Here is a 56864-nt window from a genome sequence, read left to right on the forward strand (position 1 = left end):
GGCGGAGTAAATACTAGCACGCGCGGTCAGCGTCCCCGGGTGATCCTGCGGAGCTTCTCGAGCCGCGCCGACACGTCCCGCTCGTTGCCGTGGTCGGTCGGCGAGTAGTACTCGGTTCCGACGAGAGGATCGGGCAGATACTGTTGCTCCACGACCCCGACATCGGAGTCGTGGGCGTAGCGATAACCCTTGCCGTGTCCGAGTCGCTTGGCGCCGGGATAGTGCGCGTCGCGGAGGTGCTTGGGCACTCGCCCGAAGTCTCCGGCGCGCACATCCGCGATGGCCCTGTCGATGGCGAGGTAGGAGCGGTTCGACTTCGGAGCCGTCGCGAGGTAGGTCACGGCCTCGGCGAGCGGGATGCGCCCCTCGGGCATGCCGATGAGCTGCACGGCGTCGGCCGCCGCGACGGCGATGACGAGCGCGTTGGGGTCGGCCATGCCGATGTCTTCGGCGGCGCTCACGATGATGCGCCGCGCAATGAAGCGCGGGTCCTCCCCCGCCTCGATCATGCGCGCGAGGTAGTGGATGGCCGCGTCGACGTCCGACCCCCGCACCGACTTGATGAAGGCGCTGATGACGTCGTAGTGCTCGTCTCCGTTGCGGTCGTAGCGCAAGAGGGCACGGTCGACGGCGGTCGCGACGATCTCGGCGGTGATCACGGGAGCACTCTCGCCGTCTCCCGTCGACGACGCCGATTGCGCTGCGGCCTCGAGGGCGGTGAGGGCGCGTCGCGCATCACCCGAGGCGAGACGGATGATGGTCGCCCGCGCCTCGTCGTCGAGCGCGACCTTGCCCGCGAGCCCGCGGTCGTCGCTCACAGCGCGGTCGACGAGAGTACCGAGGTCGTCGTCGGAGAGCGGCTCGAGGGTGAGGAGCAGCGAGCGGGAGAGCAGAGGGGAGATGACCGAGAACGAGGGGTTCTCCGTCGTCGCGGCCACGAGGATGACCCAGCCGTTCTCGACCCCGGGTAAGAGCGCGTCTTGCTGCGCTTTCGTGAACCGGTGGATCTCGTCGAGGAAGAGCACGGTCGAGACGCCGAAGAGATCGCGCGACGACATCGCCTCGTCCATCACCTGACGCACGTCGCGCACGCCGGCGTTGACCGCAGACAGTTCGACGAACTTGCGGCCCGAACTGTGGGCGATGGCCCCCGCGAGAGTCGTCTTGCCCGTGCCGGGAGGACCCCAGAGGATGACCGACACCGAACCGCGCTCCCCCGTCGTGTCGCTCGCGAGGCTCACGAGCGGCGATCCGGGCGTCAGGAGGTGCCGCTGACCGGCGACCTCGTCGAGGCTGCGCGGCCGCATGCGCACGGCGAGCGGTGTCGCACCGCCACGCAATCCGAGCTGGGCGTCGACCATGGGGCCATGGTAGTTCGATGCACCGACGTCGTCGTGCGGGCGCCTCGTTCCGAGAGCACCGCGCATCGCGGGCGCTACTGTTCTGAGGGCGACATCGGCCAGGCGACGGAGGTAGACAGTGGCACAGGGCAAGAGCACCGACCGAGCGGCGCGAGAGCGGCTGAGGCTCTACCGGGCGCGGCAGACGGTGCACGTGCACCAGGTCGAGCGGCGCAGACGCGACAACCTCCTCGCCATCGCCGCGGTCGTCGTGGTCGTGACCCTCGCCACGATCGGTCAGGTCACCTACTTCACGTCCGGACCGGGGGCGCCGGATGCGGAGGCGAGCGAGAGTGCGTCGGAGGATGCCGCGCCCGACGCGAGCGGGATCGAGACGACGGGCGACGTGCCCTCGATCGAGATCGCCGAGGGTCGCGAGTGGACGGGAACTCTCGAGATCAACGACGTCGACCTCGGCATCCGTCTCGACGGCGAACTCGCCCCGCAAGCGACCTCGGTCTTCATCTCCCTCGCTCGGGAGGGCTACTACGACGGCAACGAGTGCCACAGACTCACGTCGAGCGAGTCGCTCAAGGTCCTGCAGTGCGGGCAACCGTCGCTCGACGGTCCCGCGGCTCCCGACTTCTCCTACGGCCCGCCCGAGAATGCACCGGATGACGGGGTCTATCCCGCGGGAACCCTCGCGATGGCTCGAGCCGAATCGCTCACGAGCCAGACGACCCAGTTCTTCGTGACCTACGAGGATTCGGTCATCGACCCGAGCGCCGGGGGATACACGGTCTTCGGTCAGGTCACGAGCGGACTCGACGAGTTCGTCGCGGCTGTCGCGAGCGCGGGCGTCGAGCCCGCCGACGACGGATCGGCCCGATCCGACGGACCACCCGTCGTGCCCGCGACGATCGGCTCGATAACTGTCGAGTGACGACGCCGAGGTCGAGCGCGCCATGCCATTAGTCTTGGAGTCGGCCGCTGACCCCGGACGGCCCGAGCAGCAAGGTGAGTCTTTTGGCGAGTAACGATCAGGCACCATGGGGCCGCGTCGACGAGACGGGCACCGTCTACGTCCGCGAGGCCGAGGGCGAGCGAGCTGTCGGGCAGTACCCCGACGGCACCCCGGAAGAGGCGCTCGCCTACTTCGAGCGCAAATTCTCTGAGCTCGCCGGTCAGGTGACCCTGCTCGAGCAGCGACTCAAGCGAGGCACGGCCGTCGCGGATGTCGCGAAGACGATCTCGGCGCTCAGCGCGTCGATCGCCTCGGCGAACGCCGTCGGTGACCTCGCGTCGCTCCAGCGCCGCATCGACGCTCTCGGCGGAGCCGTCGGCGAGATGGTGGAGAAGCAGTCGGCCGAACAGAAGGCCGCGGTCGACGCCGCAATCGTCGAGCGTGCCGCACTCGTGGCCGAGGCGGAGGCCCTCGCGGCGCAAGACCCCGCGAAAGTGCAGTGGAAGCAGACCGGCGCGGCTCTCGACGACGTCTTCGCGCGCTGGCAGAAGCACCAGCAAGAGGGTCCCCGACTTCCGAAGAACGAGTCGAACGAGCTGTGGAAGCGATTCCGCGCGGCCCGCACGACGATCGAGACCAACCGCAAGGCGTTCTTCTCCGAGCTCGACTCGGTGCACAAGGATGCGCGCGGCAAGAAGCAGGCTCTCGTCGAGCGCGCCGAGGCGCTTGTCTCGAGCGGAACGAGCGGCATCCCGACCTACCGCCAGCTGCTCGACGAGTGGAAACTCGCCGGTCGCGCGGGCAAGAAGTTCGACGACGCACTGTGGGCCAAGTTCAAGGCTGCGGGAGACGTGCTCTACGCAGCCAAGGCCGAGGTCGACGCGAAAGACGACGAAGAGTTCGCCGGCAACTACGAGCAGAAGCTCGCGTTGCTGACCGAGGCGGAGCCTCTCCTCGCCGAGAAGGACCGCACGAAGGCGAAAGAGGCCCTGCTCTCGATCCAGCGCCGCTGGGACACGATCGGCAAGGTGCCTCGCGACAAGGTCAAGACGGTCGAAGAGCGCTTGCGCAAGGTCGAGGCTGCGGTGCGCAAACTCGACGAGGAGCACTGGGAGCGCAACAACCCCGAGCGCAAAGCGCGCTCGGAGGGGCTCGCGAGCCAGCTCCACGACGCCATCGCAAAACTCGAGCGTGAGCTCGACGAGGCGAAGTCGACGGGTGATAAGGCGGCGATCGCCCGTGCTCAAGAGGCTCTCGACGCTCGCAAGGTGTGGCTCGACGCGATCGGCTGACCCCGGCCGGGCCGTTCTCCACAGCCATCGGGCGCGTCCACAGTTGCGCGACGGTGTCGTTCGGGCGGCTGACGAGCGCTCATGCTCGACCGCATGGCCCGAATCATCCCCTCCGTCTTCGACACGTCCGACTTCTCGCACGCCGAGCTGAGCGCCGCGAGGCTCGACGGCGAGATCGTCGCTGTCGACGAGTGCTGGCAGGTCATCGACGAGCACGGTGACCCGCTTGCCCGTGCCCGCTCTCTCGCCCGCGTGCTTCCGCCGCGTGTCATCGTCGAGCGCCTCTCCGCAGCGTGGGTGCTCGGCGCGATCGACGACCCGCCCGCGGTCCACGAGGTGTGCGTCGACAGTGCCGCGCGCTACAGCAGACTCGGCTTGCCGCGGCTGCGCATCCGCGAGGTCGTCATCACGTCGACCGAGATGAGCTCTGTCGGGCCCGTGCGTGTCACGAGTCCGCTGCGCACCGCGGTCGACCTCGTGCGATTCTCCCCGAGATTCGGCGAGACCGAGCGGTCGATCGTCGCACGACTCGTGGAGATCGGGGGCTTCAGCCTGGGTGACGTCGAGGCGAACCTCGATGCGCGCCGCAACCTCCCGGGCAAACTCCTCGCTCGCGAGCGGATGCGATCGGTATTCGATGAGAGCCTCACGCCGCCGCTCGCATCGGCGCGGCGCGAGGTCTAGCCCGCCGACACCCGATAGACGTCGTAGACGGCGTCGATGCGTCGCACGGCGTTGAGCACCCGATCGAGGTGGGTCGTGTCACCCATCTCGAAGACGAAGCGACTGATGGCGAGGCGGTCGCTCGAGGTCGACACGGTCGCCGACAGGATGTTGACGTGGTACTCGGAGAGCACCCGGGTGACGTCGGAGAGCAGTCCCGAGCGATCGAGTGCTTCGACCTGGATCTGCACGAGGAAGATGCTCTTCGACGAGGGCGCCCACTCGACGTCGATCATGCGCTCCGGTTCGTGCTCGAGCGACGCGACGTTGTGGCAGTCCGCCTGGTGAACCGAGACACCGGCACCGCGCGTCACGAATCCGACGATCGGGTCACCCGGCACGGGGGTGCAGCACTTCGCGAGTTTCACGAGGATGTCGGGGGCACCGCGCACGAGCACGCCGGAATCGCTGTTGCGGAGCTGCTTCGATTTTCCGCTCGTCGGAATCGTGAGCTCGGCGTCTTCGGTCTCCGCCTCGGTGTTGATCGACGCGAGCAGTTTCTCGAGCACCGACTGGGTCGACACGTGACCTTCGCCGACGGCGGCGTAGAGCGACGAGACGTCGTCGTAGCGCAGGTGCGAGGCGACCTCGCTGAGTGAACTCTGGCTCATGAGCTTCTGCAGGGGCAGGTTCTGCTTGCGCATGGCGCGGGCGATGGCATCCCGGCCCTGCTCGATGGCCTCGTCGCGACGCTCCTTCGTGAACCACTGCTTGATCTTGTTGCGCGCCCGAGGGCTGCGCACGAAATTGAGCCAGTCCTGGCTCGGGCCCGAGTCGGGGTTCTTCGAGGTGAACACCTCGACGACGTCGCCACTGTTGAGCGAGGTCTCGAGGGGGACGAGGCGCCCGTTGACCTTCGAGCCCATCGTGCGGTGCCCCACCTCGGTGTGGACGGCGTAGGCGAAGTCGACCGGCGTCGCTCCCGCGGGCAACCCGATGACCTTCCCCTGCGGGGTGAAGACGTAGACCTCTTTCGCACCGATCTCGAAGCGCAGCGAGTCGAGGAACTCGCTCGGGTCGACCGTCTCCGCTTGCCAGTCGCTGATGTGGGCGAGCCACGCCATGTCGCCATCGGCGGAGCCCTCGGCGGCGACGACTTTGCCTCCGTTGACCCGCTCCTTGTACTTCCAGTGCGCCGCGACACCGTATTCGGCGCGGCGGTGCATCTCCTCCGTGCGGATCTGGATCTCGACGGCACGACCGTTCGGACCGATGACCGTCGTGTGGAGCGACTGATAGAGGTTGAACTTGGGCGTCGCGATGTAGTCCTTGAACCGACCGGGGATCGGTGTCCAGCGGGCGTGGATCGCGCCGAGCACCGCGTAGCAGTCTCGCAACGAGGAGACGAGAACGCGGATGCCGACGAGGTCGTAGATCTCGTCGAACTCGCGGCCGCGCACGACCATCTTCTGGTAGATCGAGTAGTACTGCTTGGGGCGACCCGCGACCTTGCCCTTGATCCTGTTGACCTTGAGGTCGTCGGTGACGGAGTCGATCACGTTCTGCACGAACTCTTCGCGCTGCGGCGTGCGCTGTTTCACGAGACTCTCGATCTCGACGTAGAGCTTCGGATAGAGCACCGCGAACGAGAGATCTTCGAGCTCCCACTTGATGGCCTGGATACCGAGCCTGTGGGCGAGAGGCGCGTAGATCTCGAGGGTCTCCTGTGCCTTGCGCTTGGCCGAGGCGGATTCGACGAACCCCCACGTGCGCGCGTTGTGCAAGCGGTCGGCGAGCTTGATGACGAGCACGCGGATGTCTTTCGACATCGCGACGACCATCTTGCGCACCGTCTCGGCCTGCGCGCTGTCGCCGTACTTGAGCTTGTCGAGCTTCGTCACACCGTCGACGAGCATCGCGACCTCGTCACCGAAGTCGGCGCGCAGCACGTCGAGGCTGTACGCGGTGTCTTCGACGGTGTCGTGGAGGAGTGCTGCGGCGAGGGTCTTGGGGCCGATGCCGAGGTCGGCGAGAATCTGCGCGACCGCGACGGGGTGGGTGATGTAGGGCTCACCGCTCTTGCGCTTCTGGCCCTTGTGGGCTTTCTCGGCGGTCGTGTACGCCCGCTCGATGATCGCGATGTCGGCCTTGGGGTGATGCACGCGCACGGTGCGGATGAGCTGGTCGACGGCCCCCGCGGGTTGCGCCCGGGAGAAGAGCCTCGGCAGGAGGGTGCGCAGTGGCGCGCTTTGCGGTGCCGTGGTCTCTGTCATGCGAAACGCTCCTCCCGAGCCAAAGTTAGCACCGCTCCGAGGCCGTCGATCGCGGGTTCGCTGTGGGCGGCACGCGACGCAACCGACCTCGGGTCACCCTCAGTCGACGGTCGGTGTCTCGCCGTTCTCCGAGACGATCTCGCCGCCGTCGGCGTGCCACGCGATCATCCCTCCCGCCACGGAGACGGCGTCGTAGCCGGCCCCGACGAGAGCACTCGTCACTCGGGCTGAGCGCTGCCCCGAGTGGCACACGACGAGGAGTCGCGTGTCGGCCGAGAGCTCGGTGACACGCTCGCTCAACTGCGACATCGGCAGCAGGCTCGCCTCGGGAGCGTGCCCCTTGTCCCACTCGTTCTGTTCGCGCACGTCGACGAGAACGCCGTCACCCGCCACGATCGCGGAGCGGGCCTCGGCGGCCGTGACGGTGGGGATCGCCCCCGGTGCGTCGCTCATTCGGCTGCGACCTCTCGCGCCGCGAGTGCTCGTTCGTCTCGCGTCTTGATGCCGAGCTCGTTGCGCCGCATGTCGGAGTAAAGGGGAGCGGCGACGAAGATCGTCGAGTAGGTTCCCGCGATGATGCCGACGAGCAGTGCGAGCGAGATGTCGCGGAGGGTGTCGGCGCCGAGAACGAACGATCCGATGAAGAGGATGGCTGCGACAGGCAGCGCCGCGACGACACCCGTGTTGATCGATCGGACGAGCGTCTGGTTGACCGCGAGGTTCACGGTGTCGGAGAACGTCGCGCGCGAGTCCGCGGCGAGCTCCGCCGTGTTCTCTCGGATCTTGTCGAAGACCACGACCGTGTCGTAGAGCGAGAAGCCCAGGATGGTGAGGAAGCCGATGACCGCGGCCGGGGTGACCTCGAAGCCCGCGAGGGCGTAGACGCCCGCGGTGAACACGAGGTCGTGGAGGAGCGCGACCATCGCCGCGACCGACATCTTCCAGGTGCGGAAGTAGAGCGCCATGGCTACGGCGGCGAGCCCGAGGAACACGAGGAGACCCCGGATGGCCTGGCCCGTGATGTCGGCACCCCAACTGGGGCCGACGAACGACGACGCGACGTCGTCGGCTGTCAGCCCGTAGGACTCGGCGAGAGCGGCGGCGACCTCGCGAGTCTCGTCGTCGCTCAATTGCTCGGTCTGCACGCGGATGCCCGTGTCGCCCACCGTCGTCACGCGCGGCACCTGCTCGGGCACGACCTCGGCGACCGCTTCGGTCGCGGGAGCCGTGTCGGGGTCGCTCACGTTCGTCACCTGGAATTGCGACCCGCCGCGGAACTCGATGCCGAGGTTGAAGCCTCCACCGATGAGGGGGATCGCGATCGAGATGGCCATGACGGCAATGGCGATCGTGTACCAGAGCTTGCGTTTCGCGATGAACGGGATCGATCGCTTGCCGGTGTAGAGATCGTTTCCGAACTCGGTCAGGTTCGCCATCAGGACTTCTCCCCCGTCGTCGGGCGTGCCGGTTTGTTGGAGGCGCTCGCCTCGGCGGCTTCCGCCGCTTTGCGTTCGGCGATCGACTGGCGACGTGCCGCCTCGCGCGTGCTCCCCGTGGGCTTCTTGGTGGTCGCGGCCACCGGGGTGCGGAACTGCGCCCGCCCCCGGTAGATCGCTCCGAGAGCGTGCGGGTCGAGACCGCTCCAGCGATGGCCACTCGAGAAGAACCTCGTGCGAGCGAGGAGTTGCATGAGGGGATGCGTGAAGAGGATGACGATGATGAGGTCGATGATGACGGTGATGCCGAGGGTGAAGGCGAAGCCGCGCACGTTGCCGATCGCGAGCACATAGAGAACGATCGCCGACAGGAGGGTCACGCCTTTGGCCGCGAGGATCGTGCGCAACGCGCGCTTCCACCCCGCCTCGACCGCGGACTCGAGGCCGCGCCCGTCGCGGAGCTCGTCTCGGATCCTCTCGAAGTAGACGATGAAGGAGTCGGCGGTGAACCCGATCGCGACGATGAGCCCGGCGACACCCGCGAGGGACAGTCGGAATCCCTGCCTCCACGAGAGCACCGCGATCACGAGGTAGGTGAGAACACCCGCGACGATGAGCGAGGCGATCGTGACCGTGCCGAGGAGGCGGTACTGGAAGAGCGAGTACGCCGCCACGAGGATGAGCCCGATGATGCCCGCGATGATCCCGCTGCGGAGCTGGTCCGTTCCGAGCGTCGCCGAGATCGTGTCGCGACTCTGCACCTCGAAGCCGATCGGAAGCGCTCCGAACTTGAGCTGGTCGGCGAGGGCCGCCGACGTGTCCTGCGTGAACGAACCGCTGATGACCGCGCGCCCGTCGGTGATGACGTTGTTGGTCGACGGCGCCGTGATGACGCGACCGTCGAGCACGATGGCGAACTGGTTCTGAGCACCCGTGAGAGCGTTGAGTCGTGTCGTGACGGCGGCGAACTGGTCGGCACCCTCGGAGTCGAACTCGATGTTCACGCCCCACACGTTGGTTGCGATCCCCTGGCTGTTCGGTACGAGGCTGCTGCTCGCATCGGCGATGCTCTCGCCCGAGATTTCGGCGGGGCCGAGGATGTACTTGAACGACGCGGTGTCGTCGCACGTCACGAGGGGTTCGTCGACGGGAGCGACGTTGAGCGCGAGCTGATCGACGGCGGCGCAATCGAAGTTCGTGAACTCGTCGATCAGGGCGGGTGTGACGTAGTTGAGGTCGCTCGCATCCGTCGGGCTCACGCTCGGCGTCGCCTCGAGGTCGGTCGGTGCCGACTCGCTCGGTGACGGCGACGCCTCGGGGTCGTCGCCCTCTCCGACCGAACTCGTGGGAGCCACGTCGGTGACGAGAACGGGGCGGAACTCGAGTTTGGCCGACGACTCGATGCGGTCGAGGGTCTGCTGGTCCGGCACTCCGGGGATAGCGACGACGACGTTCTGTGCGCCCTGCGTGCTCACTTCGGCTTCGGACACCCCGCTCGCGTCGATGCGCTGGCGGATGATGCCGACCGCCTGCTGCAGTTGCTCGGAGGAGACCTCCTGGCCTTCGCCGAGCTGCGGCTCGAGGATGATCTGCGTTCCGCCCTGGAGGTCGAGAGCGAGTCTCGGAGACCAGCTGCCGTTGGAGAACAGAGCTCCCCCGGCGTTGGCGACGGTCAGAAGCGCGGTGATGACGAGTAACCACGTCAGAGAACGCCACGCCTTTCGGGCCGTTGTCGATCTTGCCACTGTTACTCAGCTTTCTCTCTGCACGGTGCGCACCGCGCACGGAACACGTGCAGTCCGCCCTCGATCAGACGAGGGCCTCCATCAGGGTAGTGCTACTCGTCGACGCGCTTGGTCCGCGGGCCGTCGGTCGTGCTGTCGGGGTCGACGCGCTCACCGAAGTCCGGCTCGATCGCTCGCGACGAGCGAGTGTCGTCGACGACGATCTCACCCTTCTCGTCGAGCACGACGTCGTCGGAGACATCTTCCGACTCGTCGATCTCGGGAACGGTGTCGTAGTCCGCGATCTTGAGGATGGTCTGGCGGTGGATCTTGACGGTGCTTCCCGGCGAAGTCTCGAGCGTCACGAGGTTGCGCTCCTCATCCATCTCCACGATCGTGCCGTAGAGACCGAAGTTGGTCATGACCTCGACCCCGGGAACGAACTGGGTCTGGCGCTCTTCGGTGTCGCGGCGGCGCTTACGCCCCTGGAAGACCTGGAACACGATGAATGCTCCGAACAGGATGGCGATGAAGATGAGTTCCATGAAGAGAACGACCCTTTCCGGGGTTGCGATGGGGACGGCGACCGCGTCGGCGTGATCTGTGCGGTCGGTCAGGTTGAATTATAGATCAGCGCTCCCGCGCGTCCGTCTCCGGCCGTTCAGTCCGACGCGGGGACGTCGGCCGTCGGCGTGAGCCCGAAGTGGCGCCACGCGAGCCTCGTTGCGACGCGACCGCGCGGGGTGCGCGTGAGCAGCCCGATGCGCACGAGGAACGGTTCGACGACCGACTCGATCGTCTCCGACTCTTCGCCGACCGAGACGGCGAGGGTGTTGAGGCCGACGGGGCCCCCGTCGAATCTCTCGAGGATGATGCGCATGACGGCACGGTCGAGCCGGTCGAGACCCAGTTCGTCGACGTCGTAGAGCGAGAGGGCGCCGTGGACGGCGTCGAGCCCCGCCCCCGTGTCGTGCACGAGGGCGTAGTCGCGCACGCGGCGGAGCAAGCGGTTGGCGATCCTCGGGGTGCCTCGGCACCGACCCGCGATCTCGGCGAGAGCGGCTCGATCGACGGGCAGGTCGAGAAGGGCTGCGGCACGTTCGAGCACTCTCTCGAGCTCGGAGTCGGAGTAGAACTCCAGGTGGGCGGTGAACCCGAACCGGTCTCGCAGCGGGTTCGGGAGCAACCCTGAGCGGGTCGTCGCCCCCACGAGCGTGAACGGCGCGAGATCGAGCGGAATGGATGTCGCGCCCGCCCCCTTACCGACCATGATGTCGATGCGGAAGTCCTCCATCGCGAGGTAGAGCATCTCTTCGGCAGCGCGCGCCATGCGATGGATCTCGTCGATGAAGAGGATCTCGCCGGGCACGAGCGACGAGAGCACCGCGGCGAGATCCCCCGCGTGCTGGATGGCGGGTCCGCTCGACATGCGCAGCGGCCGACCGCTCTCTTCCGCGACGATCATCGCGAGGGTCGTCTTGCCGAGACCGGGAGGGCCGGCGAGGAGGATGTGGTCGGGGGTGCGGTTCTGCAGCGTCGCCGCCTGCAGCAGCAACTGCAGCTGGGCGCGCACCTTCGTCTGCCCGACGAACTCGGAGAGTGTCTTCGGCCGCAACGCGCCCTCGAAGGCGAGTTCGGCTTCGGACTCCGGCGTCGGACGCACGATCGCGTCGGGGCCCTCGAACCCCGCGGCGTCGCTCGAGGTCTCGCGCGTCACGAGCGGGCTCCCTGCGGGCCGAGTCGCGCGAGCGACGCACGGAGGAGCACGGGAACCGTGGCGGCCGCGAGGTCGGGATCGTCTCCGAGGGCGTCGGCGACAGCGATCCCGGCGACTCTCTCCTGCCACCCCAACCCGACGAGCGCGACGACGACATCGTCTGCTGCCGTCGCCGGGGCGGCGACCGCCGTTCTCGCGGGGCTCGGCGCAGTGATCGCGATCTTGCCCGTGAGTGACAAGACGATGAGTTTGGCGGTCTTGGGCCCGATGCCCGAGACCTTGCGGAACGCGGAATCGTTCTCGGTCGCGACGGCGGTCGCGACATCCGACGCCGTCATCGCCGCGAGCACGGCCATGGCCGACTTGGGCCCGACCCCCGTGACGCCGCGCAGGAGGTCGAACACCGCGAGTTCGTCGGTGTCGGCGAACCCGTAGAGCGAGAGGTCGTCTTCGCGCACGATGAGAGCGGTGCGCACCGTCGCCGTCGCCCCCGCGTGGAGTGACGCGGCGTGTGCGGGAGTCACGGTGACGGCGAGACCGATGCCCCCGACCTCGATGACGACGGATGCGCCGCTCGAGGTGAGAACGGTGCCGCGGACTGACGAGATCATCGTGCCAGCCTAGAGTCGCGCGGAGGGGACGCCGCGCCTCTCTCGGCGGCGCGCCACGCCGCTTGAGCCGGCGTGAGGGCGGCGCTCCCGGCAGGGTTCGCCGGGAGCGCTGCTCCGCTCCAGGCGTGGCAGATCGCGATCGCGAGGGCGTCGGCGGCGTCGGCGGGTTTCGGCGGTTCGGTGAGACCGAGGATGCGCGCGACCATCGCCCCGACCTGCTTCTTGTCGGCCGACCCGTAGCCCGTGACCGCCGCCTTGACCTCCGACGGAGTGTGCAGTCCGACCTCGAGGCCGCGCTTCGCGGCCGCGTGCAGAGCGACACCGCTCGCTTGGGCCGTGCCCATGACCGTGCGCACGTTGTGTTGCGCGAAGACACGCTCGAGCGACACTGAGTCGGGCGACCACGTGTCGAGCATGTCGTCGATGCCCGAACCGATGAGCAGCAGACGCTGCGCGAGCGCGAGCCCCGGGTCGGAGCGGATGACACCCACGGCGACGAGAGTCGCCCGCCGGTTCGGGTGAACGTCGACGACGCCGACACCGCATCGCGTGAGCCCCGGGTCGATTCCGAGCACGCGCACGGTCATCGGTTCGGCTACTCCTCGTCGAGCTGCGCGAGCACCTCGGCGGGCACGTCGTAGTTGCCGTAGACGTTCTGCACGTCGTCGTTGTCTTCGAGGGCGTCGACGAGGCGGTAGACCTTGCGCGCCGTGTCGGCGTCGACCTCGACGAGGAGCCCGGGCACGAACTCGATGTCCGCCGACTCGTAGTCGATGCCGGCCTCCTGCAGCGCCGTGCGGGTCGCGACGAGTGAACCCGGATCGGTCACGACGTCGAAGCCTTCACCGCGATCGGTGACCTCTTCGGCGCCGGCGTCGAGCACGGCGGTGAGCACGTCGTCTTCGGTGAGGCCCTCCGTCTTGCGCACCGCGATGACACCCTTGCGGCTGAAGTTGTAGGCGACGCTTCCCGGGTCGGCGAGAGTGCCGCCGTTGCGCGTCATGATGGCGCGCACATCCGCCGCGGCACGATTGCGGTTGTCGGTGAGGCACTCGACCATGAGTGCCACGCCGTTGGGGCCGTAGGCCTCGTAGATGATGGTCTGGTAGTCGACCGCTTCACCGAGCTGACCGGAGCCGCGCTTGACGGCGGAGTCGATGTTCGAGTTCGGTACCGACGTCTTCTTCGCCTTCTGGATGGCGTCGACGAGGGTCGGATTGCCCGCGAGGTCAGCGCCGCCGATCTTCGCGGCGACCTCGATGTTCTTGATGAGTTTGGCGAACGACTTGGCACGGCGCGAGTCGATGATCGCCTTCTTGTGCTTCGTGGTCGCCCACTTGGAGTGGCCTGACATGTGTCTCCTCTGCAGCCTGCTTTGTGCGTGTCCAGTGTACCGAGGCTCGCAGACTCGGCCCGCGGCATCGCCGGTTCGGCGGCGCGCGCTCGCGGAGCTCGTCAGGGGATCTTGACGCCCGCGTGCTGCAGGGTGATCGCCGCGAGGGCACGGATGGTCTCCGGATCCCGGTCGCGCCACCCCTCGATCGCCGGCCGGTCGAGAGAGAGGATCTGCGCGGTGTCCGCGTTCGCGAGCGCACGGAACGCGAGCAACTCCATCCCGCCCGCGAGCCGCGTCGTCTTCGCCGCGGCGGTGGCGCGGCGGGCGAACGCGAACCTCGTGACCCACCAGAGTCTGGCGATGACGAGAATGGGCACGACGGCGATGAGCACCCCGAGGGCGACCGCGAGATTGTCGATGAAGATCTGCTGGTCTCGGCCCGCCGATTCGAGCGCTCCCCCGGCGCCGCTCGCCCCGTCGAACGGATCGCGCACGCCGCCGCCGACGAGCGGGATCGAGCCGACGGCGTCGGCGGCATCCGCCATCGTCTGTCGCAAGCCCGCGCCGGCTTCCTCGACCGTGACACCGAACTGCGCGAAGGCGCGGATGATTCCCGCGACGGTGACGCCGCTGACGATCGCGATGACCGCGAGACCGAGGCACACGACGTCGGCCGTGATCTGACGGGAACGAGCGAGGGCGAAATCGGAGTAGAACTTCATGGCCCCACTATGACCGACCGCTCGAGAACCCGCAGATCGTGCGTCAGCCGCCTCGTGTCACGACCGTCAGCGCTCGGCGATCATCCTCAGAAACAGTTCGTGGAATCGGGTCTCCCCCGACATCTCCGGGTGGAACGACGTGCCGAGGAGGTTGCCCTGCCGTGCGGCGACGATGCGTCCGTCGGCGAGGGTCGCGAGCCGGTCGACCGACTCGCCGGCCGTCTCGATCACGGGGGCACGGATGAAGACCGCGTGCACCGGTGCCTCCCCGACTTCCGGGATGTCGAGGTCGGCCTCGAAGGACTCGGTCTGCTCACCGAACGCGTTGCGCCTCACGGCGACGTCGAGTCCCCCGAAACTCTGCTGGCCCGAGATCGGGTTGACGATCGTGTCGGCGAGCATGATGAGCCCAGCGCAGGTGCCGTAGACGGGCAGCCCGTCGCGGATGGACTCGCGGATGGGCTCGGCGAGACCGAAATTGCGCGAGAGCTTGTCGATGACCGTCGACTCGCCACCGGGGATCACGAGACCGTCGATCTCGTCGAGCTCGCTCGCCCGCCGCACGGTGCGCGACGTGACGCCGAGCCCGGTGAGAACGGCGAGGTGTTCCCGGAAGTCGCCCTGAAGGGCGAGCACGCCGACGGTCGGGGTGTTACCAGCCACGCTCGGCGAGACGGTGCGGTGCGGGGAGGTCGGAGACGTTGATCCCGACGATCGCCTCCCCGAGCCCGCGCGACGCGTCCGCGATCACGGCGGGGTCGTCGAAGAACGTCGTCGCCTTCACGATCGCCGCGGCGCGCGCCACGGGGTTGCCCGACTTGAAGATGCCCGAGCCGACGAAGACGCCGTCGGCTCCGAGCTGCATCATCATCGCGGCATCCGCGGGGGTGGCCACTCCCCCGGCGGTGAAGAGCACGACGGGGAGTTTGCCCGTGCGCGCGACCTCTTTGACGAGGTCGAACGGCGCCTGCAGCTCCTTGGCCGCGACATAGAGCTCGTCGTCGCTCGTGGCCGTGAGGGCCGCGATCTCGCGCTTGATCGTGCGGATGTGCTTCGTGGCCTCGGAGACGTCGCCCGTGCCGGCCTCGCCCTTCGAGCGGATCATGGCGGCACCCTCGGTGATGCGTCGGAGCGCCTCGCCGAGGTTCGTCGCGCCACACACGAAGGGAACGGTGAAGTTCCACTTGTCGATGTGGTTGACGTAGTCGGCGGGGCTCAGCACCTCGGATTCGTCGATGTAGTCGACCTTGAGGGCCTCGAGGATCTGAGCTTCGACGAAGTGGCCGATGCGTGCCTTCGCCATCACGGGGATGGACACGACGTCGCGGATGCCCTCGATGAGGTCGGGGTCGCTCATGCGCGAGACTCCGCCCTCGGCACGGATGTCTGCGGGGATGCGCTCGAGCGCCATGACGGCGACGGCCCCCGCGTCTTCGGCAATGCGCGCCTGCTCGGCGTTGACGACGTCCATGATGACACCGCCCTTGAGCATCTCGGCGAGGCCTCGTTTGACCCGGCTCGTGCCGACGGTTTCGGTGTTCGTGTTGTCGCTCATGGTGGGCTCATTCTAGCTCTCGGGTGCTGGGCGTCTGCCGCCGAACCCCCGTGTGTGACGTCCGGAGTAGACGGCCGGCCGGGAGTCGGCCGGACGGGGTCAGGAGGCGGGCCAGGCCTCGGCGATGCTGCGGCGTACGTCCCCCAGAAGTTGAGGGAGCGCCTTCGTCTTCGCGATGATCGGGAAGAAGTTGGAGTCGTGGGCCCAGCGCGGCACGATGTGCTGGTGAAGATGGTCGGCGATGCCGGCTCCCGCGAGCTTGCCCTGGTTCATCCCGATGTTGTAGCCGTCGTTGCGCGAGACCGTCTTGATGACGCGCATCGCCGTCTGCGTGAGGCTCCCGATCTCCGCGACCTCCTCGGGGGTCGCCTCGTCGTAGGTGGCGACGTGACGGTAGGGACACACGAGTAGGTGCCCGCTGTTGTAGGGGAACAGGTTGAGCAGCACGAAGGCGTGCTTCCCCCGCGCCACTATGAGGGCATCCTCGTCGGACATCGTGGGGGCGACGCAGAACGGGCACGCGTCGGGAGCGGGCTGTTGCCCCGTCTCGATGTAGACCATGCGGTGCGGCGTCCACAGGCGCTGGAACTCGTCGGGCACTCCCGCGAGCTCGGACGACCCGTCGACGCGCACGTCGTCGTCGAGGGGTGGCACGGTCACACCTGCACCTTGTCGGCGATCGCGGCGGTGATGCGCGCGATCGCGTCGTCGACCGGCACGCCGTTCTCCTGGGTGCCGTCGCGGAATCGGAAGCTCACGGCACCGGCCGCGCGATCCTCTTCGCCCACGATGAGCTGGAACGGCACTTTCGCTTTCGTGTGGGTGCGGATCTTCTTCGGCATGCGGTCGCTCGAGTGGTCGACCTCGGCGCGCACGCCTTTCGCGCGCAGCTGAGCGATGACCTCGTCGAGGTAGGGGCCGTAGTCCTCGGCGACCGGGATGCCCACGACCTGCACGGGGGCGAGCCACACCGGGAACGCGCCCGCGTAGTGCTCGAGCAGGATCGCGAAGAATCGCTCGATCGAGCCGAGAAGCGCGCGGTGGATCATGATCGGCTGCTGGCGGGTGCCGTCGGCGGCGGTGTACTCGAGGTCGAACCTCTCGGGCTGGTTGAAGTCGAGCTGCACCGTCGAGAGCTGCCACGTGCGCCCGATGGCGTCCCGCGCCTGCACCGAGATCTTGGGTCCGTAGAACGCGGCACCCCCGGGGTCGGCCACGAGCTCGAGGCCCGACTCGGTCGCGACCTCGCGCAGGGTCTCGGTCGCGTCATCCCACAGTTCGAGCGACCCGACCGACTTCTCGGGGTTGCGGGTCGAGAGCTCGAGGTAGAAGTCGTTGAGGCCGTAGCCGCGCAGGGTCTCGAGAACGAACTCGAGCTGGCTCGCGATCTCGGTCTTCACCTGATCGGGCGTCACGTAGATGTGAGCGTCGTCCTGGGTGAGTCCGCGCACGCGGGTGAGGCCCGAGAGGGTTCCGCTCTTCTCGTAGCGGTACACCGTGCCGAATTCCGCGAGACGCAGGGGCAACTCGCGGTAGCTGCGCCCGCGAGCACGGTAGATGAGGTTGTGGAAGGGGCAGTTCATCGGCTTGAGGTAGTAGTCCTGGCCCTGCCGAGTGATATGGCCGTCGGCATCCGTCTCTTCGTCGAGGTGCATCGCCGGGAACATGCCGTCCTTGTACCACTGCAGGTGACCGCTCGTCTCGAAGAGCGACCCCTTGGTGATGTGGGGCGAGTAGACCTGCTCATAGCCGTTGGCGATGAGCCTCTCGCGCATGTAGTCCTCGATCTCGGCGCGGATGATGCCGCCCTTGGGGTGGAAGACCGCGAGACCCGAACCGATCTCGTCGGGGAACGAGAACAGGTCGAGTTCGCTGCCGAGCTTGCGGTGATCGCGCTTCGCGGCCTCCTCGAGACGGGTCTGGTAGGCGCGAAGCTCGTCTTTGGTCGGCCACGCCGTGCCGTAGATGCGCTGCAGCTGCGGGTTCTTCTCCGACCCGCGCCAGTATGCGGCGGCCGTGCGCATGAGGGCCGCACCGTTGCCGATCATGCGCGTGTTCGGCAGGTGGGGTCCGCGGCACAGGTCTTTCCAGACCGTCTCGCCCGTCTTCGGGTCGACGTTGTCGTAGATCGTGAGCTCTCCCGCGCCGACCTCGACCGACTCGTTGTCTCCGCCCTCGGCCGCCGCACCCTTGAGGCCGATGAGCTCGAGCTTGTACGGCTCGTCGGCGAGCTCGGCGCGCGCCTCGTCTTCGGTGACGACGCGACGCACGAAACGCTGGCCGGCACGGATGATGCGGTCCATCGCTTTGTCGATCGCTTTGACGTCGTCGGGGGTGAACGGCACGGCGACGTCGAAGTCGTAGTAGAAACCGTCGGTGATGGGCGGCCCGATGCCGAGCTTCGCCTCGGGGTTGATGGTCTGCACGGCTTGCGCGGTCACGTGGGCGGCGGAGTGCCGGAGGATACTGAGCCCGTCGGGCGAGTCGATGGCGACGGGTTCGACCGTGTCATCCGGCCCCACCGTCGTTGCGAGGTCGACGAGCTCTCCGTTGACGCGCATGGCGACGATCGATCGGTCGGTGAAAAGCTCGAAGCCGGTGTTCGCGGAGGTCATTCCCCCAACTTTAGTGCGGGGGCGGGGGTGCGCCGCGCGGGGTGTCGATGAACGACGAAGGCCCCGGAACTCGCGTTCCGGGGCCCTCGTGGTGTGTGAGCGATACGGGGATCGAACCAGGACGGTCGTCTCGGGGAGATCGCGAAGCGATCGACGACGACCGTCGGTCGCCGGCTCGATCCACCAATGACGAAGGCCCCGGAACTCGCGTTCCGGGGCCTTCGTGTGTGTGAGCGATACTGGGATCGAACCAGCGACCTCTTCCGTGTCAGGGAAGCGCGCTACCGCTGCGCCAATCGCTCAAACTCGTGTTCTGTTGTGTGCTGCTGTGTCGAGGCATTTCTGGAGGTGGCGACGGGATTTGAACCCGTGTGGACGGCTTTGCAGGCCGCTGCCTCGCCTCTCGGCCACGCCACCATGAGTGATTTCTCACTCCACGCGAACCTGCCACGTGAGACTTGACTCGAGCGGATGACGAGATTCGAACTCGCGACCCTCACCTTGGCAAGGTGATGCGCTACCACTGCGCCACATCCGCTTGCTCGCATTTCTGCGTGCGTTGAAGACTCTAGCCCACGTCGAGAGCGAGAGCCAATTCGTGACGGCCGTGTCGCGAGAGTGTGGCTGACGACCCCGCGAGTTGTGGCAGGATTGGAGCTGTCAGGGCGATTGGCGCAGTTGGTAGCGCGCTTCCTTCACACGGAAGAGGTCATCGGTTCGAGTCCGGTATCGCCCACACTCCTTTCATCTCCTTCTGCCGGAGCCGTTCCGTTCGGCGTTCCCCATCGTCACGCGGGTGTTACACCCGTGAAACCCGTCGACGTCGGCCGAGGGCTAGCGTGGCGCGCAACGCCGATGACGTCGTCGACCTGCACCATCCAGTCCCCCTCACGCTGGAGGCTTCCATGACCGCGACCGCCCCCGTCGACGACTTCGACACGCACGCCGGATCGGACCCGCACCCGGGTCTGTACAACGACGACCTCGCCCCGCTCCCCCGCGAGAAACGTCGATGGGGAGCGTTCGAGTTCTTCAACGTGTGGACCAACGACGTGCAGAGCCTCGCGGGCTACACCCTCGCGGCGAGCCTCTTCATCACGGCGGGCATCAGCGGGTGGTGGGTGTTCGCCGCGATCATCCTCGCCGGAGTGTTCGTGAACTTCCTCGTGAACCTGACGGGCAAGCCGAGCGTCAAGTACGGCATTCCCTACGCGGTCATGGCTCGCTCGAGCATGGGGGTGCGCGGAGCGCAGTTCCCCGCCCTCATCCGCGGCATCGTCGCGATCTTCTGGTACGGCGCGCAGACCTATTTCGCCTCGACCGCCGTCGCACTCGCCATCAACGCCGTCATCGTCACGCCACCCGAGGCGACGTTCATGGGGATGACGTGGGTCGATTGGGTGTCCTACGTCTTCGTCGCGGGTCTGCAGGTGGTGCTGTTCCTCAAGGGCATCGCCTGGATCGAGAAGTTCTTGAACTTCGCCGGCCCCGCCGTCTACATCGTGATGATCGCCCTGCTCATCGCCATCTGGGTGCAGGCGGGCGACCGGTTGATCCCCGCCGTCGGGTCGATCTTCACGAGCGCGTCCGTCGAGGGTTGGGCGGCCGTCGGGGCGTTCTTCGGGGTCATCGGCACGATGATCGCCTATTTCTCGGCGGTCATCATCAACTTCGGTGATTTCGCCAGGTTCTCCCGCACGGAGAAGTCGATGAGGCGCGGCAACTTCTACGGGCTCCCCGTGAGCCTCACGTTCTTCACCTTCCTGAGCCTGTTCACGACGGCGGGCGCGTACATCGTGCTGCAGGGCGGCGAGGGCGAACCGCTCACCAACCCGGCGGAGATCGTCGGGCTCGTCGGCAACGTCGCCCTCACGATCGTCGCCGCCGTGACCTTCGTGATCGCGACCATCGGCATCAACCTCGTCGCCAACTTCATCCCGCCCGCCTACGACCTCTCGAACCTCGCGCCGCAGCGCATCAGCTTCCAGACGGGCGGATACCTCACCGCCGCCCTCGGGTTCGTCGTCGGGGCGCTCTGGGTCGCGACGATCAGTCAGATCGGTCTGCCGGCGTTCGTCGACACCCTCGGGGCGATCCTCGCCCCGCTCTACGGGGTGCTCGTCGCGGATTACTACGTCGTGCGCCGACGCTCGGTGAAAGTCGACGATCTGTTCACGATGCGCGCCGACGGACGGTACTTCTACCAGAGGGGGTGGAACATCCGTGCTCTCGTCGCGGTCGGGGTCGCGGCGATCTTCTCCATCGCGGCGGTGTGGGTTCCCGTGCTCGTGGGGCTCCGCGGGTTCGCCTGGGTCATCGGAGCCCTGCTCGGAGCGATTCTCTACACACTCGTGATGTGGTCGTACCGGCCCCGGGCCGACGTCGCAACCGGTGGGCTGCCTCCGTCTGAATCCACTCCGGCAGACGCGCTACCCGAGAAAGCGTCCGTCTGAACGACGAAGCGGATGCTGCGCCCCGAGGTCCGGGACGCAGCATCCGCTGTGGGTTGTCGCGCGCTACTTCTTGGGGTACTGCGTGAAATCGGCGGTGTCGGGATCGGCTCCGATGCGTCCGCCGGACTCGAGCGCGTCGATCTGGGCGAGCTCGTCGAGGGTCAGCGAGACGTCCGCTGCCGCGAGGTTCGACTCGATGCGCTCGGGTGTCACCGACTTGGGGATCACGATGCGCCCCTGCGCGAGGTGCCACGCGAGAACGATCTGCGCCGGCGTGGCATCGTGCGCCGTCGCGAGCGATGTGACGATGTCGCTCTCGAGGTCGGCCCCCTGCCCGAGCGGGCTGTATGCCTCGATCTCGATGTCCCGTTCGATGGAGAAGGTCGACAGGTCGGCCTGCTGAAAGGTCGGGTGCACCTCGATCTGATTGACCGCGGGAACCGTGTCGGTCGCGCCGAGGAGCTCCTCGAGGTGGTGCGGCAGGAAGTTCGACACACCGATGGCGCGAATGAGCCCTTCGGCGTAGAGCTTTTCGAAGGCACGCCACGTCTCGACGAAGAGCCCGTGCTTCGGGTAGGGCCAGTGGATGAGGTACAGGTCGACGAAGTCGGTGCCGAGCTTCGCGCGGCTGTCTTCGAACGCCGCGAGGGTGCTGTCGTAGCCCTGGTCGCCGTTGCGGAGTTTCGTGGTCACGAAGATGTCTTCGCGCGGCAGTCCCGATGCGGCGATCGCGGCGCCGACACCCTCCTCGTTGTAGTAGCCCGCCGCGGTGTCGACGTGGCGGTAGCCCTTCTCGAAGGCGAGTTCGACGACTTTCTGCGTCTCGTCCGGCGGGGTCTGGAAGACACCGAGACCCAGCTGAGGGATGGTGACGCCGTTGTTGAGGGTGATGAGAGGTACCGTCATTGAGCTTGCTCCAATTCGTTGCGTACCTCCATTCGATCTGCGACACGGAGCCTCGTCAAGGCGGTCGCCGCGGGCGCTCCCGACCACTACGCTGAGCGCATGGATCGTCCGGTCGAGGCCCGCCCGGGCGTGGCTCAGGAGTTCTTCGCCGGGGTGCGGATGCTCGGTCGGGGCCTCGCGATGTGGTCCACGGCCCCTCGCCTGATGATCATGGGCGCTCTCCCCGCCCTCGTCGTCGCCGTGGTCTTCGTCGTCCTCTTCGTCGTGCTCGCGGTCAACGTGACGGCGATCGCCGAGTGGCTCACGCCGTTCGCGCGCGGGTGGGGTGAGGCCCTCGAGTTCGCCGCCGTGACCCTTGTGTCGGTCGGCATCGTCGTCATCGCGGGCCTCGCGCTCGTCTACACGTTCACGGCCCTCACCCTCCTCGTGGGTGACGTCTTCTACGAGAAGATCTGGGCGTCGGTCGAGACGCGTCTGGGTGGCGGCCCTGCGGCGGAGACGCCCGGATTCTGGCGGTCACTGTGGCGGTCGACATCCGATTCTCTCCGCATTCTGCTCGTGACCGTCGGTGCGAGCCTCGCCGTCGTGCTCACGGGGCTCGTGCCCGTCGTCGGCGGCGTTCTCGTTCCCGTGCTCTCGGCGATCGTCGGCGGCTGGTTCCTCGCCGTCGAACTGACGGCGCGCGCCTTCGACTCGCGCGGGTTCACGCTCACGGAGCGACGCCGGCTGTTGCGCTCCCGCCGGGCTTTCGCGCTGGGATTCGGCGTGGCGACCTACCTGATGTTCCTCATCCCCCTCGGCGCGGTCGCGGCGATGCCCGCTGCGGTCGTGGGCGGAACCCTCGTGGCGCGCGACACCCTCGACCGGTCGGGTGCGTCACCTCGTCGGCAGCTCGCCTCCGGTCACACCGCCGCGGGCGCACCGAAGAGCGTGCGCACCCCGGGCGAATAGAGCACCGAGTCCGGCTCGCGGCGTCCGACCGAGCGGATGCCGGCCGCGGCGAGGAGCGACTCGTCGAGGTCGACCAGGTCGGCGTCGAAGAGCGCCCACGTGTCGTGCTCGTTGGGCATGATGAGCGTGCGCCCGCGCCTCTCGACGAAGAGAGTCCATCGAGCGGTGAGGAACTCCGCGAGCTCGCCCACCGCGGGTGTCGTCGACGTCGCCGCCCGCACACGGGACATCGCGCCCGACCCGTCGAGTCGGTGGGAGCGATAGGCGACGTCGCTCCCCCGGCGCACCGAGGCGGCTCGCGCCCACTGATATGGCAGCGAGAACGCGGCTCGAGCCGTGAGCACGGCCGCGAGTCGCGAGGCTTCGAGCGACGAGAAGACGACACCGCGGCGACCGTGCCGGTCGACCCCGTAGAGGCGCACGTTCACCTCGGTGAAGGTGCCGAAGTATCCGACGGGCACGCGCCCGAGAACGCGCGTCTGTTCCATTTCGAACGGGATCAGACCGACCCACGACGACCCGTCGAACTCGTCCGGCACGATTCCGGGCGGAAGGAGTGGCGCGACCTCCGAGGCATCCACTCGCCAGTGCACGAACACGAGATCGCGCCAGAACTGCGAGAGCACGACCGCTCCGGTGAGGCCGGGAGCGCGGGGAGTGATGGGGTCCACGTCGTCACTGTACGACGCCGTCACTGAGTGTCGACGCGCGCGCGCCGACCTCCGCGAGTCGCGATCGACCACAGCACGAGGGAGACGACGAACGAGAGCCCGATCGCCGAGCCCGCACTCGCGAGCTGGCTCAGGATCGTCTCGGGCTGCCCCATCACGACGAGTCCCGACCTGATGGCGAAGACGCCGACGAGCACGGCGCCGATGGTGCCGCCGACGAGCAGCTGGATCGTGGGCAACCACGAGGCTTGACCGTTCGTCCTCGCGAGGTGGTATCCGAGGAGCGAACACACCGCGCCCGCCGTCGCGCCCGTGACGATCGCGCCCGTGGAGTCGATGTAGCCGCCCGCGGGGGCGATGGCGACGAGGCCGCAGTAGAGCCCACCGAGCGCGGCGGTGAGGGTCGTCTCGGCTCGACGGATCCGCTGCACGACGAGCCAGGCGACCGCGGCGGCGACGGGAGCGAGAAGGCCGTTCAGGAGGATGCGGGGCGACGCCGTCGTGATCGCGAGTTCGAGCCCGAGCATCCACACGAGCCACAGCGCCCACAGGACGGCGAAGAGGAGAACGATCCGCACGCGCGACCGCCGGTCGACCCCGGGCGGGAAGGCCCGGTCGGTGTCTCGCGTGACGAGGAGGAATGCCGCCCCGCTCGCCCCCGCAGCCACGAGCCCGGGGAGCGCTCCCGCGAGATCGAGAGGCACGTATCCCGTCGCGAAAAACCCTGACACGGTCGTGAACGCGACGAGGGTGATGGGCGAGTAGACGAGCAGCGACCACGCCGCGACGACGCCGTACGTGCGGTGTGGCGAGAGGCCGACGATGTGCGCGGGCGTCGACACGAGCACGGCGGCGAGCCCGCTCACCGCCGCGAGTGGAAGCACCAGGGCGCCGTCGAGCGCCCTGCCGGCACCAGCCCACGCGAGCAGGAACGCCGTCCAGCCGATGGCCGTCGCGATCGCGGCTCTCCCGATCGACGCCGCGGAGGCACGACCCCACCAGAAGTCGACGAGCAGAGCGACGACGACACCGAGGAGGGTCGTCGCCGCGGTCGACGCGGTGGTGAGAGCTGTCAGGTCGATCGGAGGGCCTTTCCGCAGCACATCGTAGTGAGGAGACGAGAACGGGGGTGCCGTCGTGATGACGGCACCCCCGGGGTGCTACCGGGCCTCACCTCACGGTGACGGGCTCAGTGGCTCATCGCTGAGGAGTCAGCACGTAGCCTTCCTCGCCGTGGACGACCGTGTCGATTCCGGCGATCTCGTCTTCGTCGGTGACCCGGAATCCCATCGTCTTCTGGATGATCCATCCGATCGCGTACGACAGGATGAACGAGTAGGCCATGACCGCGAACGCCGCGAGAGCCTGACGTCCGAGCTGCGACGCGTCGCCACCCGTGAAGAGTCCGACGTCGGTAGCGAAGAACCCGATGTAGAGGGTTCCGATGAGGCCACCCACGAGGTGGATGCCGACGACGTCGAGCGAGTCGTCGAAGCCGAGCTTGAACTTCAGGTCGATCGCGAGGGCGCACACGACACCGGCGATGACGCCGAGGAGGATCGACCATCCCGGGGTGAGCGATGCACACGCGGGAGTGATCGCGACGAGACCCGCGACGGCTCCGGATGCGGCTCCGACCGAGGTGGGCTTGCCGTCCTTGATCTTCTCGACGACGAGCCATCCGAGGATGGCGGCGGCGGGAGCGGCGATCGTGTTGAGGAAGGCGATGGCGGCGATGCCGTCGGCGGCGAGCTCCGAGCCGGCGTTGAACCCGAACCAGCCGAACCAGAGAAGACCGGCTCCGAGCAGAACGAACGGCGGGTTGTGGGGCACGTGCGCGCCCTTCGCGAAGCCGACGCGCTTGCCGAGAACGAGGGCCAGGGCGAGAGCCGCGGCACCCGCGTTGATGTGCACCGCTGTTCCACCCGCGAAGTCGATGGCACCGACCGTGTAGGCGATCCATCCGCCGTCGACGACCGATCCGTCGTCGCCGAGCGTGAAGTTGAAGACCCAGCTCGCAACGGGGAAGTAGACGACCGTCGCCCAGACACCGGCGAAGACCATCCACGCTCCGAACTTGGCGCGGTCGGCGATGGCTCCCGAGATGAGGGCGACCGTGAGGATCGCGAAGGTCGCCTGGAAGGCGGCGAACGCGATGAGCGGGAACCCGCCCTGCGGGTCGGCGGCCTCGGCGTAGACACCGGCGAGACCGATTTCCGCTGTGTCGATGCCGATGATCCCGTCGATTCCGACGAAGTTGCCCACGCCGTCGTTCGAGAACGCGATCGCGTAGCCGTAGAGAACCCAGAGGACACCGATGAGGCCGAGGGCCCCGAAGCTCATCATCATCATGCTGATGACACTCTTCGCTTTGACGAGTCCGCCGTAGAAGAAGGCGAGACCCGGGGTCATCAGTAGAACGAGTGCTGCGGCGATCAATAGGAAGGCGGTATTGCCTTGATCCATCGTGAACCTCTCTCAGTGTGCGGGAACCGTTCCGCGACACGAGTGCTGGGTCGCGACGAACGGGGCGGGTACGACGCCAGTTTCGCGGCGGGAGGTTTCGCCCGGGGCGTCGGAGTGTTTCGGGCGCGTTACGCGCCCTCGGTGCGCGTTAACATCGTGTTTCGCGCCCCCACGAGTCGACTACGAATCGCGCTCTCTCGAGGTGAGCGAGATGAGCCGCGACATCGCGCGCAAGTACTTCTTGCGGTAGCCCCCCGCGAGCATGTCGTCGGCGAAGACGGCGTCGAGCGGGAGCCCGGTCTGCACGACGCGGACGCCCGCGTCGTAGAGACGGTCGACGAACGCGACGAGCCGGAGGGCGTCGGTCTGGCTCGAGAGCACGCGCACGTCGCGCAGGCCGACGCACTGCACGCCGTCGACGAGAGTGACGTAGCGCGAGGGATGCACGCTCGAGAGGTGCTCGACGACGTCGCCGAAGTCGTCGACCGTCTTCTCCCCCGGCTCGGCGGCCATGATCGCGTCGAACCCGCTGTCGTCGACGACGGTCGCGTGACCCTCGACGGTGCGCCGGCGGTAGTCGAGCCCGTCGATGCGGATGGTCGTGAATCGCGCGGCGAGCGCGTCGATCTCGCGCAGGAAGTCCGCCGCGGCGAACCGTCCCTCGCCGAGAGCGTTGGGTGGGGTGTTGGATGTCGCGGCGATGCGCGTGCCCGAGGCCACGAGTTCCGAGAGCAGTCGTGACATGAGGCGCGTGTCACCCGGGTCGTCGAGCTCGAACTCGTCGATGCACAGGAGGGTGGCGCCTTTGAGGAGCTCGATGGTCGCGGCGTATCCGAGCGCTCCGACGAGAGCCGTGTATTCGATGAACGTGCCGAAGTACTTGCGGCCCGCGGCCGCGTGCCACAGGGCGGCGAGGAGATGGGTCTTGCCGACACCGAACCCGCCGTCGAGGTAGATGCCCGGGAGCGCGACATCCGTCTTCTTGCGAGAGAAGAGGCGCGTGACCGCGGGCCGCGTCGCTCGAGCGCTGAACTCGCCGACGGCGTCGACGGCCTCCTGTTGGGAGGGGTAGTCGGGGTCGGGGCGATACGACTGCACCGATGCTGTCGCGAACTGGCGCGGCGGCACGAGGTGAGCGACGATCTGCTCGCCGCTCAGAGTGGGCGCCCGATCGACGAGTCTCGACGCGGCACGCACGGGGTCAGCGGACAATTGGAGGCCTTACTGTGTGTCGGCGTTTTACGCGTGTCACGTGTCGCCCATGTCGAGTCGGTAGATTCGTATGCGAACCACAAGCCAGCTTATCTGCGGCGTTCGTCACGAACGGGCGCCGGAATGAGCCTTTCAGGAGGTATCCATGGCCGTCGAGGTCGACCCATCCACCGAATTCGCCGCATACGCCCACCCCGAACGGCTCGTGTCCACCGAGTGGCTCGCCGCGAACCTCGGGACCGAGGGCCTCGTCGTCGTCGAGTCCGACGAAGACGTCTTGCTCTACGAGACGGGACACATCCCGGGCGCCGTGAAGATCGACTGGCACACCGACCTCAACGACCCCGTCCAGCGCGACTACATCGACGGACCCGCGTTCGCGGCCCTCCTCGGCTCGCGCGGCATCTCCCGCGACACCACGATCGTCGTCTACGGAGACAAGAACAACTGGTGGGCGGCCTACGCGCTGTGGGTCTTCACCCTCTTCGGCCACGAGGATGTGCGCTTGCTCGACGGCGGCCGTGCGAAGTGGGAGGCGGAAGGCCGTGAATACACGACCGAGCGTTCCGAGGTCACGCCGGTCGAGTACCCCGTCGTGACCCGCGACGATTCCGCGGTGCGCGCCTTTAAAGAAGACGTGCTCGAGCACTTCGGCCAGCCCCTCATCGACGTGCGCTCCCCCGAGGAGTTCAGCGGCGAGCGCACGACCGCACCGGCCTACCCCGACGAGGGAGCCCTCCGCGCCGGCCACATCCCGACCGCCAAGAACGTGCCGTGGGGCAAAGCAGCGGCCGAAGACGGCACCTTCAAGCGCGTTCCCGAACTCGACGCGCTCTACCGCGAGGGCGCGGGACTCTCGGCGGGAGACGACGTCATCGCCTACTGCCGCATCGGAGAGCGTTCGGCACACACGTGGTTCGTGCTCACCCACCTGCTCGGCTTCGAGAACGTGAAGAACTATGACGGCTCGTGGACCGAGTGGGGCAGCGCCGTGCGCGTTCCGATCGTGCAGGGTTCCGAGCCCGGAGTCGTTCCCGTTCGGTGACCGATCGCGTGAGCGGGGGATAATCGGTCGGTGACCGATCTCCTCTCTGCCGATTCCCGCGCCGACCTCCCCCGGGCTCTCGCCGACATCCGCGACGACTTCCTGGCGCTCGAGAAGCAGGACCGCCTGGTTCTGCTTCTCGAGTTCGCCAACGAGTTGCCCGAGCTCCCCGCGCAGTTCGTCGACCACCCCGATCTCCTCGAGCGCGTCGAGGAGTGTCAAGCGCCGGTGTTCATCTTCGTCGAGGTCGCCGACGACGGCATCGTGCATCTCCACGCGACGGCCCCGAAAGAGGCGCCGACCACCCGCGGCTTCGCGTCGATCCTCGTGCAAGGGCTCGCGGGGCTCACGGCCGCCGAAGTGGTCGCGGTCGACGACGATTTTCCGCAGACCATCGGATTGACCGAAGCGGTGAGCCCCCTGCGTCTGCGAGGGATGTCGGCCCTCCTCGCGCGAGCGAAGCGTCAGATCCGCGCCAAGACCGCCGCGTCGTGAAGCTCACGCGCGTCGTTCCCGAGCCGTCGTCGTCGAGCGACGTCGGCACGCCGGAGGCGCGCGAATCACTCGCCGAGTGGTACCCGAGGCTGAGCGGGTCGGCGGGGTCCACCGCGCGCGCCCTCGTGAGGGTCAATCTCGTCGCGAGTATCGACGGCGACGCCTCGGCGGGTGGTGCGACCTCCGACTCGCTCAGCAGCAGAGTGGATCGCGCGATCGTCGGTGCCATCCGGCGCGCGGCCGACGTCGTCGTGACCGGGGCGGCGACGGTGAGGGCCGAGGGGCTCATCCTCCCTCGGAGCGGGCATCTCGCAGTCGTGACGAGGGGAACGGATGTCGCCTCGCTCCCCCGCCCCGAGAGCCCCGCCGACGGCGCGAGACTCCTCGTTCTGTGCGCAGCCGACACCGCCGCGCGGGTCGAGGCCCACTACTCCGCGTCGGGCGTGACGGTCGAGGCGCTCTCGTCGTCGAGCGCGGACTCCCCCGACGTCGACGACATCGTGCGCATCCTCGCGGAGCGCGGAGCACGCGACATCGTGTGCGAGGGCGGGCCGTCTCTCGCCGGAGCGTTCGTCGAGGCGTCACACGTCGACGAACTCTGCCTCACGACGAGCCCCGTGCTCGCGGCACGCGCGCATCCGCTCTTCGGGAGGGCTCTCGAGGGTCGCGGGCCCGGCGACCGATCACATGACGACGAGCGCCTCGACCTCCGGCAGATGCTCGTCGACGAGGCCGGGTTCGTCTACGCGCGATGGGGGTTCCGCGACCGCTAGGCCGGCAGGATCCGGTCGACCCACTCGCCGATCTCCCGGTCGAATCGCTCGGGATCGAAATTCCAGAGCTTGGCGTGCCGGGCATCCGTCCACCGGTGGAAGTCCACGATGTCGGGTCGAGCCCGAGCGAGGGCCTCGGACGCCTCGATCGGCACGAACCCGTCGTCGTCGCTGTGCATGAGCAGAATCGGAACGGTGATCTCACTCGCCCGCTCGACGAAATCGAGTGACGCGAAGTCGACGGCCGTGCTCTGGCCCGCGATCGCCGCGAGCGACGGTGTCGACAGGAGCGCGACGCTCGCTCGACGGATCGCGGGAGGGATGCGCATGCCCTGCGCCTGGAAGTCGAGGGTCGGTGCCCACGCGACGACGGGCGACTCGAGCACGATGCCGCGGATGAGCGGGGCGTGCGGAGAATTGCGCGCCGCCTGGAGCGAGATCGCACCGCCCATCGACCACCCGACGAGCACCACGTCGCGCGCGCCGTGGTCGCGAGCGAACCCCAGGGCGGCGTCGACGTCGTTCCACTCCGTCGCGCCGAGACCGTAGCGGCCGTCGGGACTCGGCGGAGCGTCGCCGTCGTTGCGCCACGACACGACGAGGCACGTGAAGCCGCGACCGTGCAGCACGGGCACAGCGCGGAGGGCTTCGGCCCGTGAGACTCCTCGACCGTGCACGAGGATCGCCCAGCGGCCGCGGCCGATGGCGGCAGTGTCGCCGACGGGGTCGACCGCGGCGGTGTCGACCGCAGGGTCGGACGCGGCCGGGATGAGCCACGCGGGCGCCGCGCCGAGCTCCGTCTCGACCTCGACGGATCGCCAGGGCAGATCGATGTCGTCGGGGGTCACGTGATACCAGCCGCTGAAACGCCCTCCGGCCGCGCGCTCGGGCTGCCCGAGGTCGATGCCGTCGAGGTGGCGAGTCACGGTGGTAGGGGTCGAGGAGACGATCTCCCCGAGCTTGAGGTGGCCCGTGTCGCGGTCGGTCCACAGCCCGTAGCGTCCGGGCAGGGAGGTGTCGGCCGTTCGGCTCAGGGTGATCGTGGCGCCGTCGAGGTCGACGGCGAGAATGCGCGTGTCGTCGGACCGCTTGCGGGGAGGGGTCACGACCACGCGTGCCACGAGAGTCGTCATGGTCGCGGCGGCGATCGCGGCGCCTCCGGCCACGGCGACGAGCGCGGGCAACGCGCGGTACAGCAGCCATGCCCGCCCGACGGCGTGCCTCCCTGATTCACTCACGCGTGAACTTTAGTCTTCTCGTGTGTCAGAGCCCACCGCAGGATCATCCAGTCCGTTGGCCTTCGATGCCGCTCTCGAGAGCATTCGCGCGGCCCGGTTGCGTCCGGAACTCGCGGTCAACGACATCCCCTCGCCCTCCGGTCTCGCTCCCTACTCGATCGCTCTCGCCGCGGATGTCACGCCCGCGCGCCACGACGCCGACTCCGACGAGGGCACCGGGCGGTTCATCCTGCTCTTCGATCCGAGCGCACCGGATGCGTGGGGCGGGGAGTTCAGGGTCGTGTGTTTCGCCCAGGCTCCGCTCGAGACCGACATCGGCGTCGACCCGTTCATCGCCGACGTCGCGTGGTCCTGGCTGTCCGACGCCCTCGATGCCGGAGGTGCCCGACACCACTCGCTCTCGGGCACGGCGACCAAGATCCTCTCGACGGGATACGGCGAGCTCGCGAGCCAGGGCGACGGCGCGCAACTCGAACTCCGCGCCTCGTGGACCCCGTCGACCGCGGACATCGGCGCTCATGTGGAAGGCTGGGGTGAACTGCTGTGCATGCTGGCGGGGCTTCCGCCGATGATCGAAGGAGTCACCGTGCTGTCTGCCCGCCGAGCATCTCGTGGGTGAACGGGCTATGAGCGACTCCTCGACCGGCAGCAAACCGACCATCGACCCGGCGTCTCTCGACCCGCAGACGATCGACGCTCTCTCGGAGGTCGCGCCCGTCACGGCCGCCGTCGTCGCCGAGAGAGCGCCGCTCACGGTCATCTCCTCTCGCACCGACTACCTCGAGGCCGTCGAGTCGCTCGCCCGAGGCCACGGTCCCCTCGCCGTCGATGCGGAGCGTGCGTCGGGCTTCCGGTACTCGCAGCGCGCTTATCTCATCCAGGTGTTCCGTCGCGGTGCCGGGATCTTCCTGTTCGATCCACCGGCCATCGGCCGCTTCGACGAACTCAACGAGGCCATCAGGCACGAGGAGTGGGTTCTGCACGCCGCGAGCCAAGACCTCGCGTGCCTCCGTGAGGTCGGCCTCGATCCGACGAAGATCTTCGACACCGAGCTCGGAGCCCGGCTCGCATCGCTTCCGCGAGTCGGTCTCGGAACGGTCGTCGAAGAACTCCTCGGTGTCCACCTCGCCAAGGAGCACTCGGCCGCCGACTGGTCGACCCGCCCGCTGCCGCAATCGTGGCTCGTCTACGCCGCCCTCGACGTCGAACTGCTCGTCGATCTGCGAGACGCGATGGCCGCCCTGCTCGCATCGCAACGCAAGTCGGGCATCGCCGAGCAGGAGTTCCAGGCCGTGCTCGATCGCGAGGCGAAGCCGGCGAAGACGGATGCCTGGCGCCGCATGTCGGGGCTCAGCGTCATCCGTTCGCCTCGCAACCTCGCTGTCGCGCGAGAGCTGTGGACGGCGAGGGACGAGTACGCCCGCGAGATCGACAGCGCGCCGGGACGACTCATCCCCGATTCGTCGCTCGTCGCCGCCGCGCGCATCCTGCCCTCGTCGAAGCGCGAGCTCGCGTCCATCCGCGAGTTCAGCGGCCGTGCGAGCCGCAGTGAGATCCAGCGCTGGTGGGACGCCATCGAGCGCGGCACCCAGACGGATGACCTGCCCGCCCAGCGCGGACCGGTCGAGTCGGTGCCGCCCGCGCGCGTGTGGGCCGACCGCAATCCTCCCGCCGACCGGAGGCTCAAGCTCGCGAAGGCCGCGATCGCGGCGGTGTCGGAACTCCTGTCGATCCCCCTCGAGAACCTGCTCATGCCCGAGACGCTGCGCCGACTCGCGTGGTCACCGCCGGAATCACTCACCCTCGACGCCATCCGCTCGGCTCTCGAGGATCTCGACGCCCGGCCGTGGCAGATTGACGCTACCGCACAGGTAATCCTCGATGCCTTTGTCGACCTCGACCAAACACCCGTCGAGGCCGACGGCGGAGCTTCGTAGGAACAGTCAAAGGATTGAGGGGCCCCGTGGTGCCTCTCTAGGCTCGCAGCATCCGACCCAAACTTGGAGGCATTGTGGCCGAAAGACCTGAAGTTGTATTCGTCGACGGGGTGCGGACCCCGTTCGGTCGAGCGGGTGAGAAGGGCATGTTCTGGCAGACGCGCGCCGACGATCTCGTCGTCAAAGCGATCATCGGACTGCTCGAACGAAACCCGAGCCTGCCGAAAGACCGCATCGACGAGGTCGCGATCGCGGCGACGACTCAGACCGGTGACCAGGGTCTGACCCTCGGGCGCACCGCGGCTCTCCTCGCCGGACTCCCCCGGTCCGTGCCCGGCTACGCCATCGACCGCATGTGCGCGGGCGCGATGACGGCCGTCGCTGCAACCGCGGGCGGGATCGCGTTCGGTGCTTACGACATCGCCATCGCGGGTGGTGTCGAGCACATGGGTCGCCACCCGATGGGGTTCGGTGCCGACCCGAACCCGCGGTTCATGGCGGAGAAGCTCGTGAGCGCCGATGCCCTCAACATGGGCAACACGGCCGAGCGCATCCACGATCGGTTTCCGCACCTGACCAAGGAGCGGGCCGACAGGTTCGCCCTCGGGAGCCAGCAGAAGACGGCTCAGGCCTACCGCGACGGCAACATCCAGCCCGACCTCATCCCCGTCGCGACGCGGAGCGGTGACGGCTGGGGACTCGCGACGCGAGACGAGGCTCCGCGACCCGAGACGACTCTCGAGGGGCTCGCCGGGCTGCGCACTCCGTTCCGGCCGCACGGTCGGGTGACGGCAGGAAACTCTTCCGGGCTCAACGACGGGGCGACGGCGAGCCTCCTCGCGAGTGCCGACACCGCGAAGGAGCTCGGTCTGACGACCAAGATGCGGCTCGTGAGTTTCGCGTTCGCGGGCGTCGAACCCGAGATCATGGGCATCGGTCCCGTTCCCTCGACCGAGAAGGCGCTGCGGAAAGCGGGCCTCTCGATCGACGACATCGGTCTCTTCGAACTCAACGAGGCGTTCGCCATCCAGGTGCTCTCGCTCCTCGACCACTTCGGCATCGACGACGACGACCCGAGAGTCAACATGTGGGGTGGCGCCATCGCCGTCGGACACCCGCTCGCCTCGTCGGGGGTGCGGCTCATGGTCCAGCTCGCCCGACAGTTCGAGCAACACCCCGAGGTGCGTTACGGCCTCACAGCGATGTGCGTCGGTCTCGGCCAGGGCGGCTCGATGATCTGGGAGAACCCGCACTTCACCGGCAAGTCGAAGAAGAAGGGCAAGTGATGTCGACACCGTACGCCGCGCTCACCGCGATGTCCGACGACGAAGTGGTCACCCACTCCTACGTCAAGGATGTCTCGCTCCCGAGCGGCAAGACCCTCGCGCTCATCACCCTCGACAACGACAGGGACCACACGCGGCCCAACACCCTCGGGCCCGTCACTCTTCTCGAACTCGGCGGCGTCCTCGACGAGCAGAGGGCGAGGGCCTCGCGCGGGGAGATCGCCGGGCTCGCGATCACGGGCAAGCCGTTCATCCTCGCCGCGGGCGCCGACCTCAGCAAGGTCGGCGACATCCCGAGTCGCGACGTCGCGCGCCAGCTCGCTCAGCTCGGCCACGAGGTGCTCGGCAAGCTGCACGACTTCGGGGTGCCGACGTTCGTCTTCATCAACGGGCTCGCCCTCGGCGGCGGCCTCGAGATCGCGCTCAACGCGGACTATCGCTCGATCGACCGCAGCGTTCCCGCCGTAGCGCTTCCCGAGGTGTTCCTCGGGATCATCCCCGGCTGGGGAGGGGCGTGGTTGCTCCCGAACCTCATCGGCATCGAGAACGCCCTCAAGGTCGTCATCGAGAACCCGCTCAAGAACAACCGCACCCTCAAGGGGGCGGACGCTCTCGAGCTCGGTATCGCCGACGTGCTCTTCGAGTCGGTGAACTTCCTCGAAGACTCGCTGTCGTGGGCCGATCGCGTGATCGGCGGCGCCTCGGTGCCTCGCCCGAACGCCCCCGGGCGCATCGAGCGCGCGGTCAAGTGGGACGTCGCCATCGGAATCGCCCGAAAATCCCTCGAGAGCCGCATCGGAACGGTCGCGAAGTCGCCCTACAAGGCGCTCGAGCTCCTCAAGGCTGCGAAGAACACCGACCGGGCCACGGGGTTCGCGGCAGAAGACGAGGCTCTCGCCGAGCTCATCTCCGGTGACCAGTTCCAGGCGAGCATCTACGCGTTCAACCTCGTGCAGAAGCGCGCCAAGAAACCCGCGGGAGCCCCGGACCCGTCGCTCGCGAAACCGGTCACGAAGGTCGGCGTCGTGGGTGCCGGGCTCATGGCGAGCCAGTTCGCGCTCCTGTTCGTCCGGCGTCTCAAGGTCCCCGTCGTCATCACCGACCTCGACCAGGCGCGCGTCGACAAGGGCATCGACTACATCCACGGCGAGATCGACACGCTGCTCGGCAAACGACGCATCAACGCGGACGAAGCCAACCGACTCAAGGGGCTCGTCACGGGAACCACCGACAAGGCCGACTTCGCCGACGCGGACTGGGTCATCGAAGCCGTCTTCGAAGAGCTCGGGGTCAAGCAGGACGTGTTCGCGGAGATCGAGAAGCACGTGTCGGAGACGGCGGTGCTCGCCACCAACACGTCGTCGCTCTCGGTCGAGAAGATCGGCGCGAGGCTCGCACACCCCGAGAGGCTCGTGGGGTTCCACTTCTTCAACCCTGTCGCCGTGATGCCGCTCGTGGAGGTCGTCAACTCCCCGTCGACAGACGAGGCGACGCTCAGCACCGCGATGGTGACCGCGGCGAAGCTCTACAAGAACGCCGTCATCACGACCGACACCCCCGGCTTCGTCGTCAACCGCATTCTCGCCAAGCTCCTCGGCGAGGCGATGCACGCGGTCGACTCCGGCACCCCGTTCGAGGTCGTCGACGCGTCGATCGCGCCGTTCGGGCTGCCGATGACGCCGTTCGAGCTCCTCGAGCTCGTGGGCCTCAAAGTCGGCGCGCACGTTCTCGACACGCACCACGCGGCGTTCCCCGAGAGGTTCTTCGAGAGCGCCAACCTCCACGCGCTCGCGGAACACGGTCGGATCTTCGATCGCGACTCGAAGGGCCAGATCAAGGGCTTCGACAAGAAGGCCGTCTCGATCACCAAGGGTGGAAGGTCGCCTCTCACGGGTGACGAGATCCTCCGTCGAGTCGAAGACGGTCTCGCCGACGAGATCAGGAGGATGCTCGACGAGAACGTCGTCGCTGCACCCGAGGACATCGACCTGTGCCTCATCCTCGGGGCGGGGTGGCCCTTCCAGATGGGCGGGGTGACGCCGTACCTCGATCGCGTGGGTGCATCGGAGCGCGTCTTCGGTTCGACCTTCCACACGCCGCCGCTGCGCGGAGTGTCCTGACCGTTCCGACCATCACCACGAGAGAACGCCCTCGTCCGATCGGACGGGGGCGTTCTCTCGTTAGCGGGTCAGTCGCGACTGCTGGAGTCCTGACTCGACGGCGAGGTGCCGGCATCGAGGTCGGAACCGTCGGTGAACCCGCGCGCCTCGGCATCCGCGTCGGGCAGAGGGCGCGCGACGGGGATCTTGCTCCCGAGAACCTGGGCGATGACGTCGCGCGCGATCTTCTGCGGCGTGAGTCCCATGTCGTCCATGATCTGGGCGCGCGACGCATGATCGATGAATTCCGCGGGAAGGCCGAGCTCGGTCACCGGAGTGTCGACGCCCGCCGCTCGCAGGTCTTGCCTGATGCGCGTGCCGACCCCGCCGACCCGCACACCGTCCTCGATCGAGATCACGATGCGGTGGTCCGCCGACATCTCGACGACACTCGCCGGAACGGGCACGACCCAGCGCGGGTCGATGACGGTCGCGCCGATGCCTTGCGCCGCGAGCCTGTCGGCGACCTGCAAGCCGAGCTCGGCCATGGCGCCGACGGTGATGATGAGCACGTCGAGGTGGTCGCTCTCGCGCAAGACGTCGACGCCGTCGGGCGTGCGACGCACCGCGTCGAACTCCGTGCCGACGCTGCCCTTCGAGAATCGGACGACCGTCGGCCCGTCGGAGACGGCGACGGCTTCGCGCAGCTCCTCACGGAGTCGCGTCGCGTCGCGGGGTGCGCTCAACCGGATGCCGGGCACGACCTGGAGGATCGAGAGATCCCACATGCCGTGGTGGCTCGCTCCGTCGGGACCGGTGACCCCCGCGCGGTCGAGCACGAACGTGACCCCCGCCTTGTGCAGGGCGACATCCATGAGCACCTGGTCGAAGGCGCGGTTGATGAAGGTCGCGTAGAGGGCGACGACCGGATGCAGTCCGCCGAAGGCGAGCCCGGCGGCGGAGGTCACGGCGTGCTGTTCGGCGATGCCGACGTCGAGAACGCGGTCGGGGTACTTCTCGGCGAAAGTGTGGAGCCCCGTCGGACGCAGCATCGCCGCGGTGATGCCGACGACGGTGGGGTCGTCGTCGGCGATCGCGACGATCTCGTCGGCGAACACGGATGTCCACGACGGCTTGTCGTTCGCGCCGAGGGGTTCGCCGGTCTCGGGGTCGATCTGGCCGACGGCGTGGAACTGGTCGGCCGCGTCGAGTCGTGCGGGCTCGTAGCCGCGCCCCTTCTGGGTGATCGCGTGCACGATGACGGGCGCGCCGTAATTCTTCGCTTGCTCGAGGGCTTCGGCGAGAGCCGCGACATCGTGTCCGTGAATGGGCCCGATGTATTTGATGTCGAGGTTCGAGTAGAGCGCCTCGTTGTTCGTGAATCGCGCGAGGAATCCGTGGAGGCCACCGCGCACTCCCCGGTAGATCGCCTGCCCGGGCTTGCCGAACTGGTCGAACAGTTTCTGGCTTCCGAGATACAGATTGCGATACGACCTGCGGGTGCGCACGGTGTTGAGGAACCGGGCCATTCCCCCGATCGTCGGAGCGTAGGAGCGCCCGTTGTCGTTGACGACGATGATGAGGCGACGGAGGTTGTCGTCGCTGATGTTGTTGAGGGCCTCCCACGTCATTCCCCCGGTGAGGGCCCCGTCGCCCACGACGGCGACGACGTGACGATCGGTCTGGCCGGTCATCGAGAAGGAGCGGGAGATGCCGTCAGCCCACGAGAGCGAGCTCGACGCGTGCGAACTCTCGACGACGTCGTGCACCGACTCCGCTCGCTGCGGATAGCCGGCGAGGCCGCCGCGCTCCCGGAGGTGCCGGAAGTCCTGCCGGCCCGTGAGGAGCTTGTGCACGTACGACTGGTGACCGGTGTCGAAGATCACGGGGTCGTGGGGGGAGTCGAAGACCTTGTGGATCGCGATCGTCAGTTCGACGACGCCGAGGTTGGGTCCCAGGTGACCACCGGTCTTCGACACCGCCGAGATCAGGAAAGCCCTGATCTCGGCGGCGAGCTCGACGAGCTCCGCGGTCGAGAGCCCGTCGAGATCTCGAGGCCCCCTGATGTTCTCGAGCAATGACATGAAGACGATCTTAGATCGTGGGCTACGCCTGAACCGGCGAGACGAGTGAGCGCAGCACGTACTGGAGGATTCCACCGTTGCGGTAGTAGTCCGCTTCACCCGGAGTGTCGATGCGTACGACCGCGTCGAACTCGATGGTCTGCTTTCCGGCCGGCGAGTGCTCGCTCGGTTCGGCGACGACGCGCACCGTGCGCGGCGTGACACCCTCGTTCAGTTGCTCGATTCCCGTGATCGTCACGATCTCGGTTCCGTCGAGACCCAGGCTCGACCAGCTCTCGCCAGCCGGGAACTGCAGCGGCACGACGCCCATTCCGATGAGGTTCGAGCGGTGGATGCGTTCGAAGCTCTCGGTGATGACGGCCTTGACGCCGAGAAGGCTCGTGCCCTTGGCGGCCCAGTCGCGCGACGACCCCGAGCCGTATTCCTTACCGCCGAAGATGACGAGGGGCGTGCCCTGCTCCTGGTAGTTGGCCGATGCGTCGTAGATGAACGACTGCGGAGCGTCCGGCTTCGTGAAGTCGCGCGTGTACCCACCCTCAACACCGTCGAGAAGCTGGTTCTTGAGCCGGATGTTCGCGAAGGTGCCGCGGATCATGACCTCGTGGTTGCCGCGACGAGAGCCGTAGGAGTTGTAGTCCTTGCGGTCGACACCGTGGGCATCGAGGTAGTGCCCGGCGGGGCTGTCGGCCTTGATGTTTCCGGCGGGGCTGATGTGGTCGGTCGTGACCGAGTCACCGAGTTTCGCGAGGACGCGGGCTCCCGCGATGTCGCTCACGGGAGTCGTCTCGAGCGTCATTCCCTCGAAGTACGGGGGTTTGCGCACGTAGGTCGACTCGGAGTCCCACTCGAACGTCGGGCCGGTCGGCGTCGGAAGCGAACGCCAGCGCTCGTCGCCGTCGAAGACCCCCGCGTACTCGTGGGTGAACATCTCCGTGTCGATCGACGAGTCGATCGTCGACTGCACTTCGGCCGCGTCGGGCCAGATGTCGGCGAGGAACACGTCACGGCCGTCGGAGTCGGTGCCGAGGGCATCCTTCTCGAAGTCGAAGTTCATCGATCCCGCGAGGGCGTAGGCGATGACGAGCGGAGGGCTCGCGAGGTAGTTCATCTTGACGTCGGGGTTGATACGACCCTCGAAGTTGCGGTTTCCCGAGAGGACCGCAGTGACCGCGAGGTCGTTGTCGTTGACCGCGGTGGAGATCTCGTCGAGAAGGGGACCGGAGTTGCCGATGCACGTCGTGCAGCCGTAGCCCACGGTGTAGAAACCGAGGTCTTCGAGGTAGGTCGTGAGGCCGGCCTTCTCGTAGTAGTCGGTGACGACCTTCGAGCCCGGGGCGAGCGTGGTCTTGACCCACGGCTTGGCCTTGAGGCCCTTCTGGCTCGCGTTGCGAGCGAGCAGACCTGCGGCGAGCATGACCGAGGGGTTCGAGGTGTTCGTGCACGAGGTGATCGCCGCGATCGCCACGGCTCCGTGATCGAGCGTGAAGTCGTTGCCGTTCTCGAGCGTCACCTTCGTCGGCTTCGAGGCGTGCGACGGCGCGTTGCTCGCATACGACGGAGCGTCGGCGTGGGCGCTCTCCTCGTCTTGCGGGGTCAGACCGATCGGATCGGACGCCGGGAAGGTTCCCTCGACGGCCTCGTCGACCTTCGAGTGACCGGTCGCGTAGGCGCCGAGGTCGATCTCGAACTGATCTTTCGCGCGGCTGAGCTCGACGCGGTCCTGCGGGCGCTTGGGTCCGGCGATCGAGGGGACGACGGTCGCGAGATCGAGCTCGATGTACTCGCTGTAGGTCGCCTCAACGGAGGGGTCGTGCCAGAGCGACTGCACCTTGGAGTAGGCCTCGACGAGCTCGACCTGGGCCTCGCTGCGGCCGGTGAGGCGCAAGTAGTCGAGGGTTACGTCGTCGATCGGGAACATCGCCGCGGTCGACCCGAACTCGGGGCTCATGTTGCCGATGGTCGCGCGGTTCGCGAGCGGAACCGCCGCGACGCCCTCGCCGTAGAACTCGACGAACTTGCCGACGACTCCGTGCTCGCGCAACATCTGCGTGATGGTGAGCACGACGTCGGTCGCCGTGACGCCGGTCGGGATGGCGCCCGAGAGCTTGAAACCGACGACCTTGGGGATGAGCATCGAGACGGGCTGGCCGAGCATCGCCGCTTCGGCTTCGATTCCGCCGACGCCCCAGCCGAGAACACCGAGGCCGTTGACCATCGTCGTGTGGGAGTCGGTGCCGACGCACGTGTCGGGGTAGGCCTGCAGAGCGCCGCCGACCTCGCGCGTGTAGGTCACGCGCGCGAGGTACTCGATGTTGACCTGGTGCACGATGCCGGTTCCCGGGGGCACGACCTTGAAGTCGTCGAACGCCGTCTGGCCCCAGCGGAGGAACTGGTATCGCTCGCCGTTGCGCTCGTACTCGATCTCGACGTTGCGCTCGAGAGCGTTCTCGCTGCCGAAGAGGTCGGCGATGACCGAGTGGTCGATCACGAGCTCGGCGGGCGCGAGGGGGTTGATCTTCGTCGGGTCGCCTCCCAGTTCGGAGACGGCTTCGCGCATGGTCGCGAGGTCAACGATGCACGGCACCCCCGTGAAGTCCTGCATGACGACGCGAGCGGGGGTGAACTGGATCTCGGTGTCGGGCTCGGCCGTCGGCTGCCACGCGCCCAGAGCCTCGATCTGCGATCTCGTGACGTTCGCGCCGTCCTCGGTGCGGAGGAGGTTCTCGAGCAGCACCTTGAGGCTGAACGGGAGCTTGTCGAAACCGGGAACGGTGTCGAGCCGGAAGATCTCGTAGTCGGTCTCCCCGACGGTGAGGGTGTCTTTCGAACCGAAGCTATTGACTGCAGACATGACGTCGTCTCCCTTGCTGGCGTGAGCCAATCCTGACCGCCGTGTCAGGTCGAAACCAGCAAGGCAAGCCTAAGTGTGCGCGCCCCTCGAACGGGAGGTCGGTCGCGCTATTTATCTTGATGTCGAGATAAATAGTACACGCGGCTCACTCCGCGGGCGTTACCACTCCGCGTCGGTAGACGGCCCTCACGAGCAGCCAGGTGATCCAGAGGAGCACGGCGTAGGTGGGCACACCGAGGATGAGCTTGACGGTCGCGAGCAACTCGACCTCCCCCGCGAGATACAGCGGGAGCTGGGCGCCGAGACGCACGGCGAAGAGACCGGCCCACAGCACTGTCGTGAGAGTGAGCACTCGGCGTTTCGCCCGGTCTTTGCGCCACTCGAGCCCCTCGTTCGCGAGAATCCCCACGACGAGCCCGATGAACGGATACCTCACGATGATGCTGATGAGGATCGCGGTGAGCGAGACCGCGTTGATGATGAGCCCCGGCAGGAAGTTGTCTTCGGGTCGGCCGGTGCTGAGCGCGACGACAGCCGAGATCGCCACCCCGGCGACGCCCGCGAGAGCTCCCGTCACCGGGGTCTTCGTCAGGAGTCTCGCGAGCACGAAGACGACCGCGACGACGACCGGAATCGTCACGGAGAGCACGAGCTCGCCCGTGAGCGTGTAGAGAACGAGGAAGGCGAGCGGCGGGAGAATCGTCTCGGCGAGACCGCGCACGCCGCCGACGGCGCTCAGGAGAGACGACGCCGTCGGGATCTCGCCCGGCGCCACCTGGCCGATGCCGGCGTTCCGCGCCGCGGCGCCGAACAGGGCCCCGAAAGACGGATCGGACGCCGTCGCGCCATCTGTGGTCGTCGCGGGCTGGGTCTCGTCGGCGGGGTTCGAGGCCCCCCGTTCGTGAGCGGTCACGCGTCGGGGGTGGTCGGGGCCTGCTGGCCCGACGCCGTCTTCGGCATCTGGAGCGGGATGAGGTCACGCGGGGGCATGGGGGTCGTGCCACGAACCACGACGATGCTGCGGAAGAGGTCTTCGATCTCTTCGGCGGCGCGCGGATCGGAGAGGGCTTTGCCGGCGATGACGCCGCGCAGGAACCACCGGGGACCGTCGACCCCGACGAATCGGGCGAGTCGTGTCGACCCGTCGCCTCCCGACGCGACGGCGGGGATCTCGGCGAGGAGTTCGGGGCCGAAGGCGCCGACGGTGAGCTTGGTCTTGCCGCCCTGTTTGAGGATCTGATCCGAGATCTGCTGGCGGATCTCATGCCACAGACCCGTCGACCGGGGAGCAGCGAACGGCTGCAACTGGAGCGTCGACTCCGCGATGTCGAGCGCGACCGCGACGACGCGCTTGCTGCCCTCTTCGACCTCGAGCCTCAAGTGCAGACCCTCACGGGGCAGCACCTTGATGCCGCCGAGGTCGACATACGGCCTCACGGCGTTGGCTTCGCTCTCATCGAAGGGTCCGACGATCTCCCGATCGATCGGGGCGGACTTCGACTGATCGAGTTCTGCTGGCTCGTCGCTCTCGACTGCTTCGACCTCGGTGTTGTCGCTCACGCGTTCTCTCCTGGTTCGTTGCTGCGGTATCCGGTCGATCCGAACCCGCTGTCGCCTCTCGCGCTCCCCGGAAGTATCGCGACGGGAACGAAACGAGCTCTCATGACCGGCATCACGACGAGTTGCGCGATCCGATCACCGACTGCGACAGAATACGGCACCGACTCGTCGGTGTTGAGAAGCGTCACGCGGATCTCGCCCCGGTAACCGGCATCCACCGTGCCGGGACTGTTGACGATCGTGATCCCGTGACGAGCGGCGAGTCCGCTGCGCGGCACGACGAAACCGACGAAACCGTCGGGAAGAGCGATCGCGACCCCCGTGCCGAGCGTGACGCGCCCGCCTGCCGGGATGACTGCCGCCTCGACGGAGCGGAGGTCCGCTCCCGCGTCACCCGGATGCGAATACGCCGGGGTGGTGTCGCTCGCCTCGTCACCGTCGGCCGCGAGCAGGAGGACATCGACGAATTCGGGCACGTGACGAGGGTAGTGCAGTTGGTCTGATGCAATAGGGGGATGGAACACTATCGCGAGCGCATGTGGCCGTCGCCCTGGATCTTCATCTCCCTGGGGCTCGTGGTCCCCGCGAGCCTCCTCGTCTTCCTGCCGATCAGCATCCTGACGGGCATCGTCACCGCCATCGTGCTCTACGGGGCGACGGTCGGAAGCCTCGTGGCCACGTCCCCCGTCATCACGGTGCGGGACGGCAGACTCACTGCGGGCAAAGCCACCCTCCCCCTCGAATACGTCGGCGAGGCGACGGCGTTCGAGGGCGCCGAGGCGACACTCGAACGAGGGCGCCGCCTCGATGCTCGAGCCTGGCTCGTCATCCGCGGGTGGATCAACCCCGTGGTCAAGATCGTCGTGACCGACGAAACCGATCCGACGCCCTACTGGCTCGTGTCGTCGAGGCGACCGGACGACTTGATCGCCGCACTCGGATCAGCGGGTGCGCGAGCGATCTGAGTGCGTATCCGCGAGGACGACGCACTGCGGGTGCAGAGCGCTGAGGCCGAAGCGAATCAGGCCGCGCACTCCATGCAGATGGCGCCGAGCTTCTCCTGGTGGTCGAGCTGCGAGCGGTGCTTGACGAGGAAGCAGCTCACGCACGTGAACTCGTCCGCCTGGGGCGGGAGAACGACGACGTCGAGGTCGAGGTCGGAGAGGTCCGCGCCGGGCAACTCGAAACCGCCGGGGTTGTCGGAGTCGTCGACATCCACGACTCCCGACATCTTGTCCGGAACGCGCTCCTTCAGGGCCTCGATCGACTCGGAGTCGTCGTCGGTCTTGCGGGGGGCGTCGTAGTCGGTTGCCATGCCATTTCCAGTCTGTTGAGCCGTGTCCGGTGCGGATGGGCGGCCACAGTTTGCAACATTAGATTCCGAATTGCAAACCATCGGGGAAGCCGCTCCCACGTGCTTCCCGGTCAACTTGCGGCACGCCCGGTCTATTCCCCGAATACGGCCTCGCGGCGTGACATTCTTGCCCTGATTCGACACAGTCGGGAAGGCCACTCGCATGCAAGACCTCACAGTCATCGGTAATGAAAACGGCGCACTGCTCGTCTCCGCTCCCGACGGGACCCGGTTCCGGATCGCGATCGACGAGACGCTCCACTCGACCCTCCGCGGAGCGCAGTCCAGTTCGGCGAGCGACCGCCGGATCGCCCCGAGGGAGATCCAGACGCACATCCGGTCCGGGATGTCCGCCGAAGAGGTCGCGACCATCACCGGGACATCGGTCGACTACATCCGCAAGTTCGAGGGTCCCGTGCTCGCCGAGCGCGAGTTCATCGTCGAATCCGCCCTCAACGTGCCGGTGCGCACGGCCATCGACATCGACCCCTCGGCCGCGAGTTCGACCTTCGGATCGGTCATCCGCGACCGTCTCGCCGACCTCGGTGCCTCCGGTGAGCGGTGGGCGAGCTGGAAAGAGGTCGGCGGCGGATGGATCGTCAAGCTCGAATTCACCGCCGACGAGATCGGGCACGACGCCCGCTGGACGTTCGAGCCGCGTAAGTCCGCCCTCTCCCCGCTCAACACCGAGGCGAACACCCTCTCTCAGCAGGGCGAGATGCCGGGCGGGCTCATCCCCCGCTTGCGCGCGGTCAGCGGCGACGAGCGCGCGGCCGACTCCTCGCGCTTCGACAGCGGAGCATTCGACGTCGGGCCCGTGCGTACGAGTGAGCGGGAGAGCTCCTCCCCCGAAAGCGCGAACACTGAATCGCACGGCGTCGCTCGCGCGTCGCTCTCGTCACCCGAGGTCTCGGCCGCGGCGATCAATCGTGCGCCTGCCGAGCAGGTCGCATCGAACCAGACCGCCGACCTCCTCGACGCTCTGCGACGTCGTCGCGGAGAGCGTGAGAGCGCCGCGGCGTGGGAAGACGGTGAACGCGACGAAGAGACGTCGCGTCGCGCGCATCCGTCTACCGGGAGCATCCGCCTCGTCGACGTGCCGCTCGACACGTTCGACGACCTCGAGTCCGAGCCCGTCGACACCGCGCAGCAGCCAGCTCCGGTCAAGCAGAACGCCCGCAAGGGTCGTGCCTCGATGCCGAGCTGGGACGAGATCGTCTTCGGAGCGCGCAGCGACGACGACCCGGCCTGATCGGATCGGGGCGGCAATGCCGCCGCGCGCGGCGAGTCGCGCCGGCGAGTGTGCCGCTCGCTCAGGCTGCAGCGAACGCGCCGAAGCGCAGCAGCGGGATCGCGGTCTCGTCGCGACTGAGTGAACCGTGCTGGCCGATCATCCCGCGGGCGCTCTGATTCTTCGGGCGCGAGTCGTAATAGGCCACGTTCTTGCGGGCGGCGACGATGAGGTCGCCGATGCGCGGCAGAACCTCGGGATCGACGCGGGCACCGAACCATCCCGCGGCAACCGCTTCGTCGCGCGTGAGAACCCACGATCGGGCGGACTCGTGCTCTCGCCAGGCCGCGATCGTGCGCTCCCGCTCGGCGTCCGACGCCTCGGGGTCGAAGTGCAATTGCAGGCACCTCGGTTCCCCCGCCACCCAGCGGATGGCGTCGACGAGCTCGGAGCTCTCGTCGAAGAGGATGTGCGCGTGCTCGGGGGTGTCGATGACACCGTGGTCGGCCGTGACGAGCATCCCCGTCTGCCGACCGAGGCGCGAATCGGCATCCCGGACGGCCGCGTCGATGCGCTCGAGCGTGGCGATCCACGCGTCGGATGCGGAGCCGCGCGCGTGGCCGACGGCATCGAGTTCCGCAATGTAGAGGTAGACCACGGAGCGTTCGACCGCGGCGGAGATCGCGAGCGCCTCGTCGAAACGGTCTTCGATGGATGCCCCGGACCGATAGTCCGCTCCACGCAGAACCGCTCGCGTGAAGCCGGAGCTGCGGAACTTCTCGGGGGCGACGACGAACGCCGAGGCGTCGAACTCGCTCGCTCGCTCGAACATGGTCGGTGAGCGTTGCCAGGTCGCCGGATCGAGGTCGGCGTCCCATCCGGTCAGTTGGTTGACGACCCTGTCGTTGTCGGAGTCGAGCACCGAGTATCCGACGAGTCCGTGCTCCCCGGGCGCCGTTCCCGTGGTGAGTGTCGCGAGCGACGAGGCCGTCGTCGTCGGAAAGCCCGCGCTCATCGTCGAGGCTTTCGAGAGGCGCTCGGAGAGGGTTCGCGCGTGGCCGGCGCGCTCGGCGAGAGGTACGGCACCGAGACCGTCGACGAGCACGACGATCGCCGAGTCGACCGGAGCGAGACCGAGGGTGTTCGACGAGGCGGCGACCGCACCGAAGCAACTCGGAAACACGTCGGCCAGGCTCGGCCGATCCGATTTGGTGGCCGGTAACATGGTCGCAATCCTATGACTACACCTACTGACACCGCGCCCGAAAACGAGCCGACGGAGCGCATCGAAGACGTCGATGTCTCCGATGAGATGCAGGGCTCCTTCCTCGAGTACGCCTACTCGGTGATCTACTCCCGGGCGCTCCCCGACGCGCGCGACGGCCTCAAGCCCGTGCAGCGCCGCATCCTCTACCAGATGACCGAGATGGGGCTGAGGTCGGACCGCGGTCACGTCAAGTCGGCGCGAGTCGTGGGCGAGGTCATGGGCAAGCTGCATCCTCACGGGGACGCGTCGATCTACGACGCGATGGTTCGGCTGACCCAGTCGTTCATCATGCGCGTGCCCCTCATCGACGGCCACGGAAACTTCGGCTCGCTCGACGACGGTCCCGCCGCCGCCCGCTACACGGAGGCGCGACTCGAGGCGGCAGCGCTCGCGATGACCGAGGATCTCGACGAGGACGTCGTCGACTTCATCCCCAACTACGACAGCCAGCTCATGCAGCCCGAGGTGTTACCCGCGGCGTTCCCGAACCTCCTCGTCAACGGGGCGAGCGGAATCGCCGTGGGAATGGCGACGAACATGGCGCCGCACAACCTCATCGAGGTTGTCGGCGCCGCGCGCCACCTGCTCGAGAACCCTCGGGCGACTCTCGAGGAGATCATGGCTTTCGTTCCCGGCCCAGACCTCCCGACGGGCGGGACGATCAGCGGGCTCGCGGGCATCAAGGACGCGTATGCGACGGGTCGCGGGGCGTTCAAGACGCGAGCCAAATCGTCGATCGAGAGCATCTCGCCGCGCAAGATGGGGATCGTCGTCACCGAGCTCCCCTATCTCGTCGGCCCGGAGCGCGTGATCGAGAAGATCAAAGACGGGGTGACGTCGAAGAAGCTCAGCGGCATCTCCGACGTCATCGACCTCACCGACCGCAAACACGGCCTCCGCCTCATCATCGGGATCAAGACCGGTTTCAGCCCCGATGCCGTGCTCCAGCAGCTCTACCGCTTCACGCCGCTCGAAGACAGCTTCAACATCAACAACGTCGCGCTCGTCGACGGTGGGCCGAGAACGCTCGGACTCGTCGAGCTCCTGCAGGTCTACGTCGAACACCGATTGTCGGTCGTCACCCGTCGCAGCCGGTTCCGGCTCGCGCGTCGGCGGGAACGGCTGCACCTCGTCGAGGGTCTCCTCGTGGCGATCCTCGACATCGACGAGGTCATCCAAGTGGTGCGCACGAGCGACGACAGCGACGAGGCGCGCGGGCGCCTCATGGACGTGTTCGACCTCAGCACGGTTCAGGCCGAATACATCCTCGAGTTGCGACTCCGCCGCCTCACGAAGTTCAGCCGCATCGAGCTCGAGGGCGAGCGTGATCGACTGCGAGAGGAGATCGCCGAGCTCGAGGCGATCCTCGCCGACCCGGCGAGGGTGCGGCAGGTCGTCTCCGACGAACTCGAGGAGGTCGCCGAGAAGTTCGGAACCCCGCGTCGCACGCTCCTGACCGAGGCGGCGCCGTCGATCGCGACGACGAGCAGCCGCAAGAACGCGCCCGTCCTCGAGATCGCCGACACTCCGTGCCGCGTCTACCTGTCGACGACGGGGCGTGCCGTGCGGGTCGACACCCCGGACGGTGCCGACACGGTTCCGCCGCCGCGTCGGCGCTCGAAGCACGATTCGATCCGCTCGGTCGTTCTCACCACGAGCCGGTCGGAGATCGGTGTCATCACCAACCGGGGCCGCCTGTTGCGCGTCACTCCCGTGGACCTCCCCAACGTGCCCGAGAATTCCGTGCAGCTCGGTGCCGGTGCCAAGATCCGCGACTACGTCGGGCTCACCGACAAGACCGAGCGCGTCGTCGCCCTCGTCTCCCTCGACGACGACGCCCCCGTCGCCCTCGGAACACGGTCGGGCACCGTCAAGAGGTTCGTGCCCACGACGCTCTCTAACCGCCCCGAGATCGAGGTCATCGCGCTCAAGCCCGGCGACGAAGTCGTCGGTGCCTCCCCCGCTCCCGACGACCACCAGCTCGTCTTCGTCACGGACGCCGCACAGCTGCTGCGCTTTCCCGCGGCCCTCGTGCGCCCGCAGGGGGCGTCGGCGGGCGGAATGGCGGGAATGAGCATCCCGTCGACGGCGAGTGCGATCTTCTTCGGCGCCGTCGACCCGGCGGCGGATGTCGTCGTGGCCACGGTGTCGCGCACGGCCGACACCATCGCGGGAACCGACCCCGGTCGCGCCAAGGTCTCCGCTCTCGACGAGTTTCCGGCCAAGGGCAGGGCGACAGGCGGGGTGCGAGCCCACTCGTTCCTCCGCGGTGAGACGGGTCTCGTCGTCGCGTGGGCTGGGCCGGCACCCGCACTCGCGAGTGCGGCCGACGGGGGCGTTCGCGCCCTCCCCGCGACGGGAGCGAAGCGCGACGCCTCGGGAACGCCGCTCGACGGTGTCGTCGACCTCATCGGATCGGCCATCTCCGACTGAGCGGCCGACCCGACCTCCGGTCGTGAGCTAGATCGGCGGCAGCGCGGGCAGACTCGAGTCGCCCGCGGCCGCTCGCAAGTAGGGCTCGACGAACACCCTGTCGTCACCCTGCTCGGGTCGCCACCAGCGGGCGGCGATGACCGAGTCGTGCACGAGCGGAACGGTCGTGGTCGATTCGGGCGAACTGACCCACGCGAGGGCCGTCGATTCGGCGACGCGGTATCCGAGCGAGGCCATGTGCTCCACGAGGTCGCGTGCCGACGCGGCGAGGGTTTCGGCCGCGCGATCGAGCGCGTTCTCCTGCCGCGTCCGGGCGATGCGGGTCGGGATGACGACGACGAGCGCGAAGAGTACGGCGATCGAGACGACCCCGAGAGCGATGAGAACGAGGATGTCTGCACCGCCACCTGTGATCGCCGCGGCCACCACGGCGGCGATCGCGACCACCGCGAGCACGAGGAACGCTCCGAAAGCGCGGGCACCGGCCCGACGCGGCGAGGGGACATCGTCGGCGGCACGCCGCACGGCCGTGATGTCGAAAGCCGCGGGCGGGAGGTGGCGGGGCGCGTCAGACATCGATGCGCTCGCGGCTCAGTCCGGCTCCGTCGATGATGAACTCCTTGCGGGGGGCGACGTCGTTGCCCATGAGCAACTCGAAGACGTTGGCCGACATCTCGGCGTCGGCGACGTTCACGCGGCGCAGCGTGCGGCCGCGACGGTCCATCGTCGTGTTCGCGAGTTGGTCGGCATCCATCTCGCCGAGGCCCTTGTACCGCTGGATGGGGTCCTGATAGCGCTTGTTCGACTTCTTCAATCGGGCGAGCACGGCCCCGAGCTCGGCCTCGGAGTAGGTGTAGATGGTCTCGTTGGGCTTGGAGCCGGGGTTCATGACGACGACGCGATGCAACGGAGGCACCGCGGCATACACGCGCCCCTCCCTGATGATCTCGGGCATGTAGCGGAAGAAGAGGGTGAGCAGCAGGGTGCGGATATGAGCACCGTCGACATCCGCGTCGCTCATGATGATGATCTTGCCGTAGCGCGCGGCCGAGAGATCGAAGCTCCGGCCGGAGCCGGCACCGATGACCTGGATGATCGACGCGCACTCCGCATTCGAGAGCATGTCGGAGACCGACGCCTTCTGCACGTTCAGGATCTTGCCTCGAATGGGAAGCAGAGCTTGATACTCGCTGTCTCGCGCGAGCTTGGCTGTTCCGAGCGCCGAGTCTCCCTCGACGATGAAGAGCTCGCTGTTGGCGACGTCGTTCGAGCGGCAGTCGACGAGTTTCGCGGGGAGCGAGGAGCTCTCGAGAGCGTTCTTGCGTCGCTGCGTCTCCTTGTGCGCTCGAGCACTGATGCGGGACTTCATCTCGGCGACGATCTTGTCGAGCACGAGAGCCGTCTGAGCCTTGTCATCGCGCTTCGATGAGGAGAATCTCTCGGCGAGGGCCTTCTGCACGACGGAGGCGACGATCGCCCTCACCCCGGGGGTGCCGAGGATCTCCTTGGTCTGACCCTCGAACTGCGGCTCGGGCACACGCACGGTCAAGACCGCGGTGAGGCCCGCGAGGATGTCGTCTTTCTCGATCTTGTCGTTGCCGGCTTTGAGGCGTCGTGCGTTGGCTTCCACCTGGGCGCGCATGAACTTCATGAGCCCGGCCTCGAATCCGGCCTGGTGCGTTCCCCCCTTCGGTGTCGCGATGATGTTGACGAACGACTTGAAGGCCGTCTCGTAGCCCGTCCCCCACCGCAGGGCGATGTCGACGACGCACTCGCGCTCGAGCTCGGTCGCGACCATCGCCCCCGTCGGCTGCAGCACGGGCACCGTCTCGGTGAAGGTCCCCTGCCCCTGGATCCGCCACGTGTCGGTGACCGGCGCATCCGTCGACAGGTGGGCGACGAACTCGGAGATCCCGCCGTCGAAGCGGAAGGACTCGTGGGTGGGCTCGGCGCCGCGCTCATCGACGATGTCGATCCCGAGTCCGGGAACGAGGAACGCCGTCTGGCGTGCCCGGGCGAGAAGCTCGTCGGTCTGGAACGCGGACCCCCTGGTGAAGATCTGCCTGTCGGCCCAGTAGCGGATGCGGGTGCCCGTGACGCCCTTCGCGACCTTGCCGACGACGGTGAGCTCGCTGCCCGACACGAAGGGCGTGAACGGTGCGTCGGGCGTCTTCTCGCCGTCGTCGGCGAAGGTTCCCGGTTCGCCGCGGTGGAAGGACATCGCCCAGGTCTTGCCGCCGCGGTCGACCTCGACATCGAGTCGCTCGGAGAGGGCGTTCACGACCGATGCGCCGACACCGTGCAGGCCACCGGATGCGGCATACGATCCGCTCCCGAACTTCCCGCCCGCGTGCAGTTTGGTGAACACGACCTCGACACCGCTCAAACCGGTCTTGGGCTCGATGTCGACGGGGATACCGCGAGCGGTGTCACGCACTTCGACGCTGTCGTCGGCGTGGAGGATCACGCTGATGGACGATCCGTGCCCCCCGAGGGCCTCGTCGACCGAGTTGTCGATGATCTCCCACAGGCAGTGCATGAGACCGCGGGAGTCGGTCGAGCCGACGTACATCCCGGGACGCTTGCGCACCGCTTCGAGCCCCTCGAGCACCGACAGGTGTCGTGCGGAATAGGCGGATTCGGCCACGGGTTCTCCTCGACGTCAAACGGGGTCGCCCACTCCCCGCTGCGAGGGGAGGCTTCATGCGACCGCGTTCAACACTAACGAGCACGACAGGCCGCCCCGGCCATCGACACCCCTCCGCAGAAGCGCTTCCGTACGCGCCTAGCGAAACAGGCGCCGAATGAGCGTGCGAACAGGTTGAGCGTGTTTGACTAGTGCCGCACCACCTTCGCTTCGAGTTTGGAGGAACCCGAATGTCCCAGAGCACACCGAATTCCACGGTCGAACTCGAACAGCGTCACGAACTCTCCGCTGCCGACCGCTGCGACAGCTGCGGCGCGCAAGCGTACATCCGCGTCACCATGGCGACGGGTCAGTTGTTCTTCTGCGCGCACCACGGCACGAAGTTCAAAGACAAGCTGTCGGCGAGCGCCCTCGAGTGGCACGACGAGTCCGACAAGCTCACCGCCGACGCCTGACACCCGTCCGGTCCGTCGCGCGAGACTCCGGTCTCGACACGATGTGACGCCCGCGTCCGCTGCACACCGGTGCCGCGGGGCGGGCGTTTCGTCGTTCCGGGGCTGTCGTCGATTCAGGCTCGTCGGTAGTGGCGCTCGAGGTCGGGGCTCAACCGCACGACGATCTCTTCTCCGATGGTGCCCATCGCGTCAGCCCACTCCTGGAGCGTCGGTGCGCCGTCCGACGCAGACCCGAAGAGCACCGCGTCGTCGCCGACACGCACGTCGGAGCCCGTGACGTCGACGTCGACCTCGGTCGCCCGCACGGGGCCGATGAGGCGGTGGCGCGCCCCGGCGACCGAGACGTCCACGCGGTCGGCGGCGTCGCCGAGCACGCCGTCGACGAACCCCGCGGCGACCGTCGCGATCGACGCGGCCCCATGGTGGCGCACTCCGACGACCTCGCTCGTGAGCGTCATGACCGGGGTGAGCCCGAGGGACTGGGGAGTCACTCCCCCGCCCGGGGCGATGCCGTAGGTGAACGCCCCGACGCGCACGGCGTCGTAGCGCGAGTCGGTGCGCGCGAATCCGGCGGCACTCGCCGCGAGGTGGCGGACGCTCGGAGCCCCGCCGAGGTCGGAGACGACCTCGAGCGCGCGGTCGAAGTTGCGCATGGCGGCGGTGTCGTCGTCGTCGGAAGCCTCACCGATGTGCGTCCAGACCCCGACGAAGTCGACGAGTCCGAGGCTGTGGAGTTCGACCGCGCGCGCCACGACCGACGGCCAGTCGGCTTCGGACGCTCCGGACCGGTGCAGTCCAGTGTCGATCTTGAGGTGCACGCGTGCGGGCTGCGACGCGGCGGCCGCCGCGATGCGGTCGAGCTGGCGAACGTGCGAGATGCCGAGGTCGACACGGTTCTCGATGAGGTCGCCGAAGTCCTCGTCGTAGTCGAACAGCCATGTGAAGAGCCGCGTGTCGTCGAGAGCCGACATCGATCGCACGGTCAACGCGGAGGTGCGGTCGAGAACACCGAGCCACGGAACCCCGCTGCTCGCCGCCGCGGCCGCGACAGGGCCGAGACCGTGACCGTACGCGTTCGCCTTCACCATCATCATGAGGTCGGCGGGCGCGATCGTCGAAGTCGCGAGGGCGATGTTGCGCTCGAGAGCATCGAGGTCGATGGTGGCGACGGCGCTCACGACCACACCCGCTGCACTCGTGTTCCGATGCGCGACGTGACCTCGAGCGGTGACGCCCCGATGGATTCGGCCCACTCGTGGGCGGAAGCGTGTCCATGCCCGGCCTCCCCGAAGACGACAGCGCGGAGGGTACCCGCGGGGGGCCGGGACTCGAGCGGTTCCCCGAGGTCGAGCATGTGCGCATCCATGGCCACTCGACCCGCGATCAGTCGCACTCGCCCCTCGAGCCAGACACGCCCGACGTTGCTCGCCCCGCGGTGGATGCCGTCGGCGTACCCGAGCGGAACGAACGCGAGCGTCGTGTCGACGGGTGCCCGCCACGTGTACCCGTAGCTCACGCCCTCACCCGCCGCGACCGTCTTGTAGGCGAGCACCTGGGCCGTGCAACGCATCACGGCGTCCCCCCACCCGAGTCCGTAGACGCGCGAGGCGAGCTCTCGCGCCCGGTCATCGGCGATGCCCACGTCGGAATCGAGACCGGCCGCGGTGAGCCGCTCCCGTTCTCGCACGTCGCGCACCGCGACCCGCGCGCCCTCCTCGAGAGCGACACGGCCGATTCGGAGCGCGCCGTGACCGTAACCATCACCCGTGACGTCGACCGCGACATCCGCGTCATCGGAGACGAGCGCGCGGATGTTGCGACGGGCGGCACCGAGATCGATGCGGGCTTCTCGGGAGCTCACCGGCGACTCGAGTGCCACGGACGGCTCAGATCCGCGAGAAGTGGTGAGCGACGTTGCGCGTGATGACCTCGCGGGCACGCGTCGCGTACCCCTCGAGCTCGCCCTCGACCGTAGACGGGGTGAAGTCCCCCCCGACGCGCCGGGCCACCGCGGCGACGAGGCGATCGGTGAGGTCGGGGTTGAGGGGAAGCACGGGGCCCCCGATCTGCGTCGCGAACGACTCCCCCGCGACGGCGCCCTCGCGCCCGTCACCGTTTCCGTCGCCGGCCTCGATGCGCCCGAGAGGCTTCGCGTCATTGTCGAGGACCCACACCGAGGCGTTGTCTTCGAACCCGACGACCCGGCCGCTGTCGGTCTGCGTGATCACGTAACCCACGGAGCGGGTCGAGACGCGGCGGGCGCGGAAGGGGAAGAGTCCCAACCCCTCGATCGTCGAGCCGTCGAGGAGGTCGATCCCCTCGGAGAGGAGTTCGGCGCCCGATCCGTAGGCGAACACGGGAACGCCCGCACGAGCCCACTCGACGAGCCGTGCGCCGTTGACCGTGAGGTCGTCGAGGATCGTGCGCATCGCCGAGATCGGCCCGTTGCCGATGACGACCGCGTCGGCCGAGTCGACGAGTGTGTCGCCGCGGCGGTGCTCGACGACGGTCGGACTCAGGCCCGCCGCGCGCAGACGGGAGGCGAGCGCGAGCACGTTCCCGCGATCTCCCGCGACACCCAGTTCTTCGGGATAGAGCTGAAGGATGGTCGCGTCGGTCATCGTTGGTTCTCCAGTTCTGCGAAACCGATGTGCTTGCGTGCGAGCATCATCTGTTCGTAGTTGACGATCCACGTCTTCATGCCGCTCGACGGTTTGGGCATCTCCCTCATGAGGTCGATGGCCGTCTTCAGATCGGGTTCGACACGGCCGATCGGCACCCCCTGGTGACCGAGGCACAGCGCGATCTGCCAGGCTTTCGCGCCCGTGATCACATCGACGTGGTCGAGGCCGGAGAAGTCGATGTCGTAGATCCACGAGATATCGGGGGTGCCCTCGTCGATCGCGAGCAGAACCTGTTCCGGTGGGCTCTCGATGGCGTCGAGGTTGAGCTGGAGGCTCGCCGCGTTCTTGAACATGACGAACTCGACGCTCTCGTCTCCGAAAGCGAGCAACTCTCCGCGACCGTAGGCGGGCTTCATGGCAGCGAACGCGCGGGCTGCCGACGCCCCGTCGAATCCCGATTGCAGGATCACGGCGGCGGTCGCCATGGCCGCCGCGGCGTCGATCGCGTAGTGGAGACCCTTCGCGGGCAGCACGACATCGACATCGTCGCCGTCGATCGAGACGGTCGCGCCCGTGCTGCTCGTCGCGACGACCTCGGCCCGAGCTTCGCGCACGGCGTCGTCACCGCCGTCTCGGAAGTCCTGGGCGTTCACGAGCCCGTGTGGTGACTTCTCGACGACGGCGGGGGCGACCCCGAAGTAGGTGATGTCGGGGTAGACCTGGGTGGAGGCATCCGCGAACCGGCGGTCGATCTTGCTCAGATACGGATCGTCACGATTGGACACGATGTGTTCGGTCGCGCGCTCGAGGGTGTCGAGCATCATGTCGGCGACGCGCTCGGTCTCGAAGAACCGGTAGAGCTGGTCGACCTGGGTGTTGAGAGCGAGAACGGTCGTGGGTCGCAGGATGCCCGCGAGCTCGAGGGCGTAGGCCTCGTCGACCTCGAGCACCGCGATGTCGGCGTCGATACGGCCCGTGAGATTCGCTTCGCTCAGAAGTGACGACGCGATCCCCTGGGGGAGGTTCGCCCCCGACGGGTTGGTGAACACCGAGACACCGTGCGCGCGGAGCACCTCGGTGAGCATGTGGGTCGTCGTCGACTTGCCATTCGACCCGAGCACGAAGACGACTCCGTGCTTGAGCTGCGATGTGGCGTCTTCGAGAAAGCGCGGTGCGAGCTTGAGCGTCGCCCACCCGGGAAACGCCGAGCCGCCGCCGCGGAGCTTGCCAGCCACGCGCAGCGACTTGCCGACGAGCATCGGCACGACATAGCCGAGCCCCGAGCGTCTACTCAAGGTAGTCCCGCAGCGACTGCGAACGCGACGGGTGGCGGAGCTTCGCCATCGTCTTCGACTCGATCTGGCGGATGCGCTCGCGCGTGACACCGAAGGTGTCGCCGATCTGGTCGAGCGTCTTGGGCATTCCGTCGCCGAGACCGAAGCGCATCCGGATGACGCCCGCTTCGCGCTCGGAGAGCGAGTCGAGAAGCGATTCGAGCTGCTTCTGGAGCATCGTGAAGCCCACGGCGTCGGCGGGGACGACAGCCTCGGTGTCCTCGATGAGGTCACCGAATTCGCTGTCGCCGTCTTCGCCGAGCGGGGTGTGGAGCGAGATCGGCTCGCGCCCGTACTTCTGAACCTCGACGACCTTCTCGGGCGTCATGTCGAGCTCGCGGCTGAGCTCCTCGGGTGTGGGTTCGCGTCCGAGGTCCTGGAGCATCTGCCGCTGGACGCGGGCGAGCTTGTTGATGACCTCGACCATGTGGACGGGGATGCGGATGGTGCGGGCCTGGTCGGCCATCGCACGAGTGATCGCCTGACGGATCCACCACGTGGCATAGGTCGAGAACTTGAATCCCTTGGTGTAGTCGAACTTCTCGACGGCACGGATGAGACCCAGGTTCCCCTCTTGGATCAGGTCGAGGAACTGCATACCTCGACCCGTGTAGCGCTTGGCGAGGGAGACGACGAGGCGGAGGTTCGCTCCGAGCAGGTGGCTCTTGGCCCGCTGGCCGTCGCGCGCGACCCACAGCAGCTCGCGACCGGCGGAGGTGCGCTGCTCGGTCTCGCTCATTCCGGAGAGTTTGTCTTCCGCGAACAGACCGGCCTCGATGCGCATCGCGAGCTCGACCTCTTCGGCTGCGTTGAGCAGAGCGACCTTTCCGATCTGCTTCAGGTAGTCCTTGACCGGGTCGGCGGTCGCCCCCGTGATCGCGGAGGAGTAGACGGGAACGTCGTCGTCGTCGTCGACGAGCGAGAGCACGAGTGCGCCGGCGGGCAGCTCCTCGGGAACATCCGCCGCCTTCTTCTTCGTGTCGTCGTCATCCGACTCGATGTCGTCTTTCGGGGCGTCGACCTCGGGCTCGGTGGTCTCGTCGGCGTCCGTCGCCGCCTTGGCCTTCGTGGCTCGCTTGGCGGATGCTTTCGCGGGTGCCGCTTCGGTGTCGGTGTCGCTCGCCGCAGCCTTGGCAGCGGCGGCCTTGGTGGGAGCCTTGGCCGCGGGAGCCTTCTTCACGGCGGGCTTCTTCGCCGCGGGAGCCTTGGCTGCCGGCGTCTTCGCGGCTGCCGTCTTCGCGGCT

At 67.7% G+C, this 56864-nt stretch carries 51 protein-coding genes and 4 tRNA genes (1 of these 55 cut by a window edge); 17 read left to right on the top strand and 38 right to left on the bottom strand.

Annotation, left to right across the window (positions count from 1 at the left end; all coding sequences use genetic code 11):
• Nucleotides 1-26: 26 nt before the first annotated feature.
• Complete coding sequence (locus ACLHG5_RS04525; protein ID WP_411315389.1) at nt 27-1361, bottom strand: replication-associated recombination protein A; 1335 nt, start codon at nt 1359-1361, stop codon at nt 27-29.
• A gap of 118 nt (nt 1362-1479) precedes the next feature.
• Between ACLHG5_RS04525 and ACLHG5_RS04530 the strand changes: the two genes are divergently transcribed.
• From ACLHG5_RS04530 to ACLHG5_RS04540, 3 genes are all read left to right on the top strand, one after another.
• Entirely contained in the window at nt 1480-2283 is an 804-nt protein-coding gene (locus ACLHG5_RS04530; RefSeq protein ID WP_411317974.1) for a peptidylprolyl isomerase, read from the top strand.
• Between the two features lie 83 nt (nt 2284-2366).
• The gene (locus tag ACLHG5_RS04535; RefSeq protein ID WP_411317975.1) at nt 2367-3596 is read left to right on the top strand and encodes a DUF349 domain-containing protein; all 1230 of its coding nucleotides are present in this window, start codon (nt 2367-2369) and stop codon (nt 3594-3596) included.
• Nucleotides 3597-3689: 93 nt separating this feature from the next.
• Nucleotides 3690-4280 (top strand): type IV toxin-antitoxin system AbiEi family antitoxin, encoded by a 591-nt coding sequence (locus ACLHG5_RS04540; protein WP_411315386.1) that lies wholly within the window; start codon nt 3690-3692, stop codon nt 4278-4280.
• Here the strand turns inward: ACLHG5_RS04540 and ACLHG5_RS04545 are convergent.
• The 17 genes from ACLHG5_RS04545 to ACLHG5_RS04625 form a co-directional block, all read right to left on the bottom strand.
• The gene (locus ACLHG5_RS04545; protein ID WP_411315385.1) at nt 4277-6532 is read right to left on the bottom strand and encodes a RelA/SpoT family protein; all 2256 of its coding nucleotides are present in this window, start codon (nt 6530-6532) and stop codon (nt 4277-4279) included. The two genes, ACLHG5_RS04540 and ACLHG5_RS04545, sit on opposite strands and share 4 nt — an antisense overlap.
• Before the next feature lie 99 nt (nt 6533-6631).
• Nucleotides 6632-6985: a rhodanese-like domain-containing protein gene (locus ACLHG5_RS04550; protein ID WP_411317976.1), complete on the bottom strand. Its 354-nt coding sequence runs from the start codon at nt 6983-6985 to the stop codon at nt 6632-6634.
• Entirely contained in the window at nt 6982-7968 is a 987-nt protein-coding gene (gene secF, locus ACLHG5_RS04555; protein ID WP_411317977.1) for a protein translocase subunit SecF, read from the bottom strand. The genes ACLHG5_RS04550 and secF overlap by 4 nt, the downstream gene beginning before the upstream one ends.
• A complete protein-coding gene (gene secD, locus ACLHG5_RS04560) occupies nt 7968-9713 on the bottom strand; it encodes a protein translocase subunit SecD (protein ID WP_411315382.1) in 1746 nt (581 codons plus the stop codon). Before secD ends, secF begins: the two co-directional genes overlap by 1 nt.
• Before the next feature lie 92 nt (nt 9714-9805).
• The gene (locus ACLHG5_RS04565; protein WP_411315381.1) at nt 9806-10237 is read right to left on the bottom strand and encodes a preprotein translocase subunit YajC; all 432 of its coding nucleotides are present in this window, start codon (nt 10235-10237) and stop codon (nt 9806-9808) included.
• 116 nt (nt 10238-10353) lie between these two features.
• The gene (gene ruvB, locus ACLHG5_RS04570) at nt 10354-11358 is read right to left on the bottom strand and encodes a Holliday junction branch migration DNA helicase RuvB (RefSeq protein WP_411318413.1); all 1005 of its coding nucleotides are present in this window, start codon (nt 11356-11358) and stop codon (nt 10354-10356) included.
• A 47-nt stretch (nt 11359-11405) separates the two neighbouring features.
• Nucleotides 11406-12020 (bottom strand): Holliday junction branch migration protein RuvA, encoded by a 615-nt coding sequence (ruvA, locus tag ACLHG5_RS04575; protein ID WP_411315380.1) that lies wholly within the window; start codon nt 12018-12020, stop codon nt 11406-11408.
• On the bottom strand, nt 12017-12607 hold the full coding sequence (gene ruvC, locus ACLHG5_RS04580) for a crossover junction endodeoxyribonuclease RuvC (protein WP_411315379.1): 591 nt from the start codon (nt 12605-12607) through the stop codon (nt 12017-12019). The genes ruvA and ruvC overlap by 4 nt, the downstream gene beginning before the upstream one ends.
• Nucleotides 12608-12615: 8 nt before the next feature.
• Nucleotides 12616-13374: a YebC/PmpR family DNA-binding transcriptional regulator gene (locus tag ACLHG5_RS04585; RefSeq protein WP_411315378.1), complete on the bottom strand. Its 759-nt coding sequence runs from the start codon at nt 13372-13374 to the stop codon at nt 12616-12618.
• A 101-nt stretch (nt 13375-13475) separates the two neighbouring features.
• Entirely contained in the window at nt 13476-14078 is a 603-nt protein-coding gene (locus ACLHG5_RS04590; RefSeq protein ID WP_411315377.1) for a hypothetical protein, read from the bottom strand.
• 66 nt (nt 14079-14144) lie between these two features.
• The gene (pdxT, locus tag ACLHG5_RS04595; protein ID WP_411315376.1) at nt 14145-14741 is read right to left on the bottom strand and encodes a pyridoxal 5'-phosphate synthase glutaminase subunit PdxT; all 597 of its coding nucleotides are present in this window, start codon (nt 14739-14741) and stop codon (nt 14145-14147) included.
• Nucleotides 14731-15633, bottom strand: a complete 903-nt coding sequence (gene pdxS / locus ACLHG5_RS04600) for a pyridoxal 5'-phosphate synthase lyase subunit PdxS (protein WP_411315375.1) — start codon at nt 15631-15633, stop codon at nt 14731-14733. The genes pdxT and pdxS overlap by 11 nt, the downstream gene beginning before the upstream one ends.
• Before the next feature lie 99 nt (nt 15634-15732).
• Nucleotides 15733-16293, bottom strand: coding sequence for an HIT family protein (locus tag ACLHG5_RS04605; protein ID WP_411317978.1), 561 nt, complete (start codon nt 16291-16293; stop codon nt 15733-15735).
• Nucleotides 16290-18248 carry a threonine--tRNA ligase gene (thrS, locus tag ACLHG5_RS04610; RefSeq protein ID WP_411317979.1) on the bottom strand — a complete coding sequence of 653 codons (1959 nt, stop codon included), beginning with the start codon at nt 18246-18248 and terminating at the stop codon, nt 16290-16292. The genes ACLHG5_RS04605 and thrS overlap by 4 nt, the downstream gene beginning before the upstream one ends.
• A gap of 230 nt (nt 18249-18478) precedes the next feature.
• A tRNA-Val gene (locus ACLHG5_RS04615) sits at nt 18479-18550 on the bottom strand.
• Nucleotides 18551-18591: 41 nt separating this feature from the next.
• A tRNA-Cys gene (locus tag ACLHG5_RS04620) sits at nt 18592-18665 on the bottom strand.
• Between the two features lie 49 nt (nt 18666-18714).
• Nucleotides 18715-18786, bottom strand: a tRNA-Gly gene (locus tag ACLHG5_RS04625).
• A 125-nt stretch (nt 18787-18911) separates the two neighbouring features.
• On the opposite strand from ACLHG5_RS04625, the gene ACLHG5_RS04630 reads away from it, so the two are divergent.
• Together ACLHG5_RS04630 and ACLHG5_RS04635 are read left to right on the top strand one after the other, a co-directional pair.
• A tRNA-Val gene (locus ACLHG5_RS04630) sits at nt 18912-18984 on the top strand.
• Nucleotides 18985-19153: 169 nt separating this feature from the next.
• A complete protein-coding gene (locus ACLHG5_RS04635) occupies nt 19154-20701 on the top strand; it encodes an NCS1 family nucleobase:cation symporter-1 (RefSeq protein ID WP_411317980.1) in 1548 nt (515 codons plus the stop codon).
• A 63-nt stretch (nt 20702-20764) separates the two neighbouring features.
• Here ACLHG5_RS04635 and ACLHG5_RS04640 read toward each other — a convergent pair whose 3' ends face one another.
• Nucleotides 20765-21607 (bottom strand): aldo/keto reductase, encoded by an 843-nt coding sequence (locus ACLHG5_RS04640; RefSeq protein ID WP_411317981.1) that lies wholly within the window; start codon nt 21605-21607, stop codon nt 20765-20767.
• Nucleotides 21608-21706: 99 nt separating this feature from the next.
• Between ACLHG5_RS04640 and ACLHG5_RS04645 the strand changes: the two genes are divergently transcribed.
• Nucleotides 21707-22558 carry an EI24 domain-containing protein gene (locus ACLHG5_RS04645; RefSeq protein ID WP_411317982.1) on the top strand — a complete coding sequence of 284 codons (852 nt, stop codon included), beginning with the start codon at nt 21707-21709 and terminating at the stop codon, nt 22556-22558.
• Here the strand turns inward: ACLHG5_RS04645 and ACLHG5_RS04650 are convergent.
• The 4 genes from ACLHG5_RS04650 to zapE all read right to left on the bottom strand — a co-directional run bounded on the left by ACLHG5_RS04650 (nt 22510) and on the right by zapE (nt 26907).
• Nucleotides 22510-23229 (bottom strand): YqjF family protein, encoded by a 720-nt coding sequence (locus ACLHG5_RS04650; protein WP_411317983.1) that lies wholly within the window; start codon nt 23227-23229, stop codon nt 22510-22512. The two genes, ACLHG5_RS04645 and ACLHG5_RS04650, sit on opposite strands and share 49 nt — an antisense overlap.
• A 20-nt stretch (nt 23230-23249) precedes the next feature.
• Nucleotides 23250-24332, bottom strand: coding sequence for a hypothetical protein (locus tag ACLHG5_RS04655; protein WP_411317984.1), 1083 nt, complete (start codon nt 24330-24332; stop codon nt 23250-23252).
• A 94-nt stretch (nt 24333-24426) separates the two neighbouring features.
• Complete coding sequence (locus tag ACLHG5_RS04660) at nt 24427-25695, bottom strand: ammonium transporter (RefSeq protein ID WP_411315367.1); 1269 nt, start codon at nt 25693-25695, stop codon at nt 24427-24429.
• Between the two features lie 180 nt (nt 25696-25875).
• Nucleotides 25876-26907 (bottom strand): cell division protein ZapE, encoded by a 1032-nt coding sequence (zapE, locus tag ACLHG5_RS04665; RefSeq protein ID WP_411315366.1) that lies wholly within the window; start codon nt 26905-26907, stop codon nt 25876-25878.
• A 145-nt stretch (nt 26908-27052) separates the two neighbouring features.
• Between zapE and ACLHG5_RS04670 the strand changes: the two genes are divergently transcribed.
• The 3 genes from ACLHG5_RS04670 to ACLHG5_RS04680 are packed head-to-tail and all read left to right on the top strand — an operon-like array spanning nt 27053 to nt 29220.
• Nucleotides 27053-27952: a sulfurtransferase gene (locus ACLHG5_RS04670; RefSeq protein ID WP_411315365.1), complete on the top strand. Its 900-nt coding sequence runs from the start codon at nt 27053-27055 to the stop codon at nt 27950-27952.
• Nucleotides 27953-27982: 30 nt separating this feature from the next.
• On the top strand, nt 27983-28447 hold the full coding sequence (locus tag ACLHG5_RS04675; protein WP_411315364.1) for a SufE family protein: 465 nt from the start codon (nt 27983-27985) through the stop codon (nt 28445-28447).
• Nucleotides 28444-29220, top strand: coding sequence for a dihydrofolate reductase family protein (locus ACLHG5_RS04680; protein ID WP_411317985.1), 777 nt, complete (start codon nt 28444-28446; stop codon nt 29218-29220). The genes ACLHG5_RS04675 and ACLHG5_RS04680 overlap by 4 nt, the downstream gene beginning before the upstream one ends.
• Here ACLHG5_RS04680 and ACLHG5_RS04685 read toward each other — a convergent pair.
• Nucleotides 29217-30458: an alpha/beta hydrolase gene (locus tag ACLHG5_RS04685; protein ID WP_411317986.1), complete on the bottom strand. Its 1242-nt coding sequence runs from the start codon at nt 30456-30458 to the stop codon at nt 29217-29219. The two genes, ACLHG5_RS04680 and ACLHG5_RS04685, sit on opposite strands and share 4 nt — an antisense overlap.
• A 22-nt stretch (nt 30459-30480) precedes the next feature.
• Here ACLHG5_RS04685 and ACLHG5_RS04690 point away from each other — a divergent pair, with 22 nt between their 5' ends.
• The 4 genes from ACLHG5_RS04690 (at nt 30481) to ACLHG5_RS04705 (ending at nt 35801) form a co-directional block, all read left to right on the top strand.
• The gene (locus ACLHG5_RS04690) at nt 30481-31077 is read left to right on the top strand and encodes a DUF3000 domain-containing protein (protein ID WP_411315361.1); all 597 of its coding nucleotides are present in this window, start codon (nt 30481-30483) and stop codon (nt 31075-31077) included.
• 7 nt (nt 31078-31084) lie between these two features.
• Nucleotides 31085-32395: an HRDC domain-containing protein gene (locus ACLHG5_RS04695; RefSeq protein WP_411317987.1), complete on the top strand. Its 1311-nt coding sequence runs from the start codon at nt 31085-31087 to the stop codon at nt 32393-32395.
• 74 nt (nt 32396-32469) lie between these two features.
• A complete protein-coding gene (locus tag ACLHG5_RS04700; RefSeq protein ID WP_411317988.1) occupies nt 32470-33681 on the top strand; it encodes a thiolase family protein in 1212 nt (403 codons plus the stop codon).
• A complete protein-coding gene (locus ACLHG5_RS04705; RefSeq protein WP_411318414.1) occupies nt 33681-35801 on the top strand; it encodes a 3-hydroxyacyl-CoA dehydrogenase NAD-binding domain-containing protein in 2121 nt (706 codons plus the stop codon). Before ACLHG5_RS04700 ends, ACLHG5_RS04705 begins: the two co-directional genes overlap by 1 nt.
• Nucleotides 35802-35869: 68 nt before the next feature.
• On the opposite strand, the gene dxs is transcribed toward ACLHG5_RS04705, so the two are convergent.
• The 5 genes from dxs to dut form a co-directional block, all read right to left on the bottom strand.
• Nucleotides 35870-37864 carry a 1-deoxy-D-xylulose-5-phosphate synthase gene (gene dxs / locus ACLHG5_RS04710; protein WP_411315358.1) on the bottom strand — a complete coding sequence of 665 codons (1995 nt, stop codon included), beginning with the start codon at nt 37862-37864 and terminating at the stop codon, nt 35870-35872.
• A gap of 22 nt (nt 37865-37886) precedes the next feature.
• Nucleotides 37887-40715, bottom strand: a complete 2829-nt coding sequence (gene acnA / locus ACLHG5_RS04715) for an aconitate hydratase AcnA (protein ID WP_411317989.1) — start codon at nt 40713-40715, stop codon at nt 37887-37889.
• A 145-nt stretch (nt 40716-40860) separates the two neighbouring features.
• Nucleotides 40861-41628, bottom strand: a complete 768-nt coding sequence (locus ACLHG5_RS04720; RefSeq protein WP_411315356.1) for a DUF3159 domain-containing protein — start codon at nt 41626-41628, stop codon at nt 40861-40863.
• Entirely contained in the window at nt 41625-42275 is a 651-nt protein-coding gene (locus tag ACLHG5_RS04725; protein ID WP_411315355.1) for a DUF3710 domain-containing protein, read from the bottom strand. The genes ACLHG5_RS04720 and ACLHG5_RS04725 overlap by 4 nt, the downstream gene beginning before the upstream one ends.
• Complete coding sequence (gene dut, locus ACLHG5_RS04730) at nt 42272-42727, bottom strand: dUTP diphosphatase (RefSeq protein WP_411316303.1); 456 nt, start codon at nt 42725-42727, stop codon at nt 42272-42274. Before dut ends, ACLHG5_RS04725 begins: the two co-directional genes overlap by 4 nt.
• Nucleotides 42728-42790: 63 nt before the next feature.
• Between dut and ACLHG5_RS04735 the strand changes: the two genes are divergently transcribed.
• Nucleotides 42791-43240 (top strand): DUF3093 domain-containing protein, encoded by a 450-nt coding sequence (locus ACLHG5_RS04735; protein WP_411317990.1) that lies wholly within the window; start codon nt 42791-42793, stop codon nt 43238-43240.
• Between the two features lie 56 nt (nt 43241-43296).
• On the opposite strand, the gene ACLHG5_RS04740 is transcribed toward ACLHG5_RS04735, so the two are convergent.
• Nucleotides 43297-43590, bottom strand: coding sequence for a DUF4193 domain-containing protein (locus ACLHG5_RS04740; RefSeq protein WP_411315353.1), 294 nt, complete (start codon nt 43588-43590; stop codon nt 43297-43299).
• A gap of 202 nt (nt 43591-43792) precedes the next feature.
• Between ACLHG5_RS04740 and sepH the strand changes: the two genes are divergently transcribed.
• The gene (gene sepH, locus ACLHG5_RS04745; protein ID WP_411315352.1) at nt 43793-44881 is read left to right on the top strand and encodes a septation protein SepH; all 1089 of its coding nucleotides are present in this window, start codon (nt 43793-43795) and stop codon (nt 44879-44881) included.
• Nucleotides 44882-44942: 61 nt separating this feature from the next.
• Here sepH and ACLHG5_RS04750 read toward each other — a convergent pair whose 3' ends face one another.
• Nucleotides 44943-46085, bottom strand: a complete 1143-nt coding sequence (locus tag ACLHG5_RS04750) for an alkaline phosphatase family protein (RefSeq protein ID WP_411317991.1) — start codon at nt 46083-46085, stop codon at nt 44943-44945.
• Between the two features lie 12 nt (nt 46086-46097).
• Between ACLHG5_RS04750 and ACLHG5_RS04755 the strand changes: the two genes are divergently transcribed.
• Complete coding sequence (locus tag ACLHG5_RS04755; RefSeq protein WP_411317992.1) at nt 46098-48560, top strand: DNA topoisomerase (ATP-hydrolyzing) subunit A; 2463 nt, start codon at nt 46098-46100, stop codon at nt 48558-48560.
• 27 nt (nt 48561-48587) lie between these two features.
• Here ACLHG5_RS04755 and ACLHG5_RS04760 read toward each other — a convergent pair whose 3' ends face one another.
• Both ACLHG5_RS04760 and ACLHG5_RS04765 read right to left on the bottom strand, forming a co-directional pair.
• On the bottom strand, nt 48588-49136 hold the full coding sequence (locus ACLHG5_RS04760) for a hypothetical protein (protein ID WP_411317993.1): 549 nt from the start codon (nt 49134-49136) through the stop codon (nt 48588-48590).
• Nucleotides 49129-51207 carry a type IIA DNA topoisomerase subunit B gene (locus tag ACLHG5_RS04765; RefSeq protein WP_411315348.1) on the bottom strand — a complete coding sequence of 693 codons (2079 nt, stop codon included), beginning with the start codon at nt 51205-51207 and terminating at the stop codon, nt 49129-49131. The genes ACLHG5_RS04760 and ACLHG5_RS04765 overlap by 8 nt, the downstream gene beginning before the upstream one ends.
• 230 nt (nt 51208-51437) lie before the next feature.
• Here ACLHG5_RS04765 and ACLHG5_RS04770 point away from each other — a divergent pair, with 230 nt between their 5' ends.
• The gene (locus tag ACLHG5_RS04770) at nt 51438-51662 is read left to right on the top strand and encodes a hypothetical protein (protein WP_411315347.1); all 225 of its coding nucleotides are present in this window, start codon (nt 51438-51440) and stop codon (nt 51660-51662) included.
• A 113-nt stretch (nt 51663-51775) separates the two neighbouring features.
• On the opposite strand, the gene alr is transcribed toward ACLHG5_RS04770, so the two are convergent.
• The 5 genes in view from alr to ACLHG5_RS04795 are tightly spaced (at most 7 nt apart) and all read right to left on the bottom strand, a layout consistent with a single transcriptional unit that may run on beyond the window.
• A complete protein-coding gene (gene alr / locus ACLHG5_RS04775; RefSeq protein WP_411315346.1) occupies nt 51776-52840 on the bottom strand; it encodes an alanine racemase in 1065 nt (354 codons plus the stop codon).
• Nucleotides 52837-53541 carry an alanine racemase C-terminal domain-containing protein gene (locus ACLHG5_RS04780; protein ID WP_411317994.1) on the bottom strand — a complete coding sequence of 235 codons (705 nt, stop codon included), beginning with the start codon at nt 53539-53541 and terminating at the stop codon, nt 52837-52839. Before ACLHG5_RS04780 ends, alr begins: the two co-directional genes overlap by 4 nt.
• 7 nt (nt 53542-53548) lie before the next feature.
• A complete protein-coding gene (locus ACLHG5_RS04785; RefSeq protein ID WP_411315344.1) occupies nt 53549-54283 on the bottom strand; it encodes a type 1 glutamine amidotransferase in 735 nt (244 codons plus the stop codon).
• Nucleotides 54280-55581 (bottom strand): MurT ligase domain-containing protein, encoded by a 1302-nt coding sequence (locus ACLHG5_RS04790; RefSeq protein WP_411315343.1) that lies wholly within the window; start codon nt 55579-55581, stop codon nt 54280-54282. The genes ACLHG5_RS04785 and ACLHG5_RS04790 overlap by 4 nt, the downstream gene beginning before the upstream one ends.
• A protein-coding gene (locus ACLHG5_RS04795; protein ID WP_411317995.1) for an RNA polymerase sigma factor crosses the window boundary here: on the bottom strand, nt 55574-56864 show its 3' portion. It continues 113 nt past the right edge of the window; 1291 of the gene's 1404 nt are visible here — the last part of the coding sequence; its start codon lies beyond the right edge, outside the window; its stop codon occupies nt 55574-55576. The genes ACLHG5_RS04790 and ACLHG5_RS04795 overlap by 8 nt, the downstream gene beginning before the upstream one ends.

It is taken from the genome of Marisediminicola sp. LYQ85, assembly GCF_046600695.1.
In the GTDB taxonomy this organism is placed as follows: Bacteria; Actinomycetota; Actinomycetes; order Actinomycetales; family Microbacteriaceae; genus Marisediminicola.

What these genes read in the sequence shown, in the direction of transcription:
- ACLHG5_RS04525 (WP_411315389.1), bottom strand. Translation starts at nt 1,361, where the DNA reads ATGGTCGACGCCCAGCTCGGATTGCGTGGCGGTGCGACACCGCTCGCC.
- ACLHG5_RS04540 (WP_411315386.1), top strand. Translation starts at nt 3,690, where the DNA reads ATGGCCCGAATCATCCCCTCCGTCTTCGACACGTCCGACTTCTCGCAC.
- ACLHG5_RS04545 (WP_411315385.1), bottom strand. Translation starts at nt 6,532, where the DNA reads ATGACAGAGACCACGGCACCGCAAAGCGCGCCACTGCGCACCCTCCTG.
- ACLHG5_RS04550 (WP_411317976.1), bottom strand. Translation starts at nt 6,985, where the DNA reads ATGAGCGACGCACCGGGGGCGATCCCCACCGTCACGGCCGCCGAGGCC.
- secF (WP_411317977.1), bottom strand. Translation starts at nt 7,968, where the DNA reads ATGGCGAACCTGACCGAGTTCGGAAACGATCTCTACACCGGCAAGCGA.
- ACLHG5_RS04565 (WP_411315381.1), bottom strand. Translation starts at nt 10,237, where the DNA reads ATGGAACTCATCTTCATCGCCATCCTGTTCGGAGCATTCATCGTGTTC.
- ruvA (WP_411315380.1), bottom strand. Translation starts at nt 12,020, where the DNA reads ATGATCTCGTCAGTCCGCGGCACCGTTCTCACCTCGAGCGGCGCATCC.
- ruvC (WP_411315379.1), bottom strand. Translation starts at nt 12,607, where the DNA reads ATGACCGTGCGCGTGCTCGGAATCGACCCGGGGCTCACGCGATGCGGT.
- ACLHG5_RS04585 (WP_411315378.1), bottom strand. Translation starts at nt 13,374, where the DNA reads ATGTCAGGCCACTCCAAGTGGGCGACCACGAAGCACAAGAAGGCGATC.
- ACLHG5_RS04590 (WP_411315377.1), bottom strand. Translation starts at nt 14,078, where the DNA reads ATGAAGTTCTACTCCGATTTCGCCCTCGCTCGTTCCCGTCAGATCACG.
- pdxS (WP_411315375.1), bottom strand. Translation starts at nt 15,633, where the DNA reads ATGAGCGACAACACGAACACCGAAACCGTCGGCACGAGCCGGGTCAAA.
- thrS (WP_411317979.1), bottom strand. Translation starts at nt 18,248, where the DNA reads ATGACCTCCGCGAACACCGGCTTCGAGCTTTTCACCGACCGATCGATC.
- ACLHG5_RS04635 (WP_411317980.1), top strand. Translation starts at nt 19,154, where the DNA reads ATGACCGCGACCGCCCCCGTCGACGACTTCGACACGCACGCCGGATCG.
- ACLHG5_RS04640 (WP_411317981.1), bottom strand. Translation starts at nt 21,607, where the DNA reads ATGACGGTACCTCTCATCACCCTCAACAACGGCGTCACCATCCCTCAG.
- ACLHG5_RS04645 (WP_411317982.1), top strand. Translation starts at nt 21,707, where the DNA reads ATGGATCGTCCGGTCGAGGCCCGCCCGGGCGTGGCTCAGGAGTTCTTC.
- ACLHG5_RS04660 (WP_411315367.1), bottom strand. Translation starts at nt 25,695, where the DNA reads ATGGATCAAGGCAATACCGCCTTCCTATTGATCGCCGCAGCACTCGTT.
- ACLHG5_RS04670 (WP_411315365.1), top strand. Translation starts at nt 27,053, where the DNA reads ATGGCCGTCGAGGTCGACCCATCCACCGAATTCGCCGCATACGCCCAC.
- ACLHG5_RS04695 (WP_411317987.1), top strand. Translation starts at nt 31,085, where the DNA reads ATGAGCGACTCCTCGACCGGCAGCAAACCGACCATCGACCCGGCGTCT.
- ACLHG5_RS04705 (WP_411318414.1), top strand. Translation starts at nt 33,681, where the DNA reads ATGTCGACACCGTACGCCGCGCTCACCGCGATGTCCGACGACGAAGTG.
- dxs (WP_411315358.1), bottom strand. Translation starts at nt 37,864, where the DNA reads ATGTCATTGCTCGAGAACATCAGGGGGCCTCGAGATCTCGACGGGCTC.
- acnA (WP_411317989.1), bottom strand. Translation starts at nt 40,715, where the DNA reads ATGTCTGCAGTCAATAGCTTCGGTTCGAAAGACACCCTCACCGTCGGG.
- ACLHG5_RS04735 (WP_411317990.1), top strand. Translation starts at nt 42,791, where the DNA reads ATGGAACACTATCGCGAGCGCATGTGGCCGTCGCCCTGGATCTTCATC.
- ACLHG5_RS04740 (WP_411315353.1), bottom strand. Translation starts at nt 43,590, where the DNA reads ATGGCAACCGACTACGACGCCCCCCGCAAGACCGACGACGACTCCGAG.
- sepH (WP_411315352.1), top strand. Translation starts at nt 43,793, where the DNA reads ATGCAAGACCTCACAGTCATCGGTAATGAAAACGGCGCACTGCTCGTC.
- ACLHG5_RS04750 (WP_411317991.1), bottom strand. Translation starts at nt 46,085, where the DNA reads ATGTTACCGGCCACCAAATCGGATCGGCCGAGCCTGGCCGACGTGTTT.
- ACLHG5_RS04755 (WP_411317992.1), top strand. Translation starts at nt 46,098, where the DNA reads ATGACTACACCTACTGACACCGCGCCCGAAAACGAGCCGACGGAGCGC.
- ACLHG5_RS04760 (WP_411317993.1), bottom strand. Translation starts at nt 49,136, where the DNA reads ATGTCTGACGCGCCCCGCCACCTCCCGCCCGCGGCTTTCGACATCACG.
- ACLHG5_RS04770 (WP_411315347.1), top strand. Translation starts at nt 51,438, where the DNA reads ATGTCCCAGAGCACACCGAATTCCACGGTCGAACTCGAACAGCGTCAC.
- ACLHG5_RS04785 (WP_411315344.1), bottom strand. Translation starts at nt 54,283, where the DNA reads ATGACCGACGCGACCATCCTTCAGCTCTATCCCGAAGAACTGGGTGTC.